Genomic DNA, 53,911 nt, shown 5'->3' with positions numbered 1-53,911 from the left:
GCACGTGCGCGGGTCCGTCTTCGCGCCCCCGAGGACGACGAGTGACCGGAAGCAGCTCCGGAGCGTCTGCGCCTCCTCACGCCCGTAGATCCGCTCGAGCTGGGCGGTGGACTGGAGTCCGGCCACGATGCGGAGCCCGGCCTTGCGGCCCTTGGTCGCGGCGTCCTCCAGGCTCGGGAGCTTCTCCAGGCTCGCGAGCTCGTCGAGGAACATCCAGATGCGCCGCTCCCGGTCCTCGTCCAGGGAGAGGATCGAGGTGCAGAGCACGTCGACCCACGCGGAGATGAGCGGCTTCAGCGCCTCCGCCATGTCCTCGCGCCAGGTGATGAAGAGGTTCCCGCCCGCTGGATCGGCGAGCCAGGTGCGGAGCGAGAACTCCCCCGCGGGCATCGACAGGTGCTCGGGGAGCTTCGCCGAGAGCACGAACCGGGCGCTCGCGAGGGCCTTGTCGGCGCCGACGAAGAGCGACTCGGCCGCAGTCTGGGCAAGGAAGGCCTGGAGGTCGGCCGGCTTCGCGATGGTCGTCCAGCGGAACAGCTCCGCCACCGACGGTTGGCCCACGAGCGACAGCTTCCGCGCGGTCTCGCGGAGGAGGAGCCGCGCATAGGCGCACCACTCCTCCTCCTCCTTGGTCTGGCCACGCGGGACGAGGGACAGGGCGAAGCGTTTGAAGTCGTATTCGGCCCGGATCTCGTTGAAGAAGGTCCAGCCGAGGCCGCGGGAGTCGTACGGGTTCAAGATGACGTCGCCCGGCCGGTGGAACTTAGCGAGCATGTCGCCGTTCGGATCGGCGACCACGATGCGATCGCCGCGGAGCAGAGCCGTGTAGGCCATCTCGCGAATGAGGACCGACTTCCCGGAGCCGGTGGACCCGCCCACGAGGAGGTGCAGGGTCTCGATCGACGTGGGCATCGGCACGCCGGCGACGGTGATCTGTTGGTGCCTGCGCTCGCGGGTGGACCACGCGAGACTGATGGCGCTCACCACCCTCGTACCGCGGACGTGAAGCCGGAAGTTCGCGCCGCCGAAGCCGGCGGCCGCCAGCCGGCGCGCGACAACGACGCCCGCGAGGGCGACGCCCAGGCCGCTCACGAATACCGCGAGGAGAAGCGGCCGCTCCCCGGTCGCCGTGGCGCGCGCGAGCCGCAGGATGCGGCCGAGACCCCCGTGCCCGATCTCGCCCGTCGCCACCGCCGCCGCGAGCCACGCCACGATGGGCAGTCCCGCCACCAGGACCGTGGTTGCCCTGGTTCGATCGTCGGGGTGCATGATCACCTCCACGACGAGAGGCCGCGACGCTCGACTTCCTTCTGGGCGACGGCCGACTTCTGCGGGCCTGCGAGGGAGCGGAGCAGCAGCAGCACCTCGACGAGCGTTCCTGAGTCGCTCGCGGAAGCGCTCGATGCGGGCGGCTCGCGGCTGGAGGCGCCCTGCTCCGCCGCCGCGCGGATCGCGAGCTCGGCGACGAGCCGGTCTTGTTCCTCGAGCCGCTGGCGCAGGTACGTGCCCAGGGCGACGCCGCGAGCCTGTGCTTCGGCCGAGTAGCGGGTCCAGGCGTCGCTGCTCAGGCGAACGCTCACGTGCGTGGAGCTCATGGGTCTCTTCTCCGTCGAGGGTTGACGAACCGCGAAGCCAGCGATTAACGTGCCTGGCATGGTGCGCCGTGCCGAAGGATGCAACGCCCCTGAGGGGAAGATCAACTCCCGGCGCCGCTCCGCCCCGAACGGAAGCGACCTCGGTCAACGCAGCCCTGATGACGGGATGGTGACAGTCACCGTGAGGCGATCCACGAGGTTGGCGCCCGCCTGTCATCGTCTTGGTGACAGCCGTCTCCGCCGGCGATCGGGAAAGCACCGTGATTGCGCGAACCTGACCGCACACGCAGGGTGCGTATGGTCTGTGACCGTTAAGGACCCCGCGGGGCTCCCGAGCAAGCGGCAAGGCTCGCCGACGTGTGGCGGTGAGAAGGGCGTCCAACAGCCGAATCGGCGAAGCCGATTCCTGAACCCGGGCGGCGATTTCTCGACGTCGAGAATCCCGCGTTGCGGAACAGTCCACGCGAGCCGCGCACGAGGGCGGACGAGAGGTGAGCGATGAGGGCACGAACGAACCCGATGACGAACGGCACCGACGAGACGCGAATGATGGAGGGCGCGCAAGCGCCGGGCGCCGCCGGCGCAGGCGAGGTGCGTGAGATCGCGCTCGACGCTATCGAGCCCGACCCCGCCCAGCCGCGCCGCGCTTTCGATGAGGCGAAGCTCCAGAGCCTCGCGGCGAGCATCGCGAGGTACGGGCTCCTCCAGGAGCCCGGTGTCGTGCCACTGCCGCCGGGCGGCGGGGCCGAGGCGCGCTACCGGCTGGTCTGGGGCGAGCGGCGCTGGCGCGCGATCCGCATCGCCGGCCTCACGACGATCCGCTGCAAGGTGCTCCCGCCCGCCGACGACTCCGCCGTCGAGCAGCTCCGCACGAAGGAGAAGCAGTGGGCCGAGAACATGGAGCGCGAGGGACTCTCCGCCATCGAGGAGGCGATGGCCATCCAGGACGCCGTGGACGTCGAGCGCAAGCTCGACGGAGACACGCCGGTCGGCGATCTCGTCGAGAAGGTCGGCACCGCACGCGGGCTCAACGGGATGGTGGCTCGAAACCTCGTCGCGCTGCTGAAGACGCCGCGCTGCCTACAGTCCGCGGTACTCGCGCGCAGCATCGGCCGCGAGGTCGCGTTCGAGCTCACCCGGCACTGGAACAAGATGCTCGCGGAGCACGAGCTCCACGGCGCGGCCAAGCGCGCGATCCAGTTCCGGAACCTCGTCGAGGCGTGGGCTCGTTCTCGCGGCGCGGAGCTCGACGCGCAGGCGATGGCCGCGTTCGCGGCCGAGACGTTCCAGGATCCGAAGGCGGTAAAGGCGACGTGCCTCAAGGCCGAGACCGCGCAAGGGAAGCTGGTCGACCGGTTCGCTGCGGTAGTCGAGCGCGCGCAGAAGGAGGGGTGGACGGTCGCGAAGGCTCGGGAGGCCCACAGGGAGCGCCGGCGCACCGCACGTGCCGTTCGCAAGCTCCCGTGCCTCGAGCGCGCTGGCAAGGACAACGCACGGGTCACGGTACACCTCGACCGCCTGCGCGCCGCGGCCGGCACGTCTCCGGAAAGCATCGCCGAAGCGCTGGGCGTGCTTCGGGCGATCGTGGGCGAGATCGAGGCAGCCGGAGCCGCGGCAGCCTCGACTGTTGAACTCGACGCGGCTGACGCGCGTACCCGTCCGGCCTCTACGTCGCCGGCGCGGAGCGGCGCCGAATCGTCGGCGGCTTCGGTCGGGGGCGGAGCGGCGCGGACGGAAGGACGACACTCGACGGTATCCGGGGAGTCGGTTCGGCGGACCACCACACCCTGAACCGCGCGTCCCAGCGCCACCCAATCGCCTTGAGCTCGGTCCTCACTTCGATCGGCGGGACGCGGTCGAAGCTCAGGGCGGTCCGCTTCGCGTACACTCGGACCTGCGCGATGACCGGCTTCGGCTGGGGCGCGCCGTGCGCGGCCGCGAGCAGCTCGTGCAGCGAGCGCTCACAGTTCTCGCAGACCTCCTCCCGCATCGTCGCGTCCCGCGCGAAGAGCGGCACGATCGGCTTGCCCGACGTGTCCGGCCTTCCGGGCGAGAGGCCCGCGGCACTCCGGAGGCACGCAGGGCACCACACCGAGTCGTCTGCGCTGTACCCGAGGACGGCGAACGGCCCGCGGGAGACGATCTCCGCGACGACGGCGTTCGTGCGCGGCATGGCTACGCCTCCTCCGGCTCGGATGCGTTGTACGGCGTGAACGGCTGCAGGTGGATGTCGGGCGGGTGGTAGTCGCCGCAGAGCTCGCACGCCACCAGCTCCAGCTGGACGTCCTTGAACATCTGCTCGACCGCTTCATGGAGGTCCGTGAACCGCGCAGGCTTCGTCAGCATGTGACCGTCTCCCTGTTCGGGCGGCGTCGCGCCGCTCTCACCCGAAGTGGAGCGGCCGACGTCGCCCGCGAGCGCGCGGAGGCCGCGCCGGGCCGGGGCACGCCGCAGTCGGCGGCGACCGTGCCAGCGAGCCGTTTGGAGCTGGCGCGGTCGCGCGCGCGTGGCCCGGCGGCTTCCCGGCGTGGCCGGAGCAAGCGGGGGAGACGGTCGCGTGCTCGGTCGGAGCGGCTCCGGCCCTCAGGCGAAGAGCGCGTTCGCCACGGTGGGCTCCAGCGTCGCCAGGTCCGTCACTCCGTGCGCCTCGTCGCACCACGGTGCGAGCGCCGCGCCTGAGATCCCGATGGCGAGGCCGAAGATGCTCACCCCGAGCGCCGCCGCGCGCTCTCGCACGGAGGGGGCGGCGCCGGCGTCGTCCTCTCCATCGGAGACGAGGACGAGGTCGGCGCTTCGTAGTCCTCCGCGAACGTCGGCGATGACCTCGAGCCCGCGCTCCATGGCGGCGGCGATGGAGGTCCCTCCGCCGCAACGCACGAACAGCGCCTCCTCCGGGACGGAGGCACCTGGGCGGACCACCTCTACGTAGAACGGGGCAGCGTTGTACGCGATGAGCGCGAAGGGCCGCCCCTCCGCACGCGCGTGCCCGAAGAGCGCCAGCGCCAGCGCGGTGGCCCAGACGTCCTTGAGGCCGCCGCCCTCGTCCATCGAAGAGCTCTTGTCGAGGAGCACCACGAGGGGGCCGCGGCCGAGGCGCTCGCTCCCGACGAGCTGGTACTGGAGGACCTGGCGTTCGGCGAGGCGGCGGAGAAAGTCGAGGCGCCGCCGCGGGTCGGTGAGGCGCGCCAGCTCGACTGGCAGCGCCCGGGCGAGGTCCGCGCCCTGTGTGACGTCGGTCACCTCGTCCGCGCCGTGGCGCACGCGCGCCCGGCGCTTCGACGCCGCGATCCGCTTCATGCGGCCGGCGAGGAGCGCGATGCGCAGTAGGCGCGAGTCGCTCCGGAGCCGGGCCGCGAGCGGACGCGCTCGGGCTCCGTCACCGGCGCCCCCGCGCAGCGTGGACGTCCCAGGCGCGAAGCCGATGCCGGCGAGCCCCTCGGTCGCCTCCCGCAGCTCCTCGACGGCACGCGAGGCAGCGGCGCAAGCGGCCACGAGCGGCCGCCGGAGCGGGTCCTTCGCCGAGCCCGGCGCCGCGGCAGGCGCCGGTTGCTCGGGCTCGGGCAGGTCGCCCAGCTCGTCGAGGAGCGATTCAACCGAGGCCGCGGCGGCAATGGCGTCGCCGCGACACTCCGCCGCGAGGCGTCCGAACTGCGGAAGCGCCTCGCAGCTCGCGTGGAGGCGCTCGGCCCAGGCGCGCAGCGCCGGGACGGCGTCACCGGCGGCGAGGCGGTCACACTCGCCGGCGTAGAGGCGCTCGAAGAGCTCGTCCTCAAGCCGGCGGGAGTGCGTGTCGTTCGATGCCGGCAAGGGCAGGCCGCGCGCGTCGCGATGCTGGATGAGGTGCCACTTAGGCACGTCGAAGATGAGCCGGCGCATCAGCGAGCCCCTCCCAGGCCGAGCCCGCGCGTCACGGACCGCGCAAGGTCCGAGTGGAGCTGCGCGATCTCCTGACCGGCGTCGGCGAGCGTCGCCTTCGCACGCGGCCCAGCGCCGCGCGCGAGTTCCACCAAGCGAACCTGCTGCGCCTTGAAGTCGTCGAGCGCCTGCGCCGCGCTGGCGATGTACGCCTTGCGGTCCGAGGACCGGAGCCCGGCAACTTTCGCGGCCGTCTCGCGGGCGGCGTCCAGGATCTCGGCGGCCTTGGCGCTCACCGGATCGGCCAGCTCCCCCACGAGTCGCGCGACCTTCGGGCGCTCCTTCGGTTCGCGCCAGAGCGCGTCCACGAGGACGAGGAGGTCCTCGGGCGTGGTGGCGAGCTCTCCGGAGAGGAACGCGTGCGCCTGGACGACGCGCAGGCTCTTCTTCCAGCGCCGGTCGGAGGCGACGATCCCCTCGGCCGTGCAGGCGTCTCGGACCGCGACGAGGGCGTCCACCGTGGCGTCCGTGACGGTGACGCTCGCGGCCGCCGCTTGCGCGTCGAGGAGCGCCTGGAACGGGAAGCCGGTCGCGACGCCGGGCTCGGGCCCGGTCACGACGGTGCGGAAGCTCGCCGGACGGCGGAGGTACTGGACGTCGAACCGCAGCAGGAAGCGGTCGAAGAGCGCCTCCAGCTCCTTCCCGTCCGGCAGCTCGTTCGACGCGCCGAAGAGGCTCACGAGCGGCATGGTGAGTGGCGCGCCGTCGTTGTGGAAGAGGCGCTCGTTCATGGCGGCGAGGAGGCTGTTCAGGATGGCCGAGTTCGCCTTGAAGACCTCGTCGACGAAGGCGAACTGCGCCTCGGGCAGCTTGCCCGTGACGACGCGGGCGTAGCGGTCCTGCTCGAGCGCCCTGAGGCTGATGGGCCCGAAGAGCTCCTCCGGCGTCGAGAACTTGGTGAGGAGCCGCTCGAAGTAGCTCCCGCCGAATGCCTGGGCGAGGGCGCGCACGAGCGCGCTTTTCGCGGTACCTGGCGGACCGAGGAGCAACACGTGCTCGCCGGCGAGCACGGCGCACAGTGCGCCTTCGATCACCTCACGGCGTTCGGGGAAGCGAGCGTTGAGCTCCTGGCGGAGCTGGTGAAGTGGGGCGAGAGCAGCGGCGGCACTCGTGGAGATGGCGTTCTGGGTCATGTCGTGACTCCTGGGACGGCTGAGGGCTCAGGACGCCTTCGCCTGGAGGAGGCCCTCGACGTGCCGCGTGAGCTCGTCGAGCTTCGCGTCGAGGTCGGAAACCTGAACCTGGAGCACGGAGTGGTAGAGGCTCGCCTTCGCGCGCAGCTCGTCGAAGGTGGCGAGGCGCCGGGGTCGGGTCGACACGCGGTCGGGTGGCTCCTGGAGGAACGCTTCGATCTCGGAGGAGAGGATCGCGAGGTCCTCCTCGAGCGCCGAGCGCGCCGCGTCGCCCAGCGCCTTCGCCGCCTCGGGGGTCGCGTGAATGGGGACGACGTCGATCCTGCTGGCCCCGATCCCTGCGACCGCCACCTGCAGCCGGCGCAGCGTGTCGGCGAACGGCGCAGGGACCCAGTAGACGCCGCCGTGCTCGCGGAGCGTCACGGCTGCGCACGCGGCCAGGGTCTTCACCAGCGCACGACGGACGTCGTCGGGCGTGTGGGTGCTGAGGAGGCGCTCGTAGCGCTCGCGAACAGCGCGGACGATGTCGTGGTCGGGGGCGTCGCTCGCGAGGAACGGCGTCACGAGCCGCCGGAGGACGATCCGGGCCTCCTGGCGGTAGCTCATGTTGCCCGAGGCGTCGCGCTGCTCCTCGACGACCGCGAAGACGAGCTCGTCGTCGTCCTCCTTGCCGAGGCGGATGAGGTGCCCCTGCTGGCCGACCTGGGCCTCCCGGACGGCGGTCCTGAGCGCCTTCTCGGGCGTGGGCGGCTCCGGCAGGAGCGCGGTGGAGAGCCCGGCCCCCAGCCAGACCTCCTCCAGCCGGTCCCTGCTGATCCTGGCGTCCTCGAGCGTCCACCAGAGCATGTCGCCGACGTGTTCGCCGGCGGTCTGTAGATTGCTACGGATGAGCGAGAGGCTCATGGCTGCGATCTCCCCGTGGGAACGAGCGCGGCACCGCGCCGCGCGCCTGCGCGAGGCGGCGCGGTGCCCGCCAGCGGGGGGGAGAGGGTGCGAGGCTCATCTGCGCCAGCGATCGAGTAGAGCCAGCTTAACCGTGCGATCGATCGTGCCGTCACCTCGGCCACGGTGAAGATGCCGGAACTGTCGATCTCCGCCCTGCACCGTGGGCGGGTTTCCATCAGAACCGAACTACCGCCAGCGCTCCGACCTTACCTGCGACGCTTCTTGCCTGGCCACGGCAGGGTGCCGTCCAGTTCCTCCAGGGCGGCCTCATCGTCGCGGCCACCTGCCGCGCGTGAGTCCCCCTCCGGAAGCTCCTCGTACTCGAACCAGAGAAGCGTCAGCGTCTGGTCCCACGTCTGGAGATGCCGGGCGTCTTCCAGCAGAACGCCACCGCGCTCCCATTGACCGAGCCAGAGGTCGGCATCGCATTCTTCGGGACCACCGGGAGCTCGGCCTTGGCGCACGCGCTCGGACAGCGATCCCCGAGGAAGCTTGCTCCCCGCGGGGATCTTCCCGAAGGCATCGCGCAGGGCCTTTGATCTCGAGGCGTAGCGCACGACTCCCCCTTCGGCGAGCACAAAGGCGCACGGGGCTTCCCCGACGGCCGCGAACCGAGAGCCCGTCGCGGAGAAGGAGGCGTTGAACTCCTCCGCGAGTGTTTCGACCGATGCGAGGCTCACCTCGGCGTCGTCGACTCGCTGCTTGAACAGGATGATCGGGAGAAGGAGCTCCGCCGCAAAAACGTCACACCAGATCTCGTTCGGTGGTCGCTTCGCGTAGCTCCACGACGGGGACCCCTGATGTTCCGAGGGAAGCCCCAGCACGAAATGCGCGATCTCGTGGCACACCGTGAATCGTTGCCGTGCGCTCCCGTCGTGCGCGTTCACGTAGATGCAGCGCTTCCCCTTCGCCTCGAAAGAACCACCAGCCTCGTCGGGGGGGAGGTCGTGGTCGTACTTGATCCCCGCGCCGATCTCGGCCGCGTACTGCTTCACGGAGACGGGGACAGCGTCCGGCCGAGTCTTCCGGACGAACTCACGCGCTCTCACGATGGCGATGAATTCATCCACGACCGTCTTCTTCCTCCAGGAACCTGCGGACTCGCTCGATCATCTTCCCATAGTCGGGGCGGCTGCTTCCACGAAACGCCATGCTCGCAGCGCCCGCGAATTCGTCGTAGGTGACGCTCTCATCCTCGAGAACGTGCATCACTAGGCCGGCGTCCGCGTCCGGGTGATCCGCGAGGTATCGAAGTATCTGCGTCTGGCGCTTCTCGGCCTTCAACGCTCGCGCGAGCTTCCCAAGAACCTCCTCGGACGGCGACTCCTTCGCGCCGGTTTCCAGCCGATGGATGTAAGCGTGGTCCACCTCCGCAAGTTGCCCAAGCTCCCGTAACGAGAGCCCTCTCTTCTCTCTCAGCGCACGAAGAACGGAACCCAGCGCTGGTGCGGACACGTGGCCTCCTTGACAGGTCGTAAAGCAAGTTTTAGTGTGTTGTCTGGATGGACAACGATAGCACCGGCGCACTTAGATGTCGTTGTGGCACGTAGCTCAGACATTCCGGGTCGTCCGTTGCCCATCCAGACACCAGAGTATCGCCGATCGAGGCAGTGAGGACAAGTAGTTACGCCAACCAGCACCCCACGTAACACGAAAGGAAGAACCGACCATGAACACCCCCGATAACAACCAGTCGACCTCCTCCGAGGCGCCCGGGCAGACGAAGGAGGTCGAGATCTTCGTCAACTCGCGGTCGAAGACCGCGACCGGGAAGGAGATCTCCTACACGGACGTCGTGAAGCTCGCCTTCGCGGACGCGTTCCAGAACCCGAACACCGTCTACACCGTGACCTACACCTACGGCGAGGCGAACAAGCCCGGAGGCAGCATGGTCGACGGCGACACGGTCAAGCTCAAGAAGGGAATGCACTTCAATGTCGCCTTCACCACTCGCTCGTAGCCCCGATCTGAAGCGCCTCAGGGACGAAGGGTATGAGGTTCGGATCCAGTCCGAGCACCTCGTCGTTTCGCACGTGCCGTACGTCAACTCGAAGCGGGAGGTTCGGTTCGGGAGCCTCATCTCGAACCTCAACGTCGACACGGAGGGCGTTGCGGCCACGCCGAACACCCACGTCGTCCACTTCGACGGCGAGCACCCGTGCACCAAGGACGGCGTCGAGATCGCGCAGATCAAGCACCAGACTGGCCACCACGAGCTGGCGAAGGGCCTCGTCTCGGCGCACTCATTCTCGTGCAAGCCGCCGGACGGGTATCCGGACTACTACGCGAAGATGACCCGATACATCGAGATCATCTCAGCGCCCGCGCGGGCCATCGACCCCGAGGCCACGGCGCGGACGTGGGTGCCGGTGACGGAGGAGAGCGCCGACGAGGGGTCGGTGCTCCACTACGTCGACACGGCGACGAGCAGGGCCGGGATCGTGGCCATCACCGAGAAGCTGAAGCCGCTCAAGATCGGGATCATCGGCCTCGGTGGAACGGGGGCATACATCCTGGATCTCGTCGCGAAGACGCCGGTTCGCGAGATTCACCTCTTCGACGGAGACGAGTTCCTTCAGCACAACGCGTTCAGGGCCCCCGGTGCACCGTCGCTGGAGGAGCTCCGCCGCAAGCCGCTGAAGACGGAGTACTTGAAGGAGCTGTACGGCCGCATGCACAAGAAGATCGTCTCGCACGCGACGTACGTGGACTCGTCCAACGTCGAGCACGTCCTGGGGCTCGACTTCGTGTTCGTCTGCATCGACCGGGGGCTCGTGAAGGAGTCGCTGTACGCGCAGATGGAGGCGCGCGGGCTCTCGTTTATCGACGTCGGTATGGGTGTCAGCGCCGAGGGCGGTGCGCTCGTGGGTGTCGTTCGGACGACGCTCAGCACGGGCGTGAAGCGCGATCACGTCAAGCGACGGGTCCCCTTCGTCGATGGCCCGGACGACGACTACGCATCGAACATCCAGATCGCCGAGCTCAACATGCTGAACGCGGCGCTCGCGGTGTTGAAGTGGAAGAAGCTGTACGGGTTCTACAACGACGTCGAGCGTGAGCACACGAGCCTCTTCAGCATCAACGTGAACCAGCTGCTGAGCGAGGACAAGTGAGCGCGGTCGTTCACAGGTTCGTGGACCAGGTGCCCGAGGACCTCGAGGACGGGGTCGTGTATGTCTCGATCCCGTTCTCGACGGTCATCCACAAGTGCTGTTGCGGCTGCGGCCATGAGGTCGTCACCCCACTCTCGCCGCATGGCTGGCAGCTCATCTTCGACGGCCAATCGGTCTCGTTGCACCCCTCGATCGGCAACCGGGCGCTACCATGCCGTTCGCACTACTGGATAAAGAACAACAGGGTCCACTGGGCCGGCTGGTACGAGGACGCCGGAGCGAAGAAGACTGGAAAGCGCCGAGCCAAGGCGCGCGCGTTCATCGATCGCGAAGACGCCTCGACCGATCGCGACGTCCACACGGAACAGAGCGCGGGCAGCAGCAGCCCGCTCCGGGTCCGACTGCGGCGCTGGCTTCACAAGGACTGATCGCCGTCAGGTTCACGGGGTCTGCGGCACGCGACCCTCGTCGGAGTCCGGTCGGAAATGTTGTGGAGCGAGTGCATCACTCAAGTGTCGTGACGCGACGGCGCCCACGGAATCGAACCACGCGTGCCTAAGGAGATGACGGTCCGGACCACCACGATGTCGCTGGCGAACGAGCGCCGGCACCGCGCGGCCTGGCCGATGCGCGGCGCGGTGCCCTCGAGCGAAGGGGAGACGGTGCGGCGTTCACCTGCGCCAGCGGCCGGCCTCGACGAACGAGTAGTACCCGCCGCTCGCGACGATCAGATGGTCCCTTGCCGTCAACCCGACCAGCTCGGACGCCGCCCTGAGACGCTCCGTGAGGTCATGGTCTTCCGGCGACGGGTCGGCGGATCCGCTGGGATGATTGTGCGCGAAGATGACTCCGTGCGCGCCGACGCGCAGTGCCTCGCGGAGGACGTCGCGGGGCGCCACCGGGCACTGGGTAAGCGAGCCCTCGGAGATCTTCGCCGTCTTGATGAGCCGGCAGCGCACGTCGAGGAGCACAACGTGGAACTGCTCACGCTCGGCGTGCGCGACGTCGCGGAGCAACTCGTACACGCGCGCGGGATCCTGGAGGCGTTCCCCGCGCTTCGGCGGCGCCCATGCCCCGCGCCGGCCGAGCTCGAACGCGGCGACGAGCGCCGCCGCGCGCGCCGGCCCGATCCCGGTCATCTGGCGGAGATCGTCGGTGGAGGCCCACGCGATCTCGGGGAGCGGCCTCTCGTCGAGCAAGCGGATCGCGGCGTCGCGCACGTTGTTCGCGCCGGCCGTGGGGCCGAGCAGGACCGCGACGAGCTCGGCGTCCGAGAGGGCGCGCGCTCCGAGCTGCTCCAGGCGCTCGTGAGCGGTAGGCGTTTCGACAGTCTTCGACTCCATGGGCCACCTCGTCTGTGTGCTGGCGGCACCGCGCCGCCTTCCCGGTGAGGGAGGCGGCGGTGCCGACGCGGGGAGGTGGGAACCGAACTCGGCGGCGGACCGGCCAGGCTCGCGTGCCTTCTCACGAGAAGAGGCCCCCGGGGCAGCTGCCCCGGGGGCCCGCGGTCGGCCGTGACAGGGAGGACACGCCCACCGCACAACGAAACGGGCGCGCCGCGCGGGTGCAACGCTTCCCGCAGCGGCTCGAGCGCTACGCGCCGGCGGGCCTCGCCTTGGCGAGGTGAGCCGCGCGCTTCGCGCCGAGCTCCTCCGCGACCGCCCTCTCGATGCCCGCGGCGTCGATGCCGTAGGCCTCGATGGCGCGAGCGAGGTCGCGCGGGTACTTCTCGCTCGACATGACGAAGTAGGCGGCGCGCGACAGGCACAGCTCGAGGACGAGCCCTCTGAGCGCCGGTGCCTCGATCGTCGTCGCGATCGCGGCGAGCGCCGCCGCCGGCTGCTCGCCCTTCGGTACCTTGCCGAGGCGGCGCTTCACGGCGTCCACGACCGCGTTGTGGAAGCCGCCATGGAGGATCGTCTCGTAGACGAGCGTTACGAACCGGTTGTCGTCGGCCGGCGCCGCTTCGGCGGAGGCCACGACCGCAGTCAGGATGCGCTGGCGGCTCATTCGCGAGACGTCTGCGGCGAAGCGCGCCTCGGCGGGATCCTGCGCCGGCGAGGGTGTCCGAGGCGCGTCCGAAACGTCCCCGAACGGCTCCTCGCCATCGTCCGCGTCGCCCGGCTCCGCCCGCGCGCGCAGCACGCCGAGGTCGTTCCCGTTCCGCAGGAGCGCGTCGGTGACCTCTTCCTTCTTCGCGAGGCGCATCGGCTTCCCGGCCGAGGTGAAGGCCAGCACCGGCGGAGGGCAGAAATCGCCGAGCAGCTCGCGCCACGGTAGGCGGTCCGGGTGCTCCGGGCAGGCCGCGTCGAGGTCGATCCAGAGGCTGTTCCAGGGGAGGGTGGTGCCGCCGTTGAAGACGTGCCTCGACTCCTCCTGGAGGAGCACGGTGCCGCCAGCAGCGAACACCTCGCGGCGCTCCCGGTCGACGAGTGCGGCGACCTTCGTCCGCCAGCAAGCGACGTCGGTGCAGACGTCCTTGCAGTCGGGCTCGGAGAAGAGCGCGGGCTGGTTCACGCTGCGCTTCGGGCAGGTGGTGCAGGGACCGGCGCCCGCCACGAGCGCCGCGTCGCCCACCGGGAACGGCGCGCCGTCGAGCCGGAAGGCGTAGTCCCGCTCGATCACGGTCTCGATGGCGGCGGTGCCGAGGTGCCCGCCGTCGTCGAGCTCGTCGTCGTACGCCTCCTCCTCGGCATAGCGCTTCATGCGCGCCCAGGCTTCGGCCTGGAGCGCGGTCGGGATTCCGCGCGCGATGAGGAACGCGCCGGTGACGGTGAGCTCGCCCGCGTAGAACGCCTTGCGCAGCTCCGGGGCGAGCGCAGTCAGCTTGAGGCGGTTGTAGATGTGGGCCGGGGAGCGTCCCGCGACCTGCGCGATCGACTCCGGGGTGTGGATCGCCTTGCCCCTCCGGTCGCGCATCACGAGGAGCCGCTCGTAGGCCTCGGCCTCCTCGAGCGCGTGCGGGTCCTTCCGCTGGGTGTTCTCGAGGAGGCGGCGCGCCTGCGCCTCCTCGTCGGTGAGGTCCTCGACCGTGGCCGGGATCGTATCCAGGCCGAGCTCCTTCGCGGCGCGCCAGCGCCGCTCGCCGAAGACGATCTCGAAGCGGTCGCCCTTTGGCCGGACCTTGATCGGCATCTGGATCCCGTAGGTCCGGACCGACTCGACGAGCGGAGCGAGGTCGAGGTCGGCCTGGCGGTTGTCCGGCGAGGGATCGATGGCGCCGACGTCGAGCAGCGCGACCGCGATCGGCTTCGTGGTTGGGCGGCGCTTCACGTTCCGCACCGCGCCCTTCTTGGCAGTGGCTGGCATGGGGCTCCTTCGCGTGTGGGGCGGCACCGCGCCGCCGCGCCGGATCGGGGCGGCGGGGTGCCGCTCGCCGCGTCGACCGAGCGCTGAAGCGAAGGAAGGCGGGGGCGACAGGCGCCCCCGCCGTTGCCGCGGCTACTTGCCGGCCGACTCGGTGTCGCGCGGCTCCTGGAGGAACACCGCGAACTCCCCGTCGAGGTGGTGGAGGAAGAGGACCCCGTTCTTCCCGCCCTCGCGGATGAGGAGCTTGCCGATCTCCTGGTAGAAGGTCTTCTCGCCCTGCTTCTTCGCCTTCTTCACGGTGTAGGTCGTGTTCGCCATCTTCCGTCTCCCTGTGGTGGGCGCGGCCTCATGCCGCCCTCACCCGGAGTTGGGGCGGATGAGGCAGCGTCCAGAAGCGCGGAGAGCCGACCGATCGCGCGTCCGAGGCTTCACGGCGCCGCGGCGGAGCCCTCCGAAGGAGCCGTGCCACCGAGGCTTCATGCGAGGTGGCGCGGGCGGGCGCGGAGGACGCGCAGGCTTTCGGCCGGTTCGGAGCGCGGCCACTCGGAGCGGGAGTGGCGACGCCGCTCCGGCAGAAGCGGAGCGACACGAGCGCCCTCTTCCGGGAGTCCCAGGCCCCAGCCGGGCCGAGGCCGCGCGGAGCGGGTCGCCGCCTCGCCACCCGCCACGCGCCACGCGCCACGCGATTGCGGAGCCGCCTGTGCCATGGCACGATGAGCCATGCCGTGGTTACATCCGTCTCGCGGAGGCGAACGGAGGAGGTCCGCGGACATGGCGCGCGTCTCAACGCTGGTGCAGTGCACGGCCGCCCTCATCATTCTGAGCGGCGCCCCGCGCGCCCTCGCCAAGGGCGCGCCTCAGGAGGCTGCGGTGAAGGGCGTGCGCCAGATCGTCCTCGACGAGAAGACGGTCGGGAAGGCCATCGCCATACGGACAGCCCGGAACCTCCTCACCACGGTCGAGTTCCCCGAGGACATGCTCGGCGCGCCCTCGTGCGGCGACTGCACCGACGGCAAGAACCCTGACAGCGACGCGCTATTCCGGGTCGAGCCGGTAGCCCAGGGCCGGTACCTCGCCATCTCGCCGAACGGCGAGCCGGCGCGGCGAACGAAGCCGGGCGAGGAGCCGGTGACGACGGTGCTCGTCCGCCTCGAGCACACGACGCTCATGCTTTACCTGGAGCGTGTCGAGCGGAAGTCGGCCGCCGACACCCGGGTCGTGCTCGTCTACCCGAACCGCTCCGGCGAGAGCGAGTACGTGCGAGCGGAGAAGGCGAAGCTCGAGGCGGAGAGCGCGGCCCGCATCGAGTCGGAAGTGAGTGGCCGGTTCCTGCGTGCATTCAGTGAGCCGCACCACTGCTCGAAAAAGGGCGCGCGCGCCCGGAACGACGACGTGGTGCTGGAGGTGACCGAGCTCTGCTACTTCGGGCGCGAGGTGATCCTCTCGTTCACCGTCGAGAACCGCGGGAGGATCCCGGTCGAGATCGGGTCGGTGATCGTCAACAAGGGCGCGAGCAAGCGCGAGTACCTCTCTGAGCGGACGATCGACTTCCAGAAGGTGAGCAGCGGGGTCGTGTCGCTCCGGCTCCCGGAGGGCGACACGACGGGCGGTCCGTTCGAGCTCACCGTCTCCGAGGGAAGCGGGAAACGCCGCGCGGTCACCGTCGGCGGCCTCGAGTTCTAACGCCGCATGACCTTCACGGGCGACAGGCCGGGCGTGCTTCAGTCCCGCTCCGGCGAAGATCCGGCCACGGCCGCCTCGGGCATTGGCGCCCGTGGCGGTGGCGCCCCTCGGCCTGGAGAAACCCTCGAGCTCGGGGCGGAGGCGACGCGGTACGAGATCGTGCGCTCGCTCGGCACGGGCGGCACGGCGGAGGTGTTCCTCGCGCGCCGCCTCGGCCCAGCCGGCTTCGCCCGGCCTGTGGCGCTGAAGTGCATCCTCACCGGCCTCGACGTCGACGAGTCGACGCGCCGGGCGTTCGTGTACGAGGCGCAGCTCGCGAGCAAGCTGCGCCACCTCAATATCGCCGAGGCGTACGACCTCGCGCTCGTCGGGGACCGCTACTACCTCGTCCTCGAATACGTGGACGGATTGACGGTGAGGGGCGCGCTGCGCGCCGCTCGCGGCGCGCGCCGGCGCCTCACCGAGGCGTTCTGCTGCCACGTCGGCGCGAGCGTCGCCGAGGCGCTGCATCACGCTCACACGCTCGCCGACGAGGACGGGAAGCCTCTCGGGATCGTGCACCGCGACATCACCGCGGTGAACGTCATGGTCGCGCGCAGCGGCGCCGTGAAGCTCCTCGACTTCGGCGTGGCGCTCGCGCGCATGGAAGGGCGCGAGCGGACGCGGACCGGACAGTTCAGGGGCACGTTCGCCTACGCCAGCCCGGAGCAGGCGCTGAGCGAGGAGCTCGACGGCCGCTCCGACCTGTTCAGCCTCGGCGTCGTCCTGGTCGAGATGCTCACGGGCGTCCGCGTCTTCGACGCCGGGACGGACATCGGCACGATGCGGAAGATCGCGGAGTGCAGCCCGGAGGACGTCGAGGCGGCTATCGCGGCCCTGCCGCGGGAGCTCGCCGGCATCTGCGCGAAGGCGCTCGCGCGCAGGCCCGCGGATCGATTCCAGGATGGAGCGGCGTTCTCCCGCGCTCTCCGGGAGTACCTCACGGCCAGAGGCATCACGTACTCGCCGAGCGACTGCGCCCTGGAGCTGGGATCCCTCGGCCTGCTCCCGGCGGCGCCTGACGCGTCCGTCGCGGCGGCGGTCGCGGACGACGTTTCGAACTCTGCCGCGAACAGCGCCGAGGGTATGACGGCAGCGCCCGACCCGGCCACGGAACAGCCGCGCCGGCGCACTTGGCGCCGGCGAGCGGTGGCGAGCGTGGCCGTGGTCGCCGGCGCGGTCGCGATCCTCGCAACGGGCTCCGTCAAGCTCCTCTCGCGCAAGGACCTCCGGACAGCCGCGCCGGCGGTGGCGGCTTCCGCGCCGGTGATCGTCGAACCGGCGGGCGCTAGCGAACCCGATGGACCTCGGGCCCCACGGACCGAGTCGACGCCTGCAGCAACCGTGGCCGGACCCGACGTCCGCACCGAGCCCGAGCCGATCGTCCGGCCCAAGGGGTCGGCCAGCGGCGGTCGCGTTGCGGCCGCCGACCGGGCGAAGCCGCCGTCGGCGCTCGTCCGTCGGGAGCGCTCGCCCGTCCGGACCAGCTCCGCCGACTTCGCGGATCGCGCGACGGTAGGGAGCCCGCGCGCGACGTTGCCGCGCGGGACCCTGGTCGCAGTGAAGCTCCTGCGCGCGCTCGCCGGGCCGAACCCTGGCCGCACGGAGGCGATCGTGACCGAGGAGGTCGCGGCCAACGGCGTCGTGCTGGTGCCCAAGGGAAGCACCGTGAGCTGCTCGGCGAGGCCCCCGGCCGACGGACGTGTCCCGCTCTCGTGCGACACGATCAGCACGTCCGACCGCGTCCTCACGTTCAGCGGCGTCGCCGTCGGCGAGGGACAACACGTAGGGCTCCGTCTGCTCGATGACGAGATCGCCGCTGGCACGCCGTTCGTCGTATACGTGAGCGCACCGGCCGCGCTCCGGTGAAGGTGGAGAGGGGAATGCCAGTGGCCCGAGTCCAGCCTGTCCAGGAGCACCGGAAGTCCTTCCGCACGAAGACACTCCGGCTTCATCCACTCGAGAACCTCATCTTCGAGCAGGCGTGCGAGGCGCTGAACGGCATGGAGCGCACGCAACTCATGCAGGAGGCCGTGATTCACGAGGCCGCGCGCCTCGGGGTCCGCTGGACGCTCGAGCCTGCCCCGCCGCTCACGTCATCGTGGCCCTACATGCCTCAGCGCGGGGACGAGCCGACCGAGGTGCGGGTATCGATCACCGTCAGCCTCCCCGTCGCCGAGATCATCACGCGCGCCGCCGAGCACGTACATGCTAGCGAGCCGATGTTCATCATCGGCGCGACGCTCGCGCACGTCGGGCGGCTCAAGGCCTGCTTCAAGGGGATCCACGCGGAAACGCCCGAGGAGGCTCGCGACATCCGCGACCGCCTCGACAAGATCAAGCTCCCGCCGCAGTACCAGTACCCGCCGCGGCCGAAGCGGCGCTGAAGAAAAGTCGGCGCACAGTAGACCGGTGCGCCGTCTGACCCCTGCCGACCTGGCTCACTGGAAGCAGCGCCTCTACCAGGGAAAGCAACTCGAGGGCGCGGCGGCCCGGCACCTCATCGCCGAGATCGAGGCCCTACGCGAGCAGCTCGCAGAGCAACCGGTCGAGATCGCTAAGAAGGCGGCTACCGCGCTCGAGAAGAGGCTTGCGGACGTGGCTGCCTATGGCCCGGGCGGCGGCTGCCCGAAATGCCACGACGTGAGGCCGGCGCGTTCTTGGCGAGCTGAAACGAATCACCGCCACGCCAGACCAATAGTCCACGGAGCCTATTGCCGGAGGCCGGAGAACGCGCTGCGCCGCTCCCCTGATGGGCGAAGAGGGGAGGCACGCTTGACACAACGGCAGGCATGGCCCACCATGCCGGCATGGTACGCCAAGCCAGACGTCGCGACGGCCACCTCCGGCTCGGGAGCGGCTCATGACGGGCCTGAGCGGGCTCATCGCTGCCTGCGGGATCGTCGCCCACGCGGACCTCCTGGACGCAATCGTCCGGGTCGAGTCCGGCGGAAACCCGATCGCGCTCAGGGTCAACGGCGCGGTGGAGCTGGTGCGCGTACCGCGCGACCTGGACGACGCTGCGGCGATGGCCCGCTGGCTCGCGACGCACGGCTACAGCTTCGATGCGGGGCTCGCGCAGGTAAACAGCGCGAACCTGGCGCGGCTCGGGCTCGATACCTCCAGCGTGTTCGAGCCGTGCGCGAACCTCCGCGCAGCGAGCCGCCTACTGGAGGAATGTTACGAGCGCGCGCTGCAGCGCTGGGACGACATGGAGCGCGCTATGACGGCAGCGCTCTCCTGCTACAACACGGGCCACTTCACGCACGGCGTGAGGAACGGCTACGTCAGTTCGGTGCGAGCTGCGAGCTCGCTGGCGCCGCAGTCAATTGCGACGGACAGCGCGAAGACGAAGGCAGCGCGGCGTCGAGACGCCCCGCGCCCCGCAGGCCGGCGCTCGGGAGCGGTCGATCGCGGGCAGCGGATCGGCAATGCCCAGCCACGAGACGAGGTGTTCGCGATGGCGCCGGCGGAGGTCTTCGACGCGAGCTCGAGCGAGAAGACGGCGCGATGACGGACGCGACCAACTCGCGGCGAGCGACGTGTGGCCGAACGAATGGACGGTTGGTTCATGAGGCGAAGGAGAATTCTATGAAGGCGGGCTTCACACAGTTCGTGTTCACGGTGGCGCTGGCCTCTTCGGTAGCGAACGCGCAGGCGCAGGGGCTCTCGCGGGCGCGCTCGACCCTGCAGAACTTCCAGTCCGAGCTCATGCTGTTCGTGCCGATCGTGGCGGTGGTCTCGCTCATCGTGCTCGGCGTCCTCTGGGGCCTGCGGATCATCCACTTCCGGACGCTCGCGCAGTGGGGCGGCGGTGTCCTGATCGTGGGCGCCGCGAGCCAGCTCGTGAACATGCTGCTCTCCTGAGGGCACGCCGTGGCCACGCGATTCCCGCTCTTCAAGGGCGCAACCCGGGTCCCGACCGTCGCCGGCGTGCCGCTCATCCCGGCGGTCGTGCTCGTCATCACCGTAGCGAGCGCGACCGTGTTGCTGGGCTTCGGCTGGCTCGCGCTCCTCGTTCCGAGCTGGCTCCTCATGGCTCAGGTGACGCGCACAGACGATCGGGCCTTTCGGATCCTTTGGCTTTGGAAGCAGACGAAGGTCGCGAACCGGGTGCGCCTCGCCGCGCGCAGCGGCGTGCGCGATCTCTGGGGCGCCTCGGCCTACTCGACCTCCGACCGCCGTTCCCGCAGTTGGGAAGGAAGGAGCAGCCGATGGGCCGGGTGAACCTGCTGCGGGCGAGCCGGGCCGAGTTGCCGGCCGCCGCCTTCGTTCCGTACTCGCACCACGTCACGCCGACGATCATCGCCACGCGTGACGGTGAGTACCTCTCGATGTGGAAGCTTGCCGGCCGCGCGCACGAGGCGGCGTCCGCCGGCGAGCAGGCGGAGTGGGTGGCGGATCTGAACAATGCCTGGCGCGGCCTAGCCGGGGCCGGCGTGGCCTTCTGGTCGCACGTCGTCCGGAGCCGCGCGAGTGCCTTCCCGCGGAGCGCCTTCGATGGGCACTTCTGCCAGCGGCTCGACGCCGCCTACGCGGCGAGCCTCGCCGGCGCGAGGTTCATGATGAACGAGCTGTACCTCACGCCGGTCCTCCGGACGGTCGGTGACGAGGTCCTGGAGGCGCTCGGTCGTCGAGAGAAGGAGGACGTCCCGGCGAAGCTCCGCCGACAGCAAGACGGCGTCGCGAAGCTGAACGACCTCAACCGGGGGCTCGGCGCGACGCTCCGGCGCTACGGCGCGGAGCTGCTCGCGACGTACGAGGGCGGGAGTGGGAGGCTCTTCTCGGCCCCGCTCGAGGTGCTGGGGCTGCTCGTGAACGGCGAACGCCTCCCGATGCCGGTCTGTCGCGAACGCTTCGGCGATTACCTCGTCGCGAACCGGCCGCTCTTCGGGTGGCACGGCGAGGTCGGCGAGCTCCGGCTAGCGGATCGTGTCAGGCGATTCGGGATCCTCGAGATCCTCGAGTACGACGGGAAGGGCACGACCCCGGGCGACCTCGACGGACTCCTCCGCGCCGAGTTCGAGTTCGTCCTTACGCAGAGCTTCGCCGCGCTCTCGAAGCACGGCGCGAAGGGGTTCCTCGAACGCCACAAGCAGCGCCTCCTCGACGCCAAGGACGTTGCGAAGAGCCAGGTCGCCGAGATCGACGGCGCGCTCGACCAGCTCATGTCGGGAGCGTTCGTCGTGGGCGAGCACCACGCGACCCTCCTCGCCTTTGGCGAGAGCGCGGACGAGGTGCGCGATCACCTCGCCTGGGCGCGCTCAGAGCTCCTCGATCGCGGCATCGTGGCGAAGCCGGTGGACCTCGCGCTCGAGGCGGGGTTCTGGGCGCAGCTGCCGGGGAACTTCCGCTGGAGGCCCCGGCCGATGGCGATCACCTCGCAGAACTTCCTCTGCTTTTCGCCGTTCCACAACTTCATGACCGGCAAGGCGGCCGGAAATCCCTGGGGCCCCGCGGTCACGGTGCTCCGGACCGCGAGCGGAACGCCGCTCTACTTCAACTTCCACGCGTCGCCCGCTGGCGAGGATTCCGAGGGCGAGCGGCTCCTCGGGAACACGCTCATCCTCGGCCAGTCGAGCGCGGGCAAGACCGTGCTTCTGGGCTTCCTCCTCGCGCAGGCCCAGAAGTACCGGCCCACCGTGGTTGCCTTCGACAAGGACCGGGGCCTCGAAATCGCCATCCGCGCGATGGGCGGCCGCTACCTGCCGCTCAAGAGCGGTGAATCGACCGGCTGGAACCCGCTCCAGCTCGAGCCAACGAGCGTGAACCTCCTCTTCCTGAGGGGGCTCGTGAAGGCGCTCGTGGCGGGCAACGGGAGCGAGGTGACGCACGAGGACGAGGTGTGGATCGATCGCTCGGTCGACACGGTGATGACGCTCATCGACCGGAGGCATCGCCGGCTGTCGCTCCTCCTCGAGTGTCTGCCCGATCCCGTGAATGAGGACGGAGGGCATCCGAGCGTGGCGGCGCGTCTCCGACGCTGGTGCGACGGTGGGCCGTACGGCTGGGTGTTCGACAATGCCGAGGACGTGCTCGATCTCGGAACGAACCGCGTCTACGGTTTCGACATCACCGAGCTCCTCGACTGCACCGACGCGCGAGGGCCGATGATGAAGTACCTGCTCCACCGCACGGAGGCGATGCTCGACGGCCGCCGCTTCATCTACGTCTTCGACGAGTGGTGGCGCGCGCTCTCTGGCGAGGACTTCGCCGAGCTCACGAAACACAAGGGGAAGACGATCCGGAAGCAGGACGGGTTCCTCATCCTGTGCACACAGGAGCCGGACGATGCGCTCCAGAGCCCCGTGGGCAAGTCGGTCATCCAGCAGTGCGCGACGCTGCTGCTCCTCCGGAACCCGAACGCCACGCGCGAGGACTACGTCCAGGGCCTGAAGCTCAGCGAGCCCGAGTACGAGCTCGTCCGGAGCCTCCCCGAGCAGAGCCGCCGGTTCCTCGTGAAGCAGGGTGGCGGCTCGGCGGTGGCGGAACTCGACCTCTCAGCCATGCCGGAGGCGCTCGCCGTGCTCTCCGGCACGCCGGACCGAGCGCGGCTCGTCGAGGCTCTCGCGGCGGAGTGCGGTGAGGCTCCGGAGAAGTGGTTGCCCCGGTTCTGGGAGCGGCTCGGCGTGCTCGTCCGACCGCTCGAGGAGGAAACGCCATGATCTCGCCCGACATCATCGAGGAGGTGAAGCGGCTCGCCGACCCCGTCGTTCTCATCGGCACCCGGGTGAAGCTCTGGAAGAGCGGCATCGCGTACGCGGGCTCCTGCCCGTTCCACGAGGAGCGGCAGGCGAGCTTCCGCGTCTATCCGAAGGACAAGCACTTCGTCTGCTACGGCTGCGGCGCGAGCGGCGACATCTTCCAGTTCTTCCAGCGCGCGGACGGGAAGGCCTTCCCGACCGTGGTTCGCGAGCTGGCCGCGTCGCTCGGCATCGTCATCCCGCCCGACCGGTCGCCGACTGTGCAGGAGCGGCGGGAACGCGACGAGCACGTCGCGCTCCTCGCTGCCTGCGAAGCGGCGACGACACACTGGCAGCGGAACCTCTGGGGCAGCGCGGGCGGGAAGGCGCGCGAGTATCTCGCGGAGCGAAGGGTGACCGACGAGGCCGTGCGCGCGTTCCGGCTCGGATTCGCACTCCCGGACTGGCACGACCTCGAGCGAGCGCTCGGCTCGGCGAAGATCGCGCACGCGGTCCAGCATGCGGCGGGAGTGATCGCCTCGCGCGAGGTGTCGGCGAAAGGTCTTCGGTACCACGACCGGTTCCGCGATCGCGTCGTCCTCCCGATCGAAGACATCCAGGGCCGCGCCATCGGATTCGGAGCCCGGGCGCTGGGCTCCGATTCGGAGGCGAAGTACCTCAACGGCCCGGAGACGCCGCTCTTCAAGAAGTCCCGCGTGCTGTTCGGGCTACGCCAGGCGCGAGACGTGATCCGAAACAGCGGCAGAGTGCTCCTGGTCGAGGGCTACTTCGACGTCATCGCGCTGCACCAGGCGGGCTTCACCTACGCCGTCGCCGCCTGCGGCACGACGCTCTCCCGGGAGCAGGTCGAGCTGCTCGTCGGCGTCGGCTGCAAGGAGCTCGTCCTCCTGTTCGACGGCGACGAAGCGGGCGCCATCGCCGCAGCACGGGCCGCGCGGGTGCTCCTCCAGGCGAACCTGACTGCGACGGTGGCGAGGGTCCCGATCTCGAGTCACGGCCAGAGCGATCCGGACGTGCTCGTCGCGCGGTCGGGCCGCCGCGGTATGGAGGAAGTCCTCGACGCCACGAAGCCGCTCACCGAGTTCCTCATCGACGATGCCATCCAGCGGCACGCGGATGGCTTCGGCGTCCAGGCGCCGGTCGAGCATAAGCTCGCGGTGCTCCGCACCGTGATGCCGTTCGTGCTTGCGGCGCCGGAGGGCCTCCCGCGGGCGACGTTCGAGCGCGCCGTGGCGCGCCGTCTCGGCATTGACATCGGTCCGCTGCGGCAGGAGCTGCAGCGGGCGGCTCGCGCCGAGCGGCCAGGGAGCCATCCATGACCCCCAAGCACCTCCGAACATTCGTGACCGCCGGAGGCCTCGCCTTCGCATCCGCGACGCACGCGCAGGGCATCCCCGTCTTCGACTCGTCAAGCTTCGGCCAGATGGTCCTGTCCGTGAAAGTGCTCGGGGACCAGCTCGCGCAGCTCCAGGCGGCCTACCAGGCCGTGAGCGGCACCCGGAACCTCGGCGCCGTGCTCTACAACCCCGCGCTCCGCGGCTACCTGCCGGCGGATTGGGCGCGCGTCTACGACACGGCATCCGCGGGCGGCTACGCCGGGATCTCTGGGCCGCTCAGGTCGGTCCAGGATCGCGAGCGGCTTACGGGATCGGTAACCGACGCGCAGTCGAGCATCGTGGCCCGGAGTCGGGCGACCGCGATGACCGACAAGGCCGTGGGCCTGCGCGCGTTCGAGGGCGCTCGGGCGCGCTTCGCCCAGATCGAGCAGATCATGAATCAGATCAACCTCACGCACGACGCCAAAGGCGTTCAGGAGATACAGGCGCGCATCGCGGTCGAACAGGCCGCGGTCCAGAACGAGACGACGAAGCTCCAGCTCGTCGCCATGCTCCAGCGCGCGGAGGAGCGGCTCGTCGAGCAGCAGAAGAGCGACCTTGCGCAACGGATTCTCTCGGCCTCGAATCGCGGCATGCCCCCGTGCTGCTCGGCAGATCCCGGGGCGGGCGCGCGGAGGTAACATGTTTCGCCTCTTCACGCCGCTCTTCGCCGAGCTCGACCGCATCAGCACCGCGTTCGCGCGCGACGTCTCCTCGAGGGTCATCGTCGCCATCACGCCCGTGCTCGCAGCGGGCCTCACGGTCTGGTTCATCGTCTGGGGGGTCCTCGTCATGCGCGGCGCCGTGGAGCAACCGGTGCGAGAGTTCCTTGGGAAGGTCATCCGCACGGCGCTCATCGTGTCGCTGGCGCTCGGGGCGGGCCTCTACCAGCGCGACGTGGCCGAGCTGATACGCACGGTCCCGGACGACCTCGCTGCGGCGGTCGCCGGAGGCGAGGCGGATGTCCGGTTCAGCGCCGATCCGCTCGACACCCGGAGCCGGCAGGCCGCGCTCATCGACCGGGCTGCAGGCCAGGGCCTCTCGAAGGCGGAGGACGCCTTCGAGAAGGGCGGACTCATGACGCAGCAGGGGATCGCCTTCTACACGTTCGGGGTCCTCATGCTGGTCGCGACCGTCATCATGGTCGGAGTCGGGGGTGCGCTCATCCTCGTCGCGAAGGTGATGCTGGCCCTCCTCGCCGGCCTTGGGCCGCTGTTCATCGCGGCGCTCCTCTTCGACGCAACCAGGCGATTCTTCGATCGGTGGATTGCGATGGTCGCAACCTACGGACTCGTGGTGGTGCTCTTCGCGGCGGTCTTCACCTTCATGCTCGCGATCTTCGCGAACTACATGTCGGGCGTCGCCCTCGACGGGAACATGAACGTCGCCTACGGCATCGGCGGCGCGCTCATCCTGACGATCGTCTCCGTCGCGATCCTGAAGGAGCTGCACCACCTCGCGGTCGGGCTTGGCGGCGGGTACGCGCACCGCATCCTCCTCCTGGAGAGGTCGCGATGAGACCGTTCCTGTTCATCGCGCTGGCCTGCGCCTGCGCGACGGCGCCCGAACCAAAGCGGCCAGATGAGTCCCACCGAGTCCCCGTGAACCGGACGGGGCCGCCGGAGGTTGATGCGGCCGTTAGGGCGAACCGGGCCAGCGGTGTGCAGCGGCCACCGCGGCGCGAGGGCGAGGTGGAGTGGCGATGAGGGCGGGGGACCTGGAGCAATACCTCGAGGAGAGCAGGGGGCTCGAGCGCGACTACCTCGAGGAGCTCGTGCGCTCGAGGAGGGCGGCGTGGCGGGTGGCGGCGGGCGCGGCCGTGCTGGTGGCGGCTGCGCTCGCTGCGCTGGTGGCGCTGGTCCCGCTGAAGCGGGTCGAGGCGTTCGTGCTGCGGGTCGACAACGCCACCGGAGCGGTGGACCTCGTGACGACGCTCCGGGACGGGCAGGCGAGCTACGGCGAGGTGGTCGACCGCTATTTCCTCAACAAGTACGTTCTTGCCCGCGAGAGCTACGACTACGAGACTCTCCAGTCCGCGTACGACACGACCGCGCTCATGAGCAGCGGCGACGTCCAGCGTGAGTACGCCGCGCTCTTCGACGGGCCGATGGCGCGCGACAAGGTCCTCGCGAACCGCGTCCGGATCATGGTGAACGTCCGTTCAATCGCGCCCCGCACCACCCGCAACACGGCGATCGTGCGGTTCGTGACGCGCGCGGCGCACGCCGACGGGACGAGCGAGGCGGAGGAGAGCCTCGTCGCCACCATCGCCTTCCGGTACGTGGGCGGTGCGATGCACGAGCAGGACCGGCTCGTGAACCCGCTCGGCTTCCAGGTGACGAGCTACCGGGTCGATCCCGAGATCGTGGGCGGCAGGTGAGGAGAAGCGTTCATGCGCGCCCCGACCGTGCTTCTTCTTCTCGCCATCGCCGTGTCCGCCGCAGCTTCCGAAGGCGGGCCGGACCGCCGGATCCGGTACGTAAGCTACGACCCGGACGCCGTCGTCCCCGTCGACGCGGTGGTCGGCATCGTCACGCACATCGTCCTCGAGCCCGGAGAGAGCTACGTGACGCACGCCTTCGGCGACGGCAAGGCGTGGGACTTCGCCGCAAAGGCGAACCACTGCTTCCTCAAGGCCGTCGCGACGAACGCCGACTCGAACCTGACCATCGTCACGGACCGGCGGAGCTACCACTTCAGCCTGCGGCTCCTCGCGGAGCCGGGGGCGGCGCCCACATTCGAGATCGCCTTCCGCTACCCCGACACCGAAGCTCGGAAGCGGCGCGAGGACACGCGGCGCAGCGCGGTCGAGGACGGCTTCAAGGGGAACGGCGAGAAGCCGAACCTCGACTACACGATGAGCGGCGATCTCGACCTCGCGCCGGTGAACACGTGGGACGACCGCGAGTTCACGTACTTCAGGTTTCCCGGCCAGCGCGACATCCCGGCCATCTACATGGTGGACCTGGACGGCAACGAGTCGATCGTGAACCGGCACAGCACGGGAACGTCGAACGAGATCGTGGTGGTCCACAAGGTCGCGGCCCGCTGGGTGCTCCGGCTCGGCTCCCGCGCGCTCGCCATCTGGAACGACGCGTACGACCCCGAGGGACGACGCAACGTGAGCCGGACGGCTTCGCCCGACGTGAACCGCGTGCTCTGGAGGTAGCCATGGCCGAAACCGACGTCGATGCGGCGGTGGAGCTCGAAAAGCGGGAGCGCGAGCGGGCGCGCGCCGAGGAGGCGGCGCCGGACGTCGAGGGGGGGCGCGGGAAGGCGCTCCTCGCCAGCGGCCGGCGGCAGTGGCCAGTCGGAGCACGGATCTTCTTCGTCGTGACCGGGCTCGTCGCGGCAGGGTTCGCGTCGGTGCTGGTCCTCAAGGCCCGATCAGCGCGGAAGGCAGCCGAGGCGCGGGCGCGTGAGAGCCCGGCGGCGACCGACCGGGTGGAGCGCCACGTCCCGCCGCTGGTGCGCGCCGCACCGGCGCCGCAGCCGTTCGCGCCCACGCCTTCGCCGGCAGCTGCTGGTGCGGGCGACGCCGCCGCACCCGTCGCGAGCCCGGAAGCAGAGCTTCTCCAGCGCCGGCTGGCACGCGGGTTCGGAACGGGCGAGGGCGGCACCGGTCCTCGGGAGCAAGCCTCGCCGGCCGCACCCCACTCGCTGGTTGCACCGGAAAGCGCGCCGGCCATGCCGAAGAAGCCGGGCGCCCTGGAGGTGAAGCTTGAGGCGGCGGAGCTCAGGGCCGCCGCCGCGGGCGTCCTTCCCGACCGCGATCACCTCCTCACGCAGGGCGCGATGCTGGACTGCGTCCTCGAGACGAAGATCGTCTCGACGGTGGCCGGGATGACGTCGTGCCATCTCACGCGCGACATCTACTCGACGAGCGGGCGGGTAGTGCTGCTCGACCGTGGCTCCCGCGTCGTCGGGCGCTACCAGGGCGGCATGCAGCAGGGCGACACGCGCATCTTCGTCCTCTGGACGCGCGTCGAGACGCCGGCAGGCGTCGTCGTCGAGCTTCACTCGCCTGGCGCGGGTCCGCTCGGTGAGCCCGGGCTGGGTGGTCACGTGGACACGCGCTTCTGGGACCGTTTCGGCGCGGCCATCCTCCTCAGCGTCATCGAGGACGGCGCGGACGCGGCTGCCGCCCGCGCGGTCGGGCCGGGGCAGGGCACGAACATCAACGTCGGGAACACCGCGAACGCCGGGAAGGAGGTGATCGCGCGCTCGATGGAGCCGACCATCAACATCCCGCCCGTCCTCGTGAAGAACCAGGGCGAGCGCGTGGGGATCTTCGTCGCACGGGACCTCGACTTCCGGAGCGTTTATGGGCTCGAGCGCGTCGCCAGGACCGGGCGGTAGAAGGCCAGCGCGCGACACGGCACTCCGGCAGCTCCTGCGCCCCCTCGAGCCATACCTCGCGCGGCGCGAGGTGACAGAGCTAGCGGTCAACCGGCCCGGCGAGCTGTGGATCCGCTCGCCCGCGGGCTGGTCGCGCCACGAGACCCCGGAGCTTACCGCCGAGTACCTGGACTCGCTCGTCACGGCGATGGCGGTCCACAGCGGCCTTGCCGTGCGGAGCCTCGCGTCGGTGACCCTCCCCGACGGCGAGCGCGGCCAGCTCGTTCGCGCGCCCGCCTGCGTCGACGGCATGGCGCCGATCACCATCCGGAAGCACTTGCCCACCGTCCGGACGCTGGCGGAGCTGGAGCAGGAGGGCACGTTCGAGGCCGCGCGCGACGTGAGCTTCCACCGACCGTCCGCGGAGGAGGCGATCCGGGAGTCGGAGCGCTGCGACACTGGCCGGCTGGATCCACTCGAGGTCGAGCTCCTGGCGCTCAAGCGCGAGTGTCGCTTCGCCGCGTTCCTGCGATGTGTGGTGCAGGCCCGGCGGAACATCGTCATCGCGGGCAGGACCGGCTCCGGGAAGACGACCCTCGCACGCTCGCTCATCGACGAGGTGTCGGCGACAGAGCGCATCGTGACCATCGAGGACGTCCATGAGCTGGCGCTGCCGAACCACCCGAACCGCGTCCACCTGATGTTCGGTGAGGGCCCGGGCCGCGTCACCGCGGAGGCATGCCTCGCCGCCTGCATGCGGCTCTCGCCCGATCGCATCTTCCTCGCCGAGCTGCGGGGGAGCGAGGCGTGGGAGTACGTGCAGAGCCTGAACACGGGCCACCCGGGCTCGGTCACGACGACCCATGCGAACGGCGCAGTGCAGGCCTTCGACCGGATCGCGAGCCTGATCAAGAACAGCGGGACCGGGCGCGGCCTGGAAGTGGGCGAAATCCGGCGCGTCCTCCACGCGACCCTGGACGTCGTCCTCTTCATGGCCGAGCGCCGCGTCACGGAGGTCTACTTCGACCCGCTCCACGCGAGGGCAAGCTGCCGCTAATGGTCGCACCCGCAGTGCGGGACGCACGCCCCGTAATAGACGGCCCGGGGGGCACGCGCTCGGTTGGCAGTGCTGGCATAGTAAGGCGTGCCTTGCGATCAAGACGTATCCCGGACGGGTGCTCCGGATCGAGGGCTCGCGGGAGGGGCCATGCGCTATGGAATCCCGGACACCTGGCTCGCGATTGCGGTCGGCGCCGGTCTCGCCGCCTGCGGCGGTGGACGCCCCGACTATTCGGCTCGGAGCACGCCGCCCGAGGTGTCATTTGTCACCGCTCCAGCCGCATATACGGCGTCCGCCACGCTGCCCCTCAGCATCGCGGCGCGGAACCCGACGGGCGTGAGGGCGGTCTACGCGCTGACCGGCTCGCAGCGGTTTGCGGCGAAGGAGCAGGGTGACGGTACATGGATGGCGACGGTGCAGTTCCCTGTCATCGGCAAGAACACGGTGACGGTCTGGGCCGAGGACATGGCTTCCCCGACACCGAACAGCGGGCAGGGGATGGACGCGCCCTACCAGCTCGTGCAGAACGTCCTTTACGACCCGACGCCACCCTCGGTGAGCTACGACGCGTCGTTCGCCTCCTACAGCGACGAGCGGGACCTTCAGCTCGAGGTCGATCAGAACGGCGTCGCGAAGGTGCCCCCGGCGTACGTGGTAGGAGCGAAGGCGGGAGCCCTCCCCGGCGGCGACATCTACAAGGCCTGGTCGCGCCTCAGCGGCGGGCCCGAGATGAACGCGAGCGAACTCGAGACTACGAACGCGAACAACATCCCGGTGCTGCGGTTCGTGGTTCCGTACAACCGGAACACTGACTCGCCCATCCAGACCCCGACGTTCGTCGCGCACGTGAGCTGCCCGCCGCCGTGCCCGGTCTTTCCGGACGCCACCGGGCAACTCCTTCCCTCGGCGACCCCCGACGACCAGCGCGCCCTCTTCGACCTACCGATCGCGACGGAGACGATCCCCGCGCTCGCCAGCGTTCTTGGGCCGGCAGACTTGTCAATCACGTTGGCGGTCACGGACGGCGCTGGGAACACCGCAACCGTTCCGGGGTTCAACTTCACGTTCCACTCCGTGGGTCCGCCGCTCGCGCTCGCCGAGGATACGCAGTACCCGGCGGCTGCGAGCGCCGAGAGCACGTACGCGTATCACCTCGTGGACAACACGTACGCCAGCATGTGGGTCCTCGGATCGCAGTTCGGATCCAATGTCGTGCGGCTACTACGGTACTTCATCACGAACCCAACCCCGGACCCCGTCGCGATCCAGTTTGACTACGCCCAGGACGCGCGCGGCTCCTGGCAAGTCTTTGAGAGCTGGAATCGCTTCAGCGCGGGTGAGCCAACAGGCCGCAACGCGGACGGAAACATCTACCTGAACCGCCCCGACACGTCGGTGGCGTTCATGATGGACGGGTTCGGGTTCCACAACGCGATGTACTGGAGGGTCCCTTACGGAACGACGACCGGGACGCTGTCGCAGGGAGAGTATGGCCCTCATCCATGTGGGAGCCCCTCCGGCGGCTACATCCTTCACCGGATGGGCGACACGAAGAGCAAGTACGTCTGCAGCGCGCAGATCGGCGTGAACCTCTTCACGACGACCCCTGAGACAGCGGCGTTCTCTACGGGCGACGTGACCGTCTGGCCTTATCGGATCGCCCCGGAGCTCCAAGGCCAGGAACGCGACCCGGACAAAGACTCCTCGGGCCGCTGGGTACTCGTACCGCCGGCTGCTGGCGCCGTGCCGGGCACACTCGTGATCTATCTGGCCCGCCCGGTGCTCGCGCAGCGGTCGCAGTCGCTGCAGTGGAACGCCGTCGTCAGTTCACCGCCGGAAAATACGGCCGTGAACCACTACCAGAACTGGGACTATGAGTTCTGGTGGGGATACTACCAGCCATCGAGCTACCTCTACCCCGGCTACGACACGTACGTCCTCCTCCGAATGGGCGCCTACCTCGCGGCCGCGCAGGAGAACCTGTACGGCACGTTCTCGGCCACGACGCAGGCGTACACCGGCACGAACCTCCTCGGGGAATCTGCTCCACGGCTGTCGCTCACCCTCACACGCGAACCACTCGCCGTTCACTGATGGGAGGTCCACCGATGCATCGTCATCACGCGCATCGTGGCGTCGCGCTCGCTCTTGCGATCTCGGCGGCAGCCTGCGGCGGCACCGGTCCAGAGGGTCCGCAGGGCCCTCCCGGTCCTCCAGCGGACCGTACGAAGCTCTATTGCCGTAGCAGCGGCGCAATTCTGAACGCCTCGAATCTCACGACGTCGATCACCTGCGATGCGACCTCGGACATCCCGTGGCAAGGCGCATGCGAGGCGCCGGAGCTCCCGTCCGGCCTCTACCTCGCTCGAAGCGAGCCGCTGAACTGGAGCGATCTGAACGCGCTCCCCGGCTGGACCTGCACGTGGGCGGCGTTCGGCGCCGTCCCCGACCAGAACTTCGGCGCGAACGCCGAGATCTGCTGCTTCGCCATCGGTCACAATCCGTGACGACCCGGACGCCATCCAGTCGCCCCGCAATCGGAGTCCGCGCGGCCGCCGCGACGTTCGCACGGGCTAGCGTCCTTCGCGACGAGCGCGGCGAGGTCCGTTGCGCTCGCCGCTGGAGCCGCGTCCTCCTGTTGGTGCTCGGTGTCTTCGTTGCACGCCCAGCGCAGGCTGACCTGAAGGAGCTGTTCACCGTCGTCGGATATGCGCCTGCCGTGAGCCACTACGATCTGCCGGCGAGCGGGTCCGGCTCGGCGACCGCGTACACTGGCGCGATCGACCTGAGCGCCTACTATGGCCTAACGAACACCTGGCACGTCGGCGGGCGGATCCGAGGGAGCATAGCCTCCGACGTTCATCTCGCGGACGTTCGTCTGAACATGCCGGATGGCAGCGTCTCCACTGGGGACGTGTACCTGGACCACCGTTCGGTCGGGCTGGGCGCCCTCGCGCTTTACCGCCTCGATACCGGCCTCCACCTCGCGCCAGTGCTCGAGGTGGAGGCCGGGTTCACGTCACACCAGTACCGTAGGATCGCGCATGTGCCGACCGGCGTTGCTTTCACGATCCCGCTGTCCGACGTCTCCGAGACGGTGTTCCATGGGGGCGCCGCGCTGCTCGTCGAATACCGGTTTGGCAACAGGTGGATCGCCGCCGCCGGCGCCGGCCTTCAGGTCGAGCCCGGCGCGCGAGTTCCGTGGTCGGTGAATCTCCCGCTGCGGGCGGGTATCGTCTGGTGAAGTACGGGGCGCGGGAGGACGCATGAGGTACATCGATTCCATCGTGACCGCCCCCGAGGAGCGCATCCTCCACCGTGCGCGCCTGCACTGGACGATCTTCCTCCGCCCATCGTCGCTCCTGACGCTCTTAGTCCTCCCGCTTGTGCGATGGCTGACGTGCGAGGCCGTCGTCACGAGCCGGCGCATCGTCATCGCGAACGGTTGGCTGAGCCGTCGGACGTTCGAGCTGCCGCTGAGCCGGTTCGAGTCGATCCGCGTCGAGCAGAACGTCGCTGCTCGCATCCTCGGCTACGGTTCGGTCCTCGTCGTCGGCGTGGGTGGTGGGCGACAAGGCTTCGCGCACATGTCCCGGCCACTCGCGTTTCGCCGCGCCGCCGAGCAGGCGATCTACGGCGACTGACACTCGTCATCCTGGTGGTGAAGTACGCTATCGAGATGACCACGTCTCCGGCGGCCTGCATTTTGCGAGATTCGCGTGGACCCTGAGTGCGGCGAGTCCATCCGCACGACCGCGGACCTGCCTGCCGCCCAGGGCCTGCTGAAGTCGCTCGGGCTGGCTAGACGGCTAACGCCGAGATCAGTTGATTCCCGTTCTTCACTGCCGCCACGCCACCGGCCCACGCCGTCCGAGAGCCCATGATGCCGTCAGTCTGTGAGCGCGAGCCGAGCCGAGGACGCAGACGGCGGCTACGTGCCCTTCGGCGCGCGCTCAGGCTGCTGACCGCAGTAACCGTGGCGCAGGTCGCCGTCTTCGCCTCGGGATCGCTCCTCGGGCGACGTGGGGGGCGCGGGCGTTGTCTCCGCCTCGCCCTCCGACGTCGTTCTGAACGGGGCCATGATGCGCTGGCACATCGCGGCCGGGCTGCACTCGCTGGTGATGCGCATCCTCTCCATCATCTGTTGCATCATGGACGAGCAGTTCATCGGTTCCCGCGGCGGGTTGTCTCTCTTCGGATCCATGCTCTTCTCCTCAGCTTGGGTTGCGCGGCCTTCCCGGCCCGTGTTCCTCTGGCTCTCGACCTCGCGCCCTAGGTCGGTCACCCGCGAACCCGCGGCGCCCCCCGCACATGCATCCCAAGCCGCGGAAGCAGGCGAAGAACATGACGGCCATGAAGACGAGGCCGATGAGCGGCAGGACCCACCAGTAAGCAGTGCCCGTCGTTCCCCAGTAACCACACCACGGCATGGGACTTCCTCCTGCCCCGATTCATCTCGAGGCGAAAGGGTGCGTCTCCTCCGTGGACGGACGGGACCCGGGAAAGGATACGGGTCGTCTACTTGCCGCGGGCGAGCGAGACGAGCCCGGGCTTGGGGGCGCAGGCGAACTCGTTCTGCTCGTCGCGCTCGAAGGTGCAGGCGCCCTCCAGGGCGGCCTTCAGCGCCCTGCGCGCTCGATGTAGCCGGATCTTTGCGGCTCCGAGTGACACGCCGAGCGCGTCGGCGAGCTCGCGGTCGCTGAAACCGCGAAGCTCCCCGAGCAGGATCGCAGCACGCTGGCTGGTGGGGAGCTGCTCGACTACGTCCAGGATGCACGCCCTCATGCGCGTGCGGTCCAACTCGCCGTCGAGAGAACGCTCGTGCGCCGCCTCCGCGGAGCGCGCCGCGTCAAACGGGTCGGCTTCGTCGTCGTGTAGCGCGACCTCGAGGTTCCGTTCGGCGGTCCTCAACCGGTCGATGGCCGCGTTCGTTGCGATGCGATAGAGCCACGTCAGGACGCGCGAGCCGCCCCGGAAGGTGCCGACGGCGCGCTGCGCCTTCTCGAACACGTCCTGCGCGAGATCGTCGGCGTCCGTCGTGCCGACCAGGCGCTCCAGGTAGCGGTGGATGCGTTCGCCGTACCTTTCGGGAAGAGCTTCGATGCTGAGCCCACGCGGTTCAGAGAGCATGGCGCCCTGATGTTGGCATTCCTATTCCGGTGCCACCAGGCCGAGCAGGCGAGCGGCTCCTCTCGGGGACTCTGCGGCCAGGTCGACCACCGCCATTCGCCTGGAGAGCGCGCGGACCTCGTCGAGATAGGGGCCCTCCGTGGCGCGGCGAGCCGCCAACACGGGGTCCCGGGTGGCCACGCGCGCGAGGCTCTGGTTCACGACCCAGGCGAACGGCGCGATCTCGGCCCGGGCGAGATCCTCCTGCAGCGCCTGGGCCTCGTGGACCGGAGTCGCCTCGGGGAGGGTCACGAGCAGGATCCGGGTGAACTTCGGATCGCGGAGCCGCGGCAACAGCTGCCTCACCGATTCCGGCATGCGGCTGCCCTGGCGCAGGACCTCGCGATGGTACGACTCGGCGGCGTCGAGCAGTAGGATGGTGTGCCCGGTCGGAGCGGTGTCGAGCACGACCACGCCGTCCTCGCCCTGGCCGACGGTCCGCGCGAACGCCCGGAACACCGCCACCTCCTCGGTGCAAGGCGACCGGAGGTCCTCCTCCAGGAGAGCGCGTCCCTTCTCGTCGAGCTGCGGTCCGACGGAGCCCATCACCTCCGCGGTGTAGGCGCGGGTCTCGGCGGCCGGGTCGATCCGGCTGACCGTGAGCCCGGCGACGGCGGAGCCGACGGCGTCGGCGACGTGTGCGGCGGGATCCGTCGTGCTGAGATGCACCCGCAGGCCGCGTCGGGCTAGCTCGACCGCTATGGCGGCTGCGACGGTGGTCTTTCCGACGCCCCCCTTGCCCATGGTGAGGATGACGCCCCGCCGCGAAGCGGCGAGCGCGTCGATCAGCGGGCCCAGACCGCGCACATCGGTGGTCGGAGCGCCGGGAGCTTCCCCGACGGTGACCGGCGCGTCGATTCGCCGGAGCGCTTCGACCCCGAGGAGTGGGGTAGCCCGGAGCGGCAGGGTCGTGCGCGGTAACGCTTGTAGCGACTGCGGCATCGAGCTCAGCGCGTCTTTCCCGCGCCGGTCGAGGGCGAGCGCCAGCGGATCGTCGCTTCGCGCCGCGAAGACGGCGTTGACGACGAGGCGCTGATTGCGGACGCCGAGAGCCTCGAGCTCCGCGCTCGTGCGCGCCGCCTCCGAGAACGCTGAGGTCTCGGGTCGCGTCACGAGCACCATGGTTGTGCGCGCCGGATCGGAGAGCGCCTTTACGGTTTCCTCGTAAAGGCTCCGCTGCTTCTCGAGGCCGGCGAGCGGTCCGAGGCAGCTCGTCCCGAAGGCGCTCTGCTCCACGAAGCCCGTCCAGGCGGAGGGGAGGGTCAGGAGCCTGAGCGTGTGGCCGGTGGGTGCGGTGTCGAACAGGACGTGATCGAACTCGGCCGTCGCCGATGGATCACCGAGCAGCCGGGCGAACTCGTCGAACGCGGCGATCTCGACGGTGCAGGCACCGGAGAGCTGCTCCTCCATGCTCCGAACCGCCGCCGCGGGGAGGATTTGCCGGTACGGACCAACGACGCGCTCCCGGTAGGCGTGAGCCGCCGCCTCGGGATCGAGGTTCAGCGCCGAGAGACCCGGCACGCTCGGGACCAATGTGGGACGGCTGCCAAGCGAAGCGCCGAGGACCTCGTCCAGGTTGGAGGCAGGGTCGGTCGAGACGAGCAGCACGTGCCGGCCCATATCGGCGAGGCGCACTGCGGTGGCGCAGGCGACGGAGGTCTTTCCGACCCCACCCTTGCCAGTGAAGAAGAGATGGCGCGTGGCTGCGCGGACCAGATCCAATCCTCCCTTAGTAGCGCTTCTTTGGCGATGTGACCGTCTTTCCGAGAGCGACTGGCGCGGTGTCGGCAGGCGGGCAGCAGTGCGCAGGCGCCGGGGCGCTCTCGACGCGGATGACGAGGTACTGCTCTGCGATCTCGAGCACTGCGCGCGAAGGAGACTTCTTCACAGCCTTGGCGATCGCGACTGCCTTCGCCATGTCCTCTTTCGAGACGAGCTTCCGTGCCTTTTCGAAGTCGCGGATCCCTGCCCGAAGCTCTTCCTGTCGCTCATCATGGACGACCTCGTCATGCCGTGTAGATGAGGGCGCCCGCAGCAACGAGTACCAACCCGCCGCAGACGGTCTTCAGCACGGTGAGTGATTTGGACCGCTGATTCCAGTCGAGGTATCGCTGTACGACCTCAGTCGACGAGCCAGCGAGCCCGATGACTGCGCAGTGACCGACGCCGAACGTCACGAGCAAAGCAATCCCTCGGAGCGGGCTCGTCATCGCATTGCCAAAAGTCAGGCCGAGAATGGGTGCCAGAAACGCGAACGTGCACGGGCTGAGGCCAAGGCCGAACACGAGCCCGATGAGCGCGGCGGCCGACATCCCCTTGCGCGTCCCCTTGACTGCGAGCGACGGCAGCGGCAGTGGCAGGAGGCCCACGAGATTCAGGCCCGCCACGACGAAGATCGCTGCGGTGACGTAATTCGTGATGGAACGGAACCCCTGCATCGCGAATCCCGCTGTCGCGACGATCCCGCCGAGGATGGCGATGGCGACCAGCATGCCGCCTGCGAACGAGAACGCCAGCCACGTCCCGCGCCCGCGCCCGCGCGACGTGCTGGTCGAGCCCACCATCCCAACGACGAGCGGGATGGTACCCAGATGACACGGGCTCAGAAGCACGCTGAAGACGCCCCACACGAGTGAAGCTCCAAGCGCGACGACCAAGGAGCGGCTCAGCGCGTCCGTTACCCAGAAGATGAGGGTGTCCACCTATCTCACCCGCGGCTGGAGAGGAAATCCAAGCTCGGCCCACTTTGCGACCACCGCGTCAGCGCGAAACACGCCCGTATGCCGATACAGCTCTCGTCCGTCGGGGCCATAGAAGATCTGAGACGGGATCACTTGGATGCCATACCGTTCCGCTTCATCAGGTCTTTCCTGCACGTTGATGAACTGCACGATCAACGAGTCGGGATAGTCCCGCTCCAGATCCTGCATGACGCCGAGCATTACCCGGCATGGTGCGCAGGTCGTTGTGCCCAGGTCGACGAATCGGGGCACCGCTGCTCCGGTCTCCGAAAGACGAGTCCTCGACTGCGGCGGTTGCGCTGCCGCTGTGCTCGGCGCCCCGTTCGACTTCAGATACAGCGGAAGCGCGACGACCCCGGCGGCGATGGCGAGCGAGGCCACGATGGTGGATGTCTTCACTTGCTGGTCTCCGCGCGGGAAGCGCCGAGGATCGCCTTGATTGCGTCCACGTCGAGCACCCGGCCGACGGACTTGATCTCGCCATTGACCATCAAGGTGGGTGTGCCCGTGATGCCAGCCTCGAGCATCTTCTGAACTCTCGTCACCTGCTCCACCTGAAGGTCGAGATGGAGCTCGGCGACCGCGGTCTCGACGTTGCGCAACATGGTCTTGCAGGGTGCGCACCCTGTACCAAAAACCTGAATGGTTGGCATGGATATCCTTCTGGGTTGTGATGGCGAACTGCCTGTTAGCCGCTGCGGGACGTCCTGACTCAGCAGCACTTCTTGGGAGCGCCCGCGGGGCTCAAGCGCGTCACCGCGGCAGCGTCCACCGGCGGGCAGCAGGCGGCCGGCACCGGCTGTGCGTCCGGCTCCGTCCCAAGATACCTCTGGGCGAGCGCGAGCACCGCGCGCGCCGGGGCGTCCTTCACCATCTGGGCGGTGGCGACGGCGCGGGCCATGTCCTCCTTCGAGACCCCGAGCTTGCGGGCCTTGTCGTAGTGGAAGCGGAAGCACGGCTCGCAGTTCGACGCGATGGCGGCGCCGATTGCAACCAGCTCCTGGACGGCCTCGCCGTAGATGCTCTTCGGCGCTGCGAGCCCGGCACGCCCGGCGAGCTCCTCGCGCTCCGGATAGCTTCCCTGCGCGATGATCTTGCCGTCGAGGAGCAGGAGGGGGAGCGCGTCGTCCCGTCCCCGGATGGCCGCCGCGACGACCGGATTGCCCACGAACGCGGCCGCCTGCTGGGAAAGGTTGAAGCGCTCGACCTCGACGCCGTTCGTCTTCAGCCAGTCGAGATCCGCGGCGAAGCGGACGAGAGCGGGGTCCACCTGGGGGCCGCAGACACCGGTCGAGCAGCACATCGGGGGATCGAACACCTGGAGCTTGGACATCTACTCTCCTTTGCGGGTTGAGCCGCCGAAGACGACGGCGAGGCGGCGGCGAAGCTCGTCACGGACGTCGCGAAAAGCCTGGAGCTGCGCTTCCTCGTCAGCCCCGGCGCCGGCCGGATCCGACAGGCCCCAGTGGACGCGGTGGGCCTTCCCCAGGAACACCGGGCACACCTCCTCGGCGCAGAGCGTGACGACCGCCTCCACCCCCGCCGGCGGGATGTCGTCCACGCTCTTCGAGCGTTGGCCGCGGATGTCGATCCCGATCTCGTCGAGCGCCCGGATCGCGAGCGGGTTCACGCGCGAGGGCCTCGACCCTGCGGAGGAGATGGTGACGCCCGTGGGCGCGAGCGCCCGCGCGATCCCTTCCGCCATCTGGCTGCGGGCCGAGTTCGCCACGCACAGGAAGAGGAGGTGGCGGGGGGCGCGGCGCCGGAACTCCTCCGCTTCGGGGAACCAGGGCTCCGCGGTCACGGCGCGCCCTCCGCGCCTGCAGTCGTCTCCCGGGCGCCGGCGAGGACGGTGGTGGTGCCGAGCGAGTCCGCCGGGAAGAAGCGCCGCCTGAGCCACAGCGCGACGTTCACGAGGCCGATGAGGACCGGCACCTCGACGAGCGGTCCGATGACGGCGGCGAACGCCGCGCCGTGGTGGATCCCGAACGTCGCGACGGCGACGGCGATGGCGAGCTCGAAGTTGTTCGAGGCCGAGGTGAACGAGAGCGTCGCGGACTGCGGATAGCTCGCCCCGACCTTCCTGCTCATGAAGAAGGAGATGAGGAACATCGCCACGAAGTAGACGAGGAGCGGGACGGCGATCCGCACGACGTCGAAGGGCAGCTTCACGATCTGCTCGCCCTTCAGGGAGAACATCACGACGATCGTGAAGAGGAGGGCGACCAGCGTGATGGGCGAGATCCGGGGGATGAAGACCGTCCGGTACCAGTGGTCGCCCTTCGCGCGGCGCAGCATGAAACGCGTCAGCATGCCCGCGATGAACGGGACGCCGAGGTAGATGAAGACGCTCTGCGCGATCTCGCCGATGGTGATGTGGACCTCGGTGCTCTCCAGCCCCAGCCAGCCGGGAAGCACGGTGATGAAGATCCAGGCGTAGAGCGAGAAGAAGAGCACCTGGAAGATCGAGTTGAACGCGACGAGGCCGGCGCAGTACTCCGTGTCGCCCTTCGCGAGGTCGTTCCACACGATGACCATCGCGATGCAGCGGGAGAGGCCGATCAGGATGAGTCCGACCATGTACTCGGGCTTGTCCCTGAGGAACACGATCGCGAGCCCGAACATGAGGAGCGGGCCGACGATCCAGTTCTGCACGAGCGAGAGCAGGAGCACCTTGCGGTTGCGAAAGACCTGCCCCAACTCCTCGTACCGGACCTTGGCGAGAGGCGGGTACATCATGAGGATGAGCCCGGCGGCGATGGGGATGGACGTCGTGCCCACGCTCATCCGGTCGAGCAGAGGGACGACACCGGGGACGATGAATCCGAGTGCCACGCCGGCGCCCATCGCCAGGAAGATCCAGAGCGTGAGGTAACGGTCCAGGAACGAAAGCCGCCGGGTGATCCCCGTGGCGGGTGGAGCGAGAAGATTGGTCATTTCTGTGTACTCCTCAATGCGAGTTGCTAGAGACCGCCGACGAGCGACTTCAGCCGACGGAGCGCCCTCGGCTCGACGCAGTAGCAGACGCGCGGCCCGTCGACGTCGCCACGGATGAGGCCCGCCTCCTTCAACACCTTGAGGTGCTGCGACACCGTCGACTGGGCGAGCGGCAGCTGCTCCACGATGTCGCTGCAAATGCAGGACGTGCGGCGGACGAGGAGCCGCAGGATCTGGACGCGGGCGGGGTGGCCGACGGCCTTCGCGAGGATGGCGAGCTCGGCGTCGGCGCCTTGGCCTTCGACGGGACGCAGGTCTACCTCGGCTTCCCTTCCTCGGGCGCGCAGCGCGGGTCAGAGGAGTCGGGGATCGGAAGGGCTTTCATATCGTGTGAATACGATGATGCGCGCCGCTTCGTCAAGTCGATCGGCTGCGTCACGGCTGAGCGGTTCGTCGGCTTCCGATGGCACTACTCACGGGGCCGCGCCTCAGGCCATATCTAGGCGCCTCGGTGCGCCGGGATGAGCAGAACGGGCGCGTTCGCTTGGCGCGCGACGGCGTGGCTGACCGAGCCGAGGAGCACCTCGGGGATGAAGCCGCGTCCTTGCGTCCCCATCACGATGAGGGAATCAGGCATCTTCGCCGCGCAGCGGAGGATCTCCTGGATGGGAGAGCCGTACGCGAGGTCCATGCTCACGTCGGCGGTCGTCCGTAGCTCGTCTGCGAGCCGCCCCAGCCTGTCTCGGTCGATCCGATCGAAGTCCGCGAGCTTGTCCTGGGAGTGTCCGTGCGGCCGTCGTCTGTCCTGAACGTGGATCAGTGAGACGCTCCTGGCCCCACCCTTCACGAGGGCACGTACGTAAGCGAATGCACGCTCGGCGGCGTCAGAAAAGTCGGTCGGATGTAGGATGCGGCTCGCGAGCGCCCGGCACGTGGTGGCACCTTCATCGGAAGGTTGGCACGTGACTCGTGCGACGAGGACCGGAACCTTCGAGCGATGCAGCGTCTCCAGCGTCACGGAGCCGACGCGGAGCTCGCTCGCGAGGCTCGCCCCCTGCGACCCGAGGAGCACGAGCGACGCGTGGCGCTCCCGCGCAACGCGGTCGATCTCCTGGGGGGCGACTCCTGGTGCGACGACGACCTCGACGGGAAGGCCGGTTCGCCGCAGCGAGCGCGCCTGCGCGTCGAGCTTGGGCCGGGCGTCGGCCTCGAGCGCGGGAGCCATGTCCTCGAGGTGCCGCAGGCCGAGCGCATGGAGCAGGACGATGGACTTCATGCCCAGGGGGACGAGGCTGCCGGCGCACTCGGCCACACTGTCGGAGGCGGGCGAGAGATCGGTCGGGATGAGGACAGTCGAGAACATATGGGCTCCTTTGGTTCAGAACGAGGAGTGCTCAGGCCAGGCCGGCGGCCATCGCCACGATTTCAGAGCGCGAGGTAGCGAACGAGGAACGAGAACGTCTGGAACACCGGGTCCGTCATGCGATGCCTCCCGAGCGAGGGGCTTCCACGGTCCCGGCGCTGGCGGTCAGGGTTCGGAGGCCTTCCACGCCGGAGGGGGCCTCGGGCATCCAGGGCACGAGGACCGTCCGCGTCGCGTGCCGGTCGCGGATCTCCTCGATGAAGGCGAGCTCGCTCTCGCGGCGCGCACCGAGCACGGGATCCGCCGTCTCGACCGGGGCGAGCGACTGGTTCACGACCCAGGCGAATGGCGCGATCTCGGCCCGGCGCAGGTCGGCCTGGAGCGCCGCTGCCTCGTGGACGGGGGTCGCCTCTGCGAGCGTCACGATCAGCACGCGGGTGAACCCCGGATCGCGGAGGCGGGGGAGGAGCTTCTTCACGGACTCGGGCATCGCGGTGGCCTGGCGCAGGACCTCGCGGTGGTACGCCTCGGCGGCGTCGAGGAGCAGGATGGTGTGCCCTGTCGGCGCGGTGTCGAGCACGACGAAGCCGTTTTCCCCCTCCGCGACCGCGCTCGCGAAGGCGCGAAAGACGGCGATCTCCTCGGTGCAGGGGGACCGGAGGTCCTCCTCGAGGAGGGCTTTCCCCTGCGCGTCGAGGTTCGCGCCCGCGGTCCGCATGACCTCCTCGGTGTAGGCGCGCGTCTCCGCCACCGGATCGATGCGGCTCACCTTCAGGTTGGGGGGCGGCGATCCGAGCGTCCACGAGACGTGGGCCGCGGGATCGGTCGTCGTCAGGTGGACGTGGTGACCGCGGTGCGCGAGCTCCACGGCGATCGCGGCGGCGATCGTCGTCTTCCCGACTCCACCCTTGCCCATCGTCATCACGACCCCGCGCCTGGCGCCGGCGAGATCGCGGACGAGCGTGGCGAGAGGCGGCGGCAGCTCGTGAGCGCGCGACGCAGCGGCCGTGGTCCGAGGGGCGGGGCGACCGTCGGCGAGGCGCCTGAGGGCAGCGGCGCCGATGAGCGGCTCGGCGCTCAGGGACACCTCGCTGCGTGGAAGATCCACGAGCGCGGCGGGGAAGGACTCGAGGGCGCGGGTCGCCCGGCGCTCGAAGGCGACCGCGGTCGCGTCCGCGGGCGACGCGGCGCGGAAGAGCCCGTTCAAGACGAGGTGCTGGTTCGTGACCGCGAGCGCGCGCAGCTCCCCGCTCGTGCGCTCCGCCTCCCGAAGGGCGGTGACCTCCGGCCGGCTCACCAGGACGAGGGTCGTCCGCTCGGGATCCGAGAGGGTGCGGAGCGTACGCTCGTACAGCTCGCGCTGCGCCTGGAGGCCGGCGAGCGGGCCGAGGCACGACGTCCCCGACGTGTTGTCCTCGAGGAACCCGCTCCACGCTTTCGGCAGCGAGAGCAGCCGGAGCGTGTGGCCCGTGGGGGCCGTGTCGAACACCACGTGGTCGAAGCCCGCGGTCGCCGCGGGATCGCCGAGCAGCCGCGAGAACTCGTCGAACGCGGCGATCTCCATGGTGCAGGATCCGGAGAGCTGCTCCTCCATGCTCGTGACCGCGGCCGCGGGCAGCAGCGCGCGGTACGGACCGACCATCTTCTCGCGGTACGCGGCGGCGGCGGCCTCCGGGTCGATGTTCGCGGCCAGCAGCCGCTCCACGCCGGGCACCGGCCGCGGGTCCGAGCCGAGCTGGACCTGCAGGACCTCGTCGAGGTTCGACGCGGGGTCGGTGCTCACGAGCAGCACGCGCGCCCCGCGGTCCGCGAGCGCGATCGAGACGGCGCACGCGGTGGAGGTCTTCCCGACGCCTCCCTTCCCGGTGAAGAAGAAGTAGCGCGTGGGGGTAGAGGTCAGTCTCTTCACGATGTTCTCCTCGACGGCAGGTTCGGGTGGTGCGCGCGATGCCGTTGTTGGCCGGCAGCGGATTGCGTATCGATGAATGACGATAAAGCGAAGCGGCGAGCGCGTCAAGCGGCTTCGCCCCCGCCCAGCCCTGCCGAGGCGCGGCGAACGGACGCGGCGGCGTCTCGCGCTGGCGGGCAGGGAGACGCTTGACGCCGCGCGGCGGACCGTATAATCGAAATCCAACGATACGCCTTACAGGCCGAGGCTCGCGGCGAGCTCTGGAGCGCGAGACGAAAGGAACTCGGACCATGGTGGCGATGGAGGTCTTCGATCCACCGATGTGCTGCTCGACGGGGGTCTGCGGCCCGAGCGTCGAGCCGAACCTCGCCCGTTTCGCGGCCGATCTCGACTGGCTGAGGCGCCAGCGCGTCAAGGTCGAGCGGTTCACGCTCTCGCAGCGACCCGACGCGTTCGCGCAGAACGCGGCGGTCATGAAGATCCTGTCCGATGGCACGCTCCCGGCCGCGGCCGTGAACGGCCGAGTCGTGCACACCGGCAGCTATCCGACGCGGGCGCAGCTCGCTCGCTGGGCGGCCGTTCCGCTCGAGAACGCGGTGTCGGGAAAGACGAGCAAGCTCGAGGAGTGCCGCGCCGCGCTCTCGGAAGGGAAGCTGCTCCTCGTCGCCATCCCCGGGAGCGGAGGCGAGACCTCGACCGCCGTCCGGGGTGCGCGCGAGTTCCAGGCGAGCGCGGCCCTTCCCCCGAGCGTCATCGTCGAGTTTGGTGAGGGAGACGCGGGCGCACGCGCGATCCTGGAGGACGTCGGGACACAGGCGCCGGCGGGGGGTCGGTCGTGATCTTCCTCGCGCCCCTCGCCAGGATCCTTGGCCGATTCACCGGCGAGCCGACGAAGCACGCCGTCGTGGGGGCGCTGGTCGCGTCGACATCGTGCTCGCCGGGATCGGGTTGCTGCGGTTAGGCACGCGCCGCTCGGCGCAGACAGAGCGACGGTGCGGAGGGTGCGGAGATGCTCGTCGCCGGGCTTTTCGTCCTCTCGGTGCTCTCGGGCATGCTCGGCCTGGGAGTTGCCTTCGCCGCCGTGCCGTTCCTGGGGATCTTCCTGCCGGACGTCGTCCACCAGGTCCAGCCGCTGTCGCTCGCGCTGAACGGCCTGACGGCGGCGGCGTCCGCGATCGGCTTCGCCAGGAGCAAGCTCGTCGACTGGCGAGCGGCGCTTCCGCTCGCCGTGGTAACGACCGTGACGGCTCCGCTCGGAGCGATCGTCGCCCAGCGCGTCGATCCGCGCGCCGTGTGGGTACTCTACTTCGTCTCGGTGGCGTGGCTCGCCTTTCGCCTGTTCCGACCCTCGCCCGAGGGGCCTGCGCCCTCGCCGAGGCCGCGGCTCGCGCTCGCGCTCGCCGTTCCCATCTCGGTTCTCAGCGGGTTCCTGGGCGTCGGCCCCGGCTTCTTGCTGCTCCCGACGCTCATCCTCACGGGGACGGCACCGAAGCAGGCGGCCGCCGTGAACGCGGTCGCGGTGGCGCCGCCCTCGTTCTCGGCGCTCCTTCCGCACATCCACACGGCTCGATGGGATGCGGCGCTCGCCGTCCCCTTGCTCGTGGCGGGCGCCATCGGGGCCTTCGTCGGCGCGCGCCTGACGAGCCGCTACCTCGCGGGCGCGGCGCTGAAGCGGATGTTCGCCGTCCTCATCGTCGCGGTGACGCTCTACAAGCTGTGGTCGGTGGTGAGCGGCGGGTGAGGCACTCTGCCGGCGTGGCGGGAGATCCGCAGTCGCGGCGGGCTTGGCGACGAACCGTGGATCAACCAATGAGGTGTAGTGCGGCGAAACCGAAGCACGTCACCGGATGCGACGCAGCGGCAGGCTCAGGAGGAACAGACCCCCGGCGACGATGATGATCACCGGACCGGACGGGTACCCCAGGCGATCCGCGATGATCTCGCCCGCCAGCGTGGAGAGCACGGCGACCGTCACCGAGATGGTCAGCATCTCCCCGAGGCTGCGTGCCAGGTGCTTCGCCGTGGCCGCCGGGATGATCACGAGAGAACCCATGAGGAGAACGCCGAGGTAGCGCAGCCCGAACGCCACGGTGAGCGCGAATCCCAGCAGGAAGAGCAGCTCCACGCGAGCCACCCCGACTCCTGCGGTGCGTGCCACGTCCGCCGAAACGAGGGAGAGGACGAGGCGGTGGCGCGCGACGAGGACGAAGGCCGCGACGGCCGCCGCACCGAGGATCCCGGCCCCCACCTCCCACCCGCCCAGCTTCCCGGGCGAGCCCAGCAGTGCATCGACGAGCTCCTCGCCGGTCGCGAGGAGGGTGCCGACGGCGAGCGCCAGCGAAAAGACGACGCCGATGATCGTCTCCGTCGAGATGCCGGTCCGCCGTTCCATCCCCCAGACCAGAAGCGCGCCAAGGACGAGCGCCGCTCCGGCGCCCACCATCGGGTGCAGGTCGAACGCCAGGGCGACACCGATCCCCGGGAGCGCCACATGGGAGAGCGCATCGGAGGCAAGCGACATCCGCCGGATCACGACGAAGCAGCCGACGAGCCCCGCGGCGATCGCCATCGCGGCGGAGAGCAGGACCGCCATGAGCTGATCAGTCATGGCGGTGATACCTGAGGGGTGCGCCGTAGCACTCCTGGATGGCGGCCGGGGTGAGGACCTCCGTCGGCGGCCCGAAGCAGCGACGTCCCCGTGACAGACAGAGCACGTTCGTCGCGTGACGGTACACGACGCTGAGCTCGTGAGAGATGAGCAGCAGCGTGAGCGCGTGGGCTCGCTGCACCCGGTGGATCATCTCGTAGAGCTGCTCCTGCCCCGGCTCGTCGATGCCTGCGGTGGGCTCATCGAAGAGGAGAACGCTCGGCCTTCCGATGAGCGCGGCGGCGAGCAGGAGCCGCTGGAACTGACCGCCGGACAAGGTTCCGATGGGACGCCGAGCGGTAGCGGCTGGAAGGTCGACCAGCTCGAGCGCGCGATCCGTCTCGACGTCACTGCTCCGCGCGACCGCTGCCTTGGCGACGAGGAGGTCCTTGCCGGTCACGGGCAGGTCACGCTGAACGTCGAGCTTCTGCGGCACGTACCCGATGCGCGTGCCGGCCGCCCAGCGCACCGTACCGCCATGGCGGACGGCGCCGATGAGCGCGCGGAAGAGAAGGGTCTTCCCGGAACCGTTCGGTCCGATGATGGCGAGCGTGCTTCCTCGCGCCACGCTGAAGCTGAGCGCCTGGATCACCGGCGCGGCCCCGAACGTGATCGTGAGGTCCGCGACCTCGAGCGCGTGGTCCATGTCGCGCCGTCAGGGTACGTCTGCCGCCGTGAACCCGAGTTGCAACCTCGCCACTTCGCTCATCCGCGACGGGTCCCACGGCGGCTCGAGCACGACCTCGACGTCGACCTCCTTCACGCTCGCGAGACAGAGCACCGCCCTTCTCACGTCGTCCACCAGGACCGGCCCGATGGGGCATGCGGGAGCGGTGAGCGTCATCTTCACGCGCACCGCGTGCCCTCCTTCGGTGGGCTCGGTCGCGACGTCGTAGACGAGTCCGAGCTCGACGATGCTGACGGGAATCTCTGGATCGTACACCGTCCCGAGGGCCTCCCATATCCGCCGCTCGTCGAACGGTGGGTCCGCGCTGGCCCTCTCGACGTCACGAACGGCGAGGCTACGCGTGCTGCCGAAGTCCATGGCCTACTCCGTCGAAATCGGCGGGGAGCCACCCCGCAGCGCCTGGCGGAGCGCGTGCCAGGCGCGGCTCGCCGTCAGCTCCTTCAGCTGCATGGCGTTGGCCATCAGACCGGCGCTCCGGGGATGAGCGCCGCCGTCCGTTCGGGATCGGCGGGGCCGGTGGTCCGCACGGCATCCCCGACCAGCGCGGATGCGCGGCTCACGATCGTCTCGAGCCGCGCGAGCCTTCCCCATCCCTCTCCGCCGCACGCCATCGCGCCGTACTCGGGGTCGACGAAGCGCGCGCCGAACTGCTTCAGCCGCGCGACTCCGGCCTGGACGATCGGGTTCAGCCACATCCGCTCGTTCATCGCCGGCGCGATCAGCAGCGGAGTCGTGACGGCGAGGGCGGTCGTCGAGAGCATGTCGTCGGCGATGCCGTTCGCGAGCTTGCCGATGATGTTCGCCGTCGCGGGTGCGATCACCATCACGTCGGCCGCCCTCGCCAGGGCGATGTGCTCGACGACGCTGCCCGCCCCATCGAACATGTCGACCGTCACGGGGTGCTCGGAGATCACCTCGAACGTGAGCGGCGCGATGAACCGGGTGGCGGACCTCGTCATGATCACGCGGACGCTCGCGAGCTGGTTCTTCAGGAGGCCGACGAGATCGGCCGCCTGGTAGGCCGCGATGCTGCCCGTGACGCCGAGGAGGACCCGTTTGCCCGCGAGCATGGCGCGCCTCAGCAGCCCCCGCCGGCGGGGCCCCCGGTCTGGGCGAAATCGAGGCCGAGGGTCTCGCTGACCACCCTGTTCGCCTCCTGGAGAAGCGACTGGACGGCGCCCTGGGCGGCGATGAAAGACTGCACGACGCCGTTGTTGCGAAAGCGCGCCTGGGCGTCCCGCGCGGCCTCGAGCTCGCGCTCGCTCATCCCGCCGGACTGCTGGACGCGCTGGAAACGCTGGAGCGCGTCCACGATCGATCGCACGTCCGGGTCCGTCTCGAAACGGTGAGACGCCTCCGCGAAGCGCTGGACCGCCGGAGTCGATTTCAGCGCTTCGACGAGGCGGTCGGTGGAGCTCAGCACCCTCTCACGGTCGGCGTGGTCAGATAGGGTCATGACGGTCCTCTCTCAGCAACACCCGCCGGCCGGCGCGCAGGCCGCGCCAAAGTCCATCCCCACTCCCCGGGAGATCCGCTCGGCCGCCTCGCGGAGCAGGGAGGTCAGATGCTCCTCGGCGTGCACGTAGTCGTGCACCACGGGCAGCGCGAGGAGGGCCGCCCACTCCTCCTCCAGCCTCCGCTCTTCGGACGGATCGGCTCCGCCCCACGTCGCCGCCTGCTGCACCTCGAGCTGGCGGGTGCGGTGATCCGTCAGCCTGCGCTGCGCGTCGGCGTCGGCGCAGAAGCTCTCGAACGCGATCTCGAAGCGCTTGAACGCGGAGGTCTCGCCGATCGTCCGGCCCAGCGATCGCGCAGCGTCCATCGTCGCGGACGCGGTGTCGTCGCCCTCGCGGCCGCCGCGCTTCTCGGAGGTCTTCATGCGTGTCTCCCGGTCACTACACGTTGACGAGCTGCGCTTCGACCGCCTGGCGGATGATCCGCTCGGACAGCTTGCCGCCCTCGCTGACGATTTGGCCGTCGACGGTGACGAGGGGGAGCCGGGCCCCGGCTTCGATGGCGGCCATCGTCTCCGGGAACTCGAAGCTGCGAGGGCTGAACATCTCGACGTGCTCGGCGGCGACGGCGGCTCCGAAGCGGCGCTGGAGGCGCTCGAGGACGAGGGCGCTCGCGGCGCTCCATGTCGCTCCGTGGCCGCACGACGTGTCTGGCGCGACGAACACGCGCACCGTGACACGCTTGGCGTTCATCAGCAGCACCCCCCTCCGGCGCCTGGCCCACAGCCCCGCGGCGGGCCCCCGACGCGGCCGGACCGCTTGGTCACGGCGAACGAGCTCAACACCTGATCGGCGCGGGGGCTCCCACAGGAGGGGCACATCACCCGCAGCCCGCGCTGCTTCTCCGCGACCGTGGCCTGGACCTCGAACGCCGCGCCGCAGTCCTTGCATTGGAACTCGTAGATCACAGAGCCTCCTTCGTGCCTTCGGCACGGTCATCGTCCTCAGCTCGAGCTCCCATCGCCGTCGAGCCAGCGCCTCAGCTCGGCGTACGACGGATAGCTCCTCTCCTTCACGATCCGGCCGTTGACCGTCGTGAGAGGCAGGACCGCGACGCCTTCGGCCTTGAGTCGGCGGAACACCTCGGGTTGCTGCATGAACTTCGCGGCCTGTTGCCCGAGGACGTAGCGCTCGAGCGAGGCCCGCCCTGCATACTCGTTCTTGAGCTTGAGCACGGTCGCGTGGACCTCGAGCAGGGTGGGATCGACCGCGGGCCCGCACAGGCCCGTCGGGCAGCACATCGGTGGATCGAAGATCTCGACCTTCACCGCCTCACCTGTCGATGCGACGACCGAGTCGCCGCTGGATGTCGAGGACTGCATGTCGCACCTCCGCGAGACCTCTACGCCCGAAACCCGACCACGCACCTTTCCCCGTCGCGCAGCGCGAGCCGTTTCTCGAGCCGTGCGAGATCGCCTTTGCCGAGAGGGCCGCTCGCGCCCTGATCGAGGAGGGTGAGGAAGCTGCCGAGCAATGGATCGCGCCGAACCGATGCAGGGATGGAGTAGTGGACCCACAGTCCATCGCGCTGATCGACCACGAGCCCGATTCGCTTCAGCTGCGCGAGGTGCCGTGACACCTCGTACTGCGGCAACCGCAAGGCATCGACCAGCTCGCAGACGCAGAGCTCCTGCGTCCTCATCAAGGCGCCGACGATGCGCAGCCGCCGTTCGTCTCCCGTGACCCTGAGCACCTTCGCCATCCGAGCGAGGTCAGATGGGCGCTCACGAAGTGAGGGTGCGGGATTCATCTCGACTCCAACCCGGGTGACAGGGGCCTCGAGTGATGCGGCTATATGCACAAACCTACATATATCTTCCGACCCCGCACGTCAAGGGGCTCGTCCAGAACGGATGCGGCAGCCCGCCGCAGGAGTGCGGCCAGGGCAGAGCAGCGCTCAGTGCGCGGCAGCGACCCGCCACCCGCTGCACGAAGGGCAGAGCGCGGGGCCATGGGGACCGATGGGGTGCTCGATGTCCCGCTCGCGCAGAACATACAGGTACGAATCCCGCAGGGCATCTCGCTCGCGCGCTTCGTGACGGAAACGCCCCTCGCACCTCATGCCGAGCTTCTGGAGAACGCGCAGCGATCGGACGTTCTCGACCTGGCACGTCGCCGAGATGCGTCGCACCCCGAGGTGCAACGTGAAGTCGAGCAGCGCGCAAGCCGCCTCGGTCGCATAGCCGCGACCCCAGGCATCGCGCCGCAGTGCGCAACCGATGTCGCCCTCCAGATGCTCGGCACGGTCATCCCGCCGGACGCGGATGCGCCCTGCACCGATCAGCAGCGTCGATCCCTTGAGCACGAGCCCCACCTCGAACGTCGTGCGGGGACGTTCGAGGCGCGCCGCAGCCGCGCGTCGGACGTACTCGGTCACCTGCTCGTCGTCGTAGGGGCCCCACGTCTCGTACCTGATGACCTCGGGATCGCTCCCCCACGGCTGAAGGGCCAGTGCGTCCTCGTCCGTGAAGTCGCGAAGCACCAGCCGAGGCGTTTCCAGCCGGAACGGCGCAAGCGGCGCCGGTGACGTCACGGCGACCGCCGGCCGATCAACACGCGAACGAACGGTCCGTTCCTCAGCCGTGCAATGGCCGCCGAACTCGTCCGCCAGCCCCGTAAGCCCGCCGACGCTCACCGGACTTGCCTCCTTCCCTGTCTGCTAGGCTCGACGAACCTGGGCGGGCTTGGAGGAGCCCAGGCCGCGATACCACTCTGCTCGCGACCGCGGTCTCCCCTCCACGGCCCGATCCCTCGCCCGTCGCGCGAGCAGCGTCTGGTAGACGCTGATGCGGCCGAGCCGGAACGCGGCGGCCGAGGAGGCGAGGTAGAGGCGGTAGGCGCGCGCGCGCCGGGTGCCGACGATCCGCTGCGCCTCAGCGAACCGTGCCTCGAGCCGGGCGAGCCACTCTGCGAGCGTCTCGGCATAGTGCTGCTGCAGTGACTCGACGTCGAGGACCTCGAACCCAGCCTTCTCCGCTGCGGCGAGGACGAGGTGCAGCGGTACCAGATCGCCGTCGGGGAAGATGTATCGACCGATGAAGCCGCCCTGGGCCTTGCCCGCCCACGGGATCGTGCTGGAGCCAGCGCAGGTGTCCGCGATCGCGTGATTGAGGAGCAGGCCGCCCGGCGCGAGGTGCCGCGCGATCGCGCCGAAGTACTCGCCGAGACGGTCGCGGCCCACGTGCTCCATCATCCCGATGCTGGCGACCTTGTCGAACCTCTCGCCGGGCGGAAGCCGGCGATAGTCCGTCGCGAGCGCGGTGAGCCGGCTTCCCCCCGCCGCGCCGAACCTGCGCCGGGCCTCTGCGAGCTGATGGTCGCTGACCGTGATCCCGATCCCTTCCACGCCGTGGGTCGCGGCCGCATGTGCCAGCAGCGCGCCCCAGCCGCAGCCCACGTCGAGAAGCCGCTCGCCGCCGCGGAGGCGGAGCTTGCGGCAGACGAGCTCGAGCTTCGCGCGTTGCGCCTCTTCGAGCGACTCGTCGCCGGAATCGAAGTAGGCGCACGAGTAGACCATCTCCGGATCGAGGAAGAGGCGATACAGCTCGTCCGACACGTCGTAGTGATGCTGGACGGCGTCGCGATCGCGGCCGATCGAGTGTAGGCGCCGCCACGCCGCCGCGACGAACGCCTCGGGTCGTGCGCTCGCCAGCAGCCCCCGCGCGAGCGCGGCCACCGCCCTCAGCGCCGCGGGTCGGACCTTGGGTCCCCTCCACCGCGCGGCCGCCTCGATGAGCCGGATCGCATCGCCGCGCAGCTCGATGTCGCCGTCGAGAAATGCGTCGGCCACGCGGCGCTCGGAAATGGGAGGAAACAGGAGACCGAGCGCGGCGGGCCTCGTCAGCACGACCTCACCGCAGATGTCCTCGTCGTGAGGAGGCGGTAGCACCGCACCGTCCCAAAGTCGCACCGTGAAGTGCCGCGAAGGATCGTTGAACAGCGCCGAGGCGGCCTGCGCCAGAGTGGGTTGCACGATCCATCACCTCGCGGGTGGTCCCGGCCACGGCTCGGGACGGGCTCACCGCTCAACGACGATATGTCGTCGCGCGCCGACCGTCAACGGCGTTCGTGCAAAACGTCCGTCCGAGTCGGCGGCATAGCAGTCCCGCTGCGATTAGCTGAGCGCCGGGGTGGTGCGGCGCCCGGTCGCTTGACCCCGGCGCGCAGTCGTGTGAATCGTAGGCAACCGATAATATTGAACGGCACATGAACTCTGTGGATTTCCCTGCAGTTGTTCGTCGTCAACCTCGCCGAGCTCGTGGTGAAGCATCAGTACGCTCGTCGGGCTGATCCTCGAGTACGTCTCGGATGAAAGGCTGCGGCGATGGCTCTCGAGGAGGGGGCTGCAGGGCAACTTCCTGGGCGCGATGCTCGGAGCAGTGACTCCGTTCTGCTCCTGCTCCACCGCCCCGATGACCGTCGGGCCGAGCAGGGGTCCCGTTCGGCGTGCTGGCCGGTGTCATCTTCAACGTGACGTGACAAGGGAGGTCGCGATGGCAGACGAGAGCGTCTGGTCGAAGCCCCTCGGGGGCGAGAGCGCGCGCGGCGGTTGTTGCTCCCTGCGGGTCGAGGCGGTCCCGGAAGACGCGGATGAACTTGTGGAGCAGGATCAGGCCACGCGCGAGTGGAAACCGCGGACCACCGCCGAGGACGACCGAAAGGACGGATGAACGACATGGCCAGACTCGAGGTCTTCGACCCGCCGATGTGCTGCTCGACGGGTGTGTGCGGCCCCAGCGTGGATCCGAAGCTCGCCCGGTTCGCGGCGGATCTCGACTGGCTGAGGCGCCGTGGCGTCGCCGTCGACCGGTTCACGCTGTCGCAGCGGCCTGACGCGTTCGCGCGGAACGCCGCCGTGATGCAGATCGTGTCGGATGGCGCGCTCCCGGCCCTCGCGGTGGATGGCCGCGTCGTGCACACCGGCAGCTACCCGACGCGCGCGCAGCTCGGCCGGCTGGCGGGGGTTCCGCTCGAGGACGGGGCAGGAGCGCCGGTGACGGCGGGCAAGCTCGAGGAGTGCCGCGCTGCGCTCTCGGACGGGAAGCTGCTGTTCATCGCCGTCGCCGGGAGCGCCGGGGATACCGCGCTCGCCGTCCGGGGGGCGCTGGAGTTCCAGGGGAGCGCGGACCTCCCGCCCAGCGCGGTCGTGGAGTTCGGCCCGGAGGACGCCGATGGCCGCGCGCTCCTGCGCGAGCTCGGGGCGCCGCCACCACCCGGCGGGTCGGTCGTGCTCTTCCTCGCGCCGCCCGGGGGAATCATCGCGCGGTTCACCGGCTCGCCGACGAAGCGCGACCTCGTGAAGGCGCTCGTGGCCGCGAGCTCGTGCTCGCCACGGTCGGGCTGCTGCGGGTAGGACCGCGATGGGCGACGGGCGGGCGCTCGCGTCAGAGCACGAGCCCCGACCCGACCTTCGCCGCCATCGCGGGCAGCACAAGACAGAGCACCGTCTTCACCTGCTGCGGCTTGAGCCGCTCGGTCATCGGATGGGAGCGGAGCAGCGCGCCGGCCGCGCAGCGACCGCCGTCGCCCGACCAAGCCGTTACCGACGCCCGCGAGCCGAGGCGTTGACGAGGAAGCCGGCGAGCCACGAGAAGACCACCGCGAAGACGTCGTCGCGGACGCACGCCTTGGGTCCAGCCCGAGCCACACGAGCGCGGGGACGATGACGTTGCCCCCGCCGAGGCCGAGCAGGCCTCCGACAGGAGCGGGATTTCGAGCCGGTAGACGATCACG

At 69.6% G+C, this 53,911-nt stretch carries 64 protein-coding genes (1 of these 64 cut by a window edge); 27 read left to right on the top strand and 37 right to left on the bottom strand.

Going from position 1 to position 53,911, the window contains the following annotated elements:
- Both PSR1_RS00800 and PSR1_RS00795 read right to left on the bottom strand, forming a co-directional pair.
- Positions 1 to 1,269: the 5' portion of a type IV secretion system DNA-binding domain-containing protein gene (locus PSR1_RS00800; RefSeq protein ID WP_059435763.1), read on the bottom strand. 261 nt of this gene lie to the left of the window's left edge; only the first 1,269 of its 1,530 coding nucleotides appear in the window; its start codon is at positions 1,267 to 1,269; the stop codon falls past the left edge of the window.
- Positions 1,270 to 1,271: 2 nt separating this feature from the next.
- Positions 1,272 to 1,595, bottom strand: coding sequence for a hypothetical protein (locus PSR1_RS00795; RefSeq protein WP_059435745.1), 324 nt, complete (start codon positions 1,593 to 1,595; stop codon positions 1,272 to 1,274).
- A 519-nt stretch (positions 1,596 to 2,114) separates the two neighbouring features.
- Here PSR1_RS00795 and PSR1_RS00790 point away from each other — a divergent pair.
- Complete coding sequence (locus tag PSR1_RS00790; protein ID WP_059435744.1) at positions 2,115 to 3,386, top strand: ParB/RepB/Spo0J family partition protein; 1,272 nt, start codon at positions 2,115 to 2,117, stop codon at positions 3,384 to 3,386.
- A gap of 384 nt (positions 3,387 to 3,770) precedes the next feature.
- Here PSR1_RS00790 and PSR1_RS24010 read toward each other — a convergent pair whose 3' ends face one another.
- From PSR1_RS24010 to PSR1_RS00765, 6 genes are all read right to left on the bottom strand, one after another.
- A complete protein-coding gene (locus PSR1_RS24010) occupies positions 3,771 to 3,941 on the bottom strand; it encodes a hypothetical protein (protein ID WP_160308985.1) in 171 nt (56 codons plus the stop codon).
- Between the two features lie 237 nt (positions 3,942 to 4,178).
- The gene (locus PSR1_RS00785; RefSeq protein ID WP_059435743.1) at positions 4,179 to 5,471 is read right to left on the bottom strand and encodes a hypothetical protein; all 1,293 of its coding nucleotides are present in this window, start codon (positions 5,469 to 5,471) and stop codon (positions 4,179 to 4,181) included.
- Positions 5,471 to 6,643 (bottom strand): AAA family ATPase, encoded by a 1,173-nt coding sequence (locus PSR1_RS00780; protein ID WP_059435742.1) that lies wholly within the window; start codon positions 6,641 to 6,643, stop codon positions 5,471 to 5,473. Before PSR1_RS00780 ends, PSR1_RS00785 begins: the two co-directional genes overlap by 1 nt.
- Positions 6,644 to 6,670: 27 nt before the next feature.
- Positions 6,671 to 7,546, bottom strand: coding sequence for a DUF6744 family protein (locus tag PSR1_RS00775; protein WP_059435741.1), 876 nt, complete (start codon positions 7,544 to 7,546; stop codon positions 6,671 to 6,673).
- A gap of 248 nt (positions 7,547 to 7,794) precedes the next feature.
- Positions 7,795 to 8,658 carry an ImmA/IrrE family metallo-endopeptidase gene (locus tag PSR1_RS00770; protein WP_059435740.1) on the bottom strand — a complete coding sequence of 288 codons (864 nt, stop codon included), beginning with the start codon at positions 8,656 to 8,658 and terminating at the stop codon, positions 7,795 to 7,797.
- Positions 8,651 to 9,043: a helix-turn-helix domain-containing protein gene (locus PSR1_RS00765; RefSeq protein ID WP_082100072.1), complete on the bottom strand. Its 393-nt coding sequence runs from the start codon at positions 9,041 to 9,043 to the stop codon at positions 8,651 to 8,653. Before PSR1_RS00765 ends, PSR1_RS00770 begins: the two co-directional genes overlap by 8 nt.
- Before the next feature lie 214 nt (positions 9,044 to 9,257).
- Between PSR1_RS00765 and PSR1_RS00760 the strand changes: the two genes are divergently transcribed.
- Genes PSR1_RS00760 through PSR1_RS00750 form a run of 3 tightly spaced genes read left to right on the top strand, consistent with a single transcriptional unit; the run spans position 9,258 to position 11,129 of the window.
- Positions 9,258 to 9,548 (top strand): multiubiquitin domain-containing protein, encoded by a 291-nt coding sequence (locus PSR1_RS00760; protein ID WP_059435739.1) that lies wholly within the window; start codon positions 9,258 to 9,260, stop codon positions 9,546 to 9,548.
- Entirely contained in the window at positions 9,523 to 10,701 is a 1,179-nt protein-coding gene (locus tag PSR1_RS00755; protein ID WP_059435738.1) for a ThiF family adenylyltransferase, read from the top strand. The genes PSR1_RS00760 and PSR1_RS00755 overlap by 26 nt, the downstream gene beginning before the upstream one ends.
- 29 nt (positions 10,702 to 10,730) lie before the next feature.
- A complete protein-coding gene (locus PSR1_RS00750) occupies positions 10,731 to 11,129 on the top strand; it encodes a DUF6527 family protein (RefSeq protein ID WP_193388330.1) in 399 nt (132 codons plus the stop codon).
- 243 nt (positions 11,130 to 11,372) lie between these two features.
- Here the strand turns inward: PSR1_RS00750 and radC are convergent, their stop codons facing one another.
- The 3 genes from radC to PSR1_RS00735 form a co-directional block, all read right to left on the bottom strand.
- Complete coding sequence (gene radC / locus PSR1_RS00745) at positions 11,373 to 12,044, bottom strand: DNA repair protein RadC (RefSeq protein ID WP_059435737.1); 672 nt, start codon at positions 12,042 to 12,044, stop codon at positions 11,373 to 11,375.
- A gap of 250 nt (positions 12,045 to 12,294) precedes the next feature.
- Complete coding sequence (locus tag PSR1_RS00740) at positions 12,295 to 14,010, bottom strand: ParB/RepB/Spo0J family partition protein (protein ID WP_082100070.1); 1,716 nt, start codon at positions 14,008 to 14,010, stop codon at positions 12,295 to 12,297.
- A 132-nt stretch (positions 14,011 to 14,142) separates the two neighbouring features.
- On the bottom strand, positions 14,143 to 14,328 hold the full coding sequence (locus PSR1_RS00735; protein WP_012632461.1) for a hypothetical protein: 186 nt from the start codon (positions 14,326 to 14,328) through the stop codon (positions 14,143 to 14,145).
- A gap of 453 nt (positions 14,329 to 14,781) precedes the next feature.
- Here PSR1_RS00735 and PSR1_RS00730 point away from each other — a divergent pair, with 453 nt between their 5' ends.
- The 18 genes from PSR1_RS00730 (at position 14,782) to PSR1_RS00650 (ending at position 32,854) form a co-directional block, all read left to right on the top strand.
- Entirely contained in the window at positions 14,782 to 15,693 is a 912-nt protein-coding gene (locus PSR1_RS00730; protein WP_059435735.1) for a hypothetical protein, read from the top strand.
- A gap of 6 nt (positions 15,694 to 15,699) precedes the next feature.
- Positions 15,700 to 17,601: a serine/threonine protein kinase gene (locus tag PSR1_RS00725; protein WP_059435734.1), complete on the top strand. Its 1,902-nt coding sequence runs from the start codon at positions 15,700 to 15,702 to the stop codon at positions 17,599 to 17,601.
- 14 nt (positions 17,602 to 17,615) lie between these two features.
- On the top strand, positions 17,616 to 18,119 hold the full coding sequence (locus tag PSR1_RS00720) for a hypothetical protein (RefSeq protein ID WP_059435733.1): 504 nt from the start codon (positions 17,616 to 17,618) through the stop codon (positions 18,117 to 18,119).
- Between the two features lie 476 nt (positions 18,120 to 18,595).
- A complete protein-coding gene (locus tag PSR1_RS00715; protein WP_059435732.1) occupies positions 18,596 to 19,246 on the top strand; it encodes a lytic transglycosylase domain-containing protein in 651 nt (216 codons plus the stop codon).
- 77 nt (positions 19,247 to 19,323) lie between these two features.
- Positions 19,324 to 19,599, top strand: a complete 276-nt coding sequence (locus PSR1_RS00710; RefSeq protein WP_059435731.1) for a TrbC/VirB2 family protein — start codon at positions 19,324 to 19,326, stop codon at positions 19,597 to 19,599.
- A gap of 9 nt (positions 19,600 to 19,608) precedes the next feature.
- Positions 19,609 to 19,959, top strand: coding sequence for a type IV secretion system protein VirB3 (locus PSR1_RS00705; protein WP_059435730.1), 351 nt, complete (start codon positions 19,609 to 19,611; stop codon positions 19,957 to 19,959).
- Positions 19,947 to 22,397, top strand: a complete 2,451-nt coding sequence (locus tag PSR1_RS00700) for a VirB4 family type IV secretion/conjugal transfer ATPase (RefSeq protein ID WP_059435729.1) — start codon at positions 19,947 to 19,949, stop codon at positions 22,395 to 22,397. The genes PSR1_RS00705 and PSR1_RS00700 overlap by 13 nt, the downstream gene beginning before the upstream one ends.
- Entirely contained in the window at positions 22,394 to 23,755 is a 1,362-nt protein-coding gene (gene dnaG / locus PSR1_RS00695) for a DNA primase (protein ID WP_059435728.1), read from the top strand. Before PSR1_RS00700 ends, dnaG begins: the two co-directional genes overlap by 4 nt.
- A complete protein-coding gene (gene virB5 / locus PSR1_RS00690) occupies positions 23,752 to 24,453 on the top strand; it encodes a P-type DNA transfer protein VirB5 (protein WP_059435727.1) in 702 nt (233 codons plus the stop codon). Before dnaG ends, virB5 begins: the two co-directional genes overlap by 4 nt.
- A gap of 1 nt (position 24,454) precedes the next feature.
- Entirely contained in the window at positions 24,455 to 25,330 is an 876-nt protein-coding gene (locus PSR1_RS00685; protein ID WP_059435726.1) for a type IV secretion system protein, read from the top strand.
- A 184-nt stretch (positions 25,331 to 25,514) separates the two neighbouring features.
- On the top strand, positions 25,515 to 26,192 hold the full coding sequence (locus PSR1_RS00680) for a virB8 family protein (RefSeq protein ID WP_059435725.1): 678 nt from the start codon (positions 25,515 to 25,517) through the stop codon (positions 26,190 to 26,192).
- Positions 26,193 to 26,204: 12 nt separating this feature from the next.
- On the top strand, positions 26,205 to 26,981 hold the full coding sequence (locus PSR1_RS00675) for a TrbG/VirB9 family P-type conjugative transfer protein (RefSeq protein ID WP_059435724.1): 777 nt from the start codon (positions 26,205 to 26,207) through the stop codon (positions 26,979 to 26,981).
- Positions 26,982 to 26,983: 2 nt separating this feature from the next.
- Positions 26,984 to 28,171 (top strand): type IV secretion system protein VirB10, encoded by a 1,188-nt coding sequence (gene virB10, locus PSR1_RS00670; RefSeq protein WP_059435723.1) that lies wholly within the window; start codon positions 26,984 to 26,986, stop codon positions 28,169 to 28,171.
- Positions 28,137 to 29,207 (top strand): P-type DNA transfer ATPase VirB11, encoded by a 1,071-nt coding sequence (virB11, locus tag PSR1_RS00665; protein ID WP_059435722.1) that lies wholly within the window; start codon positions 28,137 to 28,139, stop codon positions 29,205 to 29,207. The genes virB10 and virB11 overlap by 35 nt, the downstream gene beginning before the upstream one ends.
- Positions 29,208 to 29,357: 150 nt before the next feature.
- Positions 29,358 to 31,304, top strand: coding sequence for a hypothetical protein (locus tag PSR1_RS00660; RefSeq protein WP_059435721.1), 1,947 nt, complete (start codon positions 29,358 to 29,360; stop codon positions 31,302 to 31,304).
- A 14-nt stretch (positions 31,305 to 31,318) separates the two neighbouring features.
- Positions 31,319 to 31,717 (top strand): hypothetical protein, encoded by a 399-nt coding sequence (locus tag PSR1_RS23665; protein ID WP_152643255.1) that lies wholly within the window; start codon positions 31,319 to 31,321, stop codon positions 31,715 to 31,717.
- Positions 31,718 to 31,851: 134 nt separating this feature from the next.
- Positions 31,852 to 32,454 carry a hypothetical protein gene (locus PSR1_RS00655; RefSeq protein ID WP_160308984.1) on the top strand — a complete coding sequence of 201 codons (603 nt, stop codon included), beginning with the start codon at positions 31,852 to 31,854 and terminating at the stop codon, positions 32,452 to 32,454.
- Positions 32,455 to 32,476: 22 nt separating this feature from the next.
- Complete coding sequence (locus PSR1_RS00650) at positions 32,477 to 32,854, top strand: PH domain-containing protein (protein ID WP_059435719.1); 378 nt, start codon at positions 32,477 to 32,479, stop codon at positions 32,852 to 32,854.
- Positions 32,855 to 33,141: 287 nt separating this feature from the next.
- On the opposite strand, the gene PSR1_RS00645 is transcribed toward PSR1_RS00650, so the two are convergent.
- The 11 genes from PSR1_RS00645 to PSR1_RS24315 form a co-directional block, all read right to left on the bottom strand.
- A complete protein-coding gene (locus PSR1_RS00645) occupies positions 33,142 to 33,414 on the bottom strand; it encodes a hypothetical protein (protein ID WP_152643253.1) in 273 nt (90 codons plus the stop codon).
- 314 nt (positions 33,415 to 33,728) lie between these two features.
- Positions 33,729 to 34,340 carry an RNA polymerase sigma factor gene (locus PSR1_RS00640; protein ID WP_059435717.1) on the bottom strand — a complete coding sequence of 204 codons (612 nt, stop codon included), beginning with the start codon at positions 34,338 to 34,340 and terminating at the stop codon, positions 33,729 to 33,731.
- A 21-nt stretch (positions 34,341 to 34,361) separates the two neighbouring features.
- Entirely contained in the window at positions 34,362 to 36,101 is a 1,740-nt protein-coding gene (arsA, locus tag PSR1_RS00635) for an arsenical pump-driving ATPase (protein ID WP_059435716.1), read from the bottom strand.
- A 7-nt stretch (positions 36,102 to 36,108) separates the two neighbouring features.
- Positions 36,109 to 36,297: a hypothetical protein gene (locus PSR1_RS23660; protein ID WP_152643252.1), complete on the bottom strand. Its 189-nt coding sequence runs from the start codon at positions 36,295 to 36,297 to the stop codon at positions 36,109 to 36,111.
- Positions 36,298 to 36,385: 88 nt separating this feature from the next.
- Positions 36,386 to 37,081 carry a cytochrome c biogenesis CcdA family protein gene (locus tag PSR1_RS00630; protein WP_059435715.1) on the bottom strand — a complete coding sequence of 232 codons (696 nt, stop codon included), beginning with the start codon at positions 37,079 to 37,081 and terminating at the stop codon, positions 36,386 to 36,388.
- Positions 37,082 to 37,519 carry a co-chaperone YbbN gene (locus PSR1_RS23655; RefSeq protein WP_152643251.1) on the bottom strand — a complete coding sequence of 146 codons (438 nt, stop codon included), beginning with the start codon at positions 37,517 to 37,519 and terminating at the stop codon, positions 37,082 to 37,084.
- On the bottom strand, positions 37,516 to 37,773 hold the full coding sequence (locus tag PSR1_RS00620; RefSeq protein ID WP_082100068.1) for a thioredoxin family protein: 258 nt from the start codon (positions 37,771 to 37,773) through the stop codon (positions 37,516 to 37,518). Before PSR1_RS00620 ends, PSR1_RS23655 begins: the two co-directional genes overlap by 4 nt.
- A 59-nt stretch (positions 37,774 to 37,832) precedes the next feature.
- Positions 37,833 to 38,453 carry an arsenite efflux transporter metallochaperone ArsD gene (gene arsD / locus PSR1_RS24005; RefSeq protein ID WP_082100067.1) on the bottom strand — a complete coding sequence of 207 codons (621 nt, stop codon included), beginning with the start codon at positions 38,451 to 38,453 and terminating at the stop codon, positions 37,833 to 37,835.
- Positions 38,454 to 38,924 carry an arsenate reductase ArsC gene (locus PSR1_RS00610; RefSeq protein ID WP_059435712.1) on the bottom strand — a complete coding sequence of 157 codons (471 nt, stop codon included), beginning with the start codon at positions 38,922 to 38,924 and terminating at the stop codon, positions 38,454 to 38,456.
- Positions 38,921 to 40,057, bottom strand: coding sequence for an ACR3 family arsenite efflux transporter (gene arsB, locus PSR1_RS00605; protein WP_059435711.1), 1,137 nt, complete (start codon positions 40,055 to 40,057; stop codon positions 38,921 to 38,923). The genes PSR1_RS00610 and arsB overlap by 4 nt, the downstream gene beginning before the upstream one ends.
- A gap of 26 nt (positions 40,058 to 40,083) precedes the next feature.
- A complete protein-coding gene (locus PSR1_RS24315; RefSeq protein ID WP_237757769.1) occupies positions 40,084 to 40,287 on the bottom strand; it encodes an ArsR family transcriptional regulator in 204 nt (67 codons plus the stop codon).
- An 18-nt stretch (positions 40,288 to 40,305) separates the two neighbouring features.
- Between PSR1_RS24315 and PSR1_RS23645 the strand changes: the two genes are divergently transcribed.
- Entirely contained in the window at positions 40,306 to 40,560 is a 255-nt protein-coding gene (locus PSR1_RS23645) for a hypothetical protein (protein WP_059435709.1), read from the top strand.
- On the opposite strand, the gene PSR1_RS00590 is transcribed toward PSR1_RS23645, so the two are convergent.
- The gene (locus PSR1_RS00590; RefSeq protein WP_059435708.1) at positions 40,557 to 41,420 is read right to left on the bottom strand and encodes a universal stress protein; all 864 of its coding nucleotides are present in this window, start codon (positions 41,418 to 41,420) and stop codon (positions 40,557 to 40,559) included. The two genes, PSR1_RS23645 and PSR1_RS00590, sit on opposite strands and share 4 nt — an antisense overlap.
- A 115-nt stretch (positions 41,421 to 41,535) precedes the next feature.
- A complete protein-coding gene (arsA, locus tag PSR1_RS00585; RefSeq protein ID WP_152643250.1) occupies positions 41,536 to 43,329 on the bottom strand; it encodes an arsenical pump-driving ATPase in 1,794 nt (597 codons plus the stop codon).
- 290 nt (positions 43,330 to 43,619) lie between these two features.
- Here arsA (PSR1_RS00585) and arsD (PSR1_RS23260) point away from each other — a divergent pair, with 290 nt between their 5' ends.
- Positions 43,620 to 44,168, top strand: a complete 549-nt coding sequence (arsD, locus tag PSR1_RS23260; RefSeq protein ID WP_082100066.1) for an arsenite efflux transporter metallochaperone ArsD — start codon at positions 43,620 to 43,622, stop codon at positions 44,166 to 44,168.
- 170 nt (positions 44,169 to 44,338) lie between these two features.
- Entirely contained in the window at positions 44,339 to 45,070 is a 732-nt protein-coding gene (locus PSR1_RS00575) for a sulfite exporter TauE/SafE family protein (RefSeq protein ID WP_059435707.1), read from the top strand.
- Positions 45,071 to 45,169: 99 nt separating this feature from the next.
- Here PSR1_RS00575 and PSR1_RS00570 read toward each other — a convergent pair whose 3' ends face one another.
- From PSR1_RS00570 to PSR1_RS00515, 12 genes are all read right to left on the bottom strand, one after another.
- Positions 45,170 to 45,937: a metal ABC transporter permease gene (locus PSR1_RS00570; RefSeq protein ID WP_059435706.1), complete on the bottom strand. Its 768-nt coding sequence runs from the start codon at positions 45,935 to 45,937 to the stop codon at positions 45,170 to 45,172.
- Positions 45,930 to 46,622: a metal ABC transporter ATP-binding protein gene (locus tag PSR1_RS00565; protein WP_059435705.1), complete on the bottom strand. Its 693-nt coding sequence runs from the start codon at positions 46,620 to 46,622 to the stop codon at positions 45,930 to 45,932. Before PSR1_RS00565 ends, PSR1_RS00570 begins: the two co-directional genes overlap by 8 nt.
- Before the next feature lie 9 nt (positions 46,623 to 46,631).
- Entirely contained in the window at positions 46,632 to 47,021 is a 390-nt protein-coding gene (locus PSR1_RS00560; RefSeq protein ID WP_082100065.1) for an iron-sulfur cluster assembly protein, read from the bottom strand.
- A 104-nt stretch (positions 47,022 to 47,125) separates the two neighbouring features.
- A complete protein-coding gene (locus PSR1_RS00555) occupies positions 47,126 to 47,734 on the bottom strand; it encodes a flavoprotein (protein ID WP_059435704.1) in 609 nt (202 codons plus the stop codon).
- An 8-nt stretch (positions 47,735 to 47,742) separates the two neighbouring features.
- Positions 47,743 to 48,087: a YlbF family regulator gene (locus PSR1_RS00550; protein WP_160308983.1), complete on the bottom strand. Its 345-nt coding sequence runs from the start codon at positions 48,085 to 48,087 to the stop codon at positions 47,743 to 47,745.
- A 45-nt stretch (positions 48,088 to 48,132) separates the two neighbouring features.
- Complete coding sequence (locus PSR1_RS00545; protein ID WP_059435702.1) at positions 48,133 to 48,543, bottom strand: YlbF family regulator; 411 nt, start codon at positions 48,541 to 48,543, stop codon at positions 48,133 to 48,135.
- Positions 48,544 to 48,559: 16 nt separating this feature from the next.
- A complete protein-coding gene (locus tag PSR1_RS00540; protein WP_152643249.1) occupies positions 48,560 to 48,880 on the bottom strand; it encodes a hypothetical protein in 321 nt (106 codons plus the stop codon).
- On the bottom strand, positions 48,871 to 49,086 hold the full coding sequence (locus PSR1_RS24925; RefSeq protein ID WP_059435700.1) for a zinc ribbon domain-containing protein: 216 nt from the start codon (positions 49,084 to 49,086) through the stop codon (positions 48,871 to 48,873). Before PSR1_RS24925 ends, PSR1_RS00540 begins: the two co-directional genes overlap by 10 nt.
- Positions 49,087 to 49,122: 36 nt before the next feature.
- Positions 49,123 to 49,500 (bottom strand): arsenite efflux transporter metallochaperone ArsD, encoded by a 378-nt coding sequence (arsD, locus tag PSR1_RS00530; RefSeq protein ID WP_059435699.1) that lies wholly within the window; start codon positions 49,498 to 49,500, stop codon positions 49,123 to 49,125.
- A 20-nt stretch (positions 49,501 to 49,520) separates the two neighbouring features.
- A complete protein-coding gene (locus PSR1_RS00525) occupies positions 49,521 to 49,880 on the bottom strand; it encodes a metalloregulator ArsR/SmtB family transcription factor (protein WP_059435698.1) in 360 nt (119 codons plus the stop codon).
- Between the two features lie 195 nt (positions 49,881 to 50,075).
- Complete coding sequence (locus PSR1_RS00520) at positions 50,076 to 50,813, bottom strand: GNAT family N-acetyltransferase (RefSeq protein ID WP_059435697.1); 738 nt, start codon at positions 50,811 to 50,813, stop codon at positions 50,076 to 50,078.
- Positions 50,814 to 50,837: 24 nt separating this feature from the next.
- Positions 50,838 to 52,151 (bottom strand): cyclopropane-fatty-acyl-phospholipid synthase family protein, encoded by a 1,314-nt coding sequence (locus tag PSR1_RS00515; RefSeq protein WP_059435696.1) that lies wholly within the window; start codon positions 52,149 to 52,151, stop codon positions 50,838 to 50,840.
- Between the two features lie 520 nt (positions 52,152 to 52,671).
- Between PSR1_RS00515 and PSR1_RS24000 the strand changes: the two genes are divergently transcribed.
- Positions 52,672 to 52,848: a hypothetical protein gene (locus PSR1_RS24000; protein WP_160308982.1), complete on the top strand. Its 177-nt coding sequence runs from the start codon at positions 52,672 to 52,674 to the stop codon at positions 52,846 to 52,848.
- A gap of 5 nt (positions 52,849 to 52,853) precedes the next feature.
- Positions 52,854 to 53,531 (top strand): arsenite efflux transporter metallochaperone ArsD, encoded by a 678-nt coding sequence (gene arsD, locus PSR1_RS23255; RefSeq protein ID WP_082100074.1) that lies wholly within the window; start codon positions 52,854 to 52,856, stop codon positions 53,529 to 53,531.
- Between the two features lie 31 nt (positions 53,532 to 53,562).
- Here arsD (PSR1_RS23255) and PSR1_RS24310 read toward each other — a convergent pair.
- A partial coding sequence (locus PSR1_RS24310; protein ID WP_237757765.1) for a hypothetical protein occupies positions 53,563 to 53,911 on the bottom strand: 349 nt, incomplete at its 5' end.

This window comes from Anaeromyxobacter sp. PSR-1, from assembly GCF_000964525.1.
GTDB lineage: Bacteria > Myxococcota > Myxococcia > Myxococcales > Anaeromyxobacteraceae > Anaeromyxobacter.
This window is presented reverse-complemented; position numbering and strand designations above follow the sequence as displayed.

What these genes read in the sequence shown, in the direction of transcription:
- PSR1_RS00755 (WP_059435738.1), top strand. Translation starts at nt 9,523, where the DNA reads ATGTCGCCTTCACCACTCGCTCGTAGCCCCGATCTGAAGCGCCTCAGG.
- PSR1_RS00575 (WP_059435707.1), top strand. Translation starts at nt 44,339, where the DNA reads ATGCTCGTCGCCGGGCTTTTCGTCCTCTCGGTGCTCTCGGGCATGCTC.
- PSR1_RS00590 (WP_059435708.1), bottom strand. Translation starts at nt 41,420, where the DNA reads ATGTTCTCGACTGTCCTCATCCCGACCGATCTCTCGCCCGCCTCCGAC.
- virB11 (WP_059435722.1), top strand. Translation starts at nt 28,137, where the DNA reads ATGGGCTCGAGCGCGTCGCCAGGACCGGGCGGTAGAAGGCCAGCGCGC.
- PSR1_RS24010 (WP_160308985.1), bottom strand. Translation starts at nt 3,941, where the DNA reads ATGCTGACGAAGCCTGCGCGGTTCACGGACCTCCATGAAGCGGTCGAG.
- PSR1_RS00785 (WP_059435743.1), bottom strand. Translation starts at nt 5,471, where the DNA reads ATGCGCCGGCTCATCTTCGACGTGCCTAAGTGGCACCTCATCCAGCAT.
- virB5 (WP_059435727.1), top strand. Translation starts at nt 23,752, where the DNA reads ATGACCCCCAAGCACCTCCGAACATTCGTGACCGCCGGAGGCCTCGCC.
- PSR1_RS00720 (WP_059435733.1), top strand. Translation starts at nt 17,616, where the DNA reads ATGCCAGTGGCCCGAGTCCAGCCTGTCCAGGAGCACCGGAAGTCCTTC.
- PSR1_RS00525 (WP_059435698.1), bottom strand. Translation starts at nt 49,880, where the DNA reads ATGGCGAAGGTGCTCAGGGTCACGGGAGACGAACGGCGGCTGCGCATC.
- PSR1_RS00620 (WP_082100068.1), bottom strand. Translation starts at nt 37,773, where the DNA reads ATGCCAACCATTCAGGTTTTTGGTACAGGGTGCGCACCCTGCAAGACC.
- PSR1_RS00790 (WP_059435744.1), top strand. Translation starts at nt 2,115, where the DNA reads ATGACGAACGGCACCGACGAGACGCGAATGATGGAGGGCGCGCAAGCG.
- PSR1_RS00760 (WP_059435739.1), top strand. Translation starts at nt 9,258, where the DNA reads ATGAACACCCCCGATAACAACCAGTCGACCTCCTCCGAGGCGCCCGGG.
- arsD (WP_059435699.1), bottom strand. Translation starts at nt 49,500, where the DNA reads ATGCAGTCCTCGACATCCAGCGGCGACTCGGTCGTCGCATCGACAGGT.
- PSR1_RS00645 (WP_152643253.1), bottom strand. Translation starts at nt 33,414, where the DNA reads ATGGATCCGAAGAGAGACAACCCGCCGCGGGAACCGATGAACTGCTCG.
- PSR1_RS23660 (WP_152643252.1), bottom strand. Translation starts at nt 36,297, where the DNA reads ATGGCGAAGGCAGTCGCGATCGCCAAGGCTGTGAAGAAGTCTCCTTCG.
- PSR1_RS00775 (WP_059435741.1), bottom strand. Translation starts at nt 7,546, where the DNA reads ATGAGCCTCTCGCTCATCCGTAGCAATCTACAGACCGCCGGCGAACAC.
- PSR1_RS00680 (WP_059435725.1), top strand. Translation starts at nt 25,515, where the DNA reads ATGAGGGCGGGGGACCTGGAGCAATACCTCGAGGAGAGCAGGGGGCTC.
- radC (WP_059435737.1), bottom strand. Translation starts at nt 12,044, where the DNA reads ATGGAGTCGAAGACTGTCGAAACGCCTACCGCTCACGAGCGCCTGGAG.
- PSR1_RS00570 (WP_059435706.1), bottom strand. Translation starts at nt 45,937, where the DNA reads ATGACTGATCAGCTCATGGCGGTCCTGCTCTCCGCCGCGATGGCGATC.
- PSR1_RS00660 (WP_059435721.1), top strand. Translation starts at nt 29,358, where the DNA reads ATGCGCTATGGAATCCCGGACACCTGGCTCGCGATTGCGGTCGGCGCC.
- PSR1_RS00545 (WP_059435702.1), bottom strand. Translation starts at nt 48,543, where the DNA reads ATGAAGACCTCCGAGAAGCGCGGCGGCCGCGAGGGCGACGACACCGCG.
- PSR1_RS00780 (WP_059435742.1), bottom strand. Translation starts at nt 6,643, where the DNA reads ATGACCCAGAACGCCATCTCCACGAGTGCCGCCGCTGCTCTCGCCCCA.
- PSR1_RS24000 (WP_160308982.1), top strand. Translation starts at nt 52,672, where the DNA reads ATGGCAGACGAGAGCGTCTGGTCGAAGCCCCTCGGGGGCGAGAGCGCG.
- PSR1_RS00700 (WP_059435729.1), top strand. Translation starts at nt 19,947, where the DNA reads ATGGGCCGGGTGAACCTGCTGCGGGCGAGCCGGGCCGAGTTGCCGGCC.
- PSR1_RS23665 (WP_152643255.1), top strand. Translation starts at nt 31,319, where the DNA reads ATGCATCGTCATCACGCGCATCGTGGCGTCGCGCTCGCTCTTGCGATC.
- PSR1_RS00795 (WP_059435745.1), bottom strand. Translation starts at nt 1,595, where the DNA reads ATGAGCTCCACGCACGTGAGCGTTCGCCTGAGCAGCGACGCCTGGACC.
- arsD (WP_082100074.1), top strand. Translation starts at nt 52,854, where the DNA reads ATGGCCAGACTCGAGGTCTTCGACCCGCCGATGTGCTGCTCGACGGGT.
- PSR1_RS00730 (WP_059435735.1), top strand. Translation starts at nt 14,782, where the DNA reads ATGGCGCGCGTCTCAACGCTGGTGCAGTGCACGGCCGCCCTCATCATT.
- PSR1_RS00640 (WP_059435717.1), bottom strand. Translation starts at nt 34,340, where the DNA reads ATGCTCTCTGAACCGCGTGGGCTCAGCATCGAAGCTCTTCCCGAAAGG.
- PSR1_RS00650 (WP_059435719.1), top strand. Translation starts at nt 32,477, where the DNA reads ATGAGGTACATCGATTCCATCGTGACCGCCCCCGAGGAGCGCATCCTC.
- PSR1_RS00725 (WP_059435734.1), top strand. Translation starts at nt 15,700, where the DNA reads ATGACCTTCACGGGCGACAGGCCGGGCGTGCTTCAGTCCCGCTCCGGC.
- arsB (WP_059435711.1), bottom strand. Translation starts at nt 40,057, where the DNA reads ATGACCAATCTTCTCGCTCCACCCGCCACGGGGATCACCCGGCGGCTT.
- PSR1_RS00715 (WP_059435732.1), top strand. Translation starts at nt 18,596, where the DNA reads ATGACGGGCCTGAGCGGGCTCATCGCTGCCTGCGGGATCGTCGCCCAC.
- PSR1_RS00565 (WP_059435705.1), bottom strand. Translation starts at nt 46,622, where the DNA reads ATGGACCACGCGCTCGAGGTCGCGGACCTCACGATCACGTTCGGGGCC.
- arsD (WP_082100067.1), bottom strand. Translation starts at nt 38,453, where the DNA reads ATGTCCAAGCTCCAGGTGTTCGATCCCCCGATGTGCTGCTCGACCGGT.
- PSR1_RS00740 (WP_082100070.1), bottom strand. Translation starts at nt 14,010, where the DNA reads ATGCCAGCCACTGCCAAGAAGGGCGCGGTGCGGAACGTGAAGCGCCGC.
- PSR1_RS00555 (WP_059435704.1), bottom strand. Translation starts at nt 47,734, where the DNA reads ATGCTCGCGGGCAAACGGGTCCTCCTCGGCGTCACGGGCAGCATCGCG.
- PSR1_RS00710 (WP_059435731.1), top strand. Translation starts at nt 19,324, where the DNA reads ATGAAGGCGGGCTTCACACAGTTCGTGTTCACGGTGGCGCTGGCCTCT.
- arsD (WP_082100066.1), top strand. Translation starts at nt 43,620, where the DNA reads ATGGTGGCGATGGAGGTCTTCGATCCACCGATGTGCTGCTCGACGGGG.
- PSR1_RS00685 (WP_059435726.1), top strand. Translation starts at nt 24,455, where the DNA reads ATGTTTCGCCTCTTCACGCCGCTCTTCGCCGAGCTCGACCGCATCAGC.
- PSR1_RS00675 (WP_059435724.1), top strand. Translation starts at nt 26,205, where the DNA reads ATGCGCGCCCCGACCGTGCTTCTTCTTCTCGCCATCGCCGTGTCCGCC.
- PSR1_RS00735 (WP_012632461.1), bottom strand. Translation starts at nt 14,328, where the DNA reads ATGGCGAACACGACCTACACCGTGAAGAAGGCGAAGAAGCAGGGCGAG.
- dnaG (WP_059435728.1), top strand. Translation starts at nt 22,394, where the DNA reads ATGATCTCGCCCGACATCATCGAGGAGGTGAAGCGGCTCGCCGACCCC.
- PSR1_RS00560 (WP_082100065.1), bottom strand. Translation starts at nt 47,021, where the DNA reads ATGGACTTCGGCAGCACGCGTAGCCTCGCCGTTCGTGACGTCGAGAGG.
- virB10 (WP_059435723.1), top strand. Translation starts at nt 26,984, where the DNA reads ATGGCCGAAACCGACGTCGATGCGGCGGTGGAGCTCGAAAAGCGGGAG.